Consider the following 57067-nt stretch of genomic DNA (forward strand, 5'->3'; position numbering starts at 1 on the left):
AGTCGGCCGCCCTCGACGAGGAGGTCGTCGAGGCGCTCGCCGCGCAGGCCAAGGCGCTGCCGTTCACGGCCAAGGTCGACGCGCAGGGCCGGCTCACCGAGATCGCCATCGCGGTCCCGGCCGCCGGTGAGGCCGAGGCCCACGAGGTGAAGATCACGTACGCCGACTACGGCAGCGCCACCGCCGCCCAGAAGCCGCCGGCGAGCAAGGTGGTCGAGGCCTCCGAGCAGACGTACGAGATGTTCAAGTAGGTCGTCACGACCGGGACGGGGCGGCCTCGGCCGCCCCGTTTCCGCATGTCGGGGGCCTGTTTCGGCCGGTCCGCGTGCGGCTGCGGCGGGGATCGGGCGGCGGTGGCGGGCCCGCCCCGCGGTCACCCGGCCGGGGCAACCGGACAGAACGGTGATTGTGCGACGCGGCGGCAGGGAACAACAGAGCAGCGGACTCGCCCGGCCGACTCCGGCGGGCCCGCGCGGCGTGGCCGACAGTGCTGCCGCGTCGCCCGGTTTCCGGCCGCCGCCAGGTGCGTCGGGTGACCCCCTTGGGAGACACAGATGACTGTTCGACGACTGGGTGCCGGCCTGGTGGCCGCCGCGCTCTTCACTCCCGGTCTCGCCGCCTGCAACGCCACCGGGACCCCATCGGCGGGCTCGTCCGCCACCCCGACCGTCTCGGCGTCGGGCACCGCCTCCGGTGCCGCGTCCCCGGCGGCCGGTGACGCCAAGCAGGCGCTGCTGAACTCCACCCGCGAGATCAGCAACGGCAACTTCCGGTTCACCATGTCCGGCGCCGGCTCCACGGCGGAGGGGCAGGTGCACGAGCCGAGCCAGAGTGCCGAGATGCGGGTGACCGTCGGCGCACCGACCGACGACCTGTTCATGAAGCTCGACCTCATCCACGCCCGGCCGGACAGCTGGGTCAAGCTGGAGCTGGGCGGGAAGACCGCCGGCAGCCTGCCGGCCGTGCAGAAGCTCAACCTGGGCAAGTACCAGCACCTCGACCAGACCCGGATCAAGGGCAACCGCAATCTCGGCTTCGACTTCGACAAGCTCGACCCGGCCGGCAGCGACGTGCTGACCCAGGGCATCACCGAGGTACGGCAGACCGGCGAGGGCAGCTACGCCGGCACCATCGACGTGTCGAAGGCCGCCGAGGCCGGCTCGATGGACCCCGGCGTGATCACCGCGCTCGGCGCGCAGGCCAAGTCGGTGCCGTTCACCGCGCGGCTCGACCCGCAGGGCCGGCTCAGCGAGCTGGTGGTGCAGATCCCGGCCGCCGGCCAGAACAAGGCGCAGGACGTCCGCATCACCTACTCCGACTACGGCAACGCCACCGCCGCGCAGAAGCCCCCGGCGGACCAGGTGGTCGAGGCGCCGCAGGAGCTGTACAACCTCTTCAACTGAGCTGGCCGCGCGGTCGTGGTGGGCTGAGCGCCGCCCACCACGACCGGCGCGCCGGTCACTCGGCGGGCTGGCGGGCGGCGTCGATGCGGGCCCGGGCGCCGTCGAGCCAGCGCTGGCAGATCACCGCGAGCGCCTCGCCGCGCTCCCAGAGCGCCAGCGACTCCTCCAGCGAGGTGCCGCCGGCCTCCAGCCGCTCGACCACCGACGCCAACTCGGCGCGGGCCTGCTCGTAGCTGAGCCGCTCGTCGTTCTTCTCGTCAGTCATCGCTGCCATCCCACCACATCGTGCTTCCGGCCCCGGTCAGCCGTCGACCGTCGCGGCCAGCTCGCCCTCGGCGAGCCGGACCCGCAGCGGGTCACCCTTGCCCACCTCGGACGCGGCGCGTACCACGTGGCCGTCGGCGCGCTGGACGATCGCGTACCCCCGGTCGAGGGTGGCGGCCGGGGAGAGGGCGCGCAGCCGGGCCAGGGTGTGCCGCAGGTCGTCGGTGGCGGCGGCGAGCCGATGCTCCAGGCAGCGCCCGGCGCGCTGGCGCAGGGCGGTCACCTCGGTGGCCCGCTGCTCGACCATCACCTCGGGTCGGGCCAGCACCGGGCGGGAGCGCAGCCCGTCGAGCCGGTGCGACTCGCGGTCGACCAGGTTGCGTACCGCCCGTTCCAGCCGGTGCCGGGCCTGGCCGATGAGGCGTACCTCCTCGGCGAGGTCGGGGACGACCCGCTTGGCCGCGTCGGTCGGGGTGGAGGCGCGCAGGTCGGCGACGTAGTCGACCAGCGGCGCGTCGGTCTCGTGGCCGATCGCGCTGACCACCGGCGTACGGCAGGCGAAGACGGCCCGGCAGAGCGCCTCGTCGGAGAAGGGGAGCAGGTCCTCGATGCTGCCGCCGCCCCGGGCGAGGATGATCACGTCGATGGTCGGGTCGGCGTCCAGCACCCTGAGCGCGTCGACGATCTGCGGGACGGCGCTCGGCCCCTGCACGGCCACGTTGACGGTGCGGAACTCCACCGCCGGCCAGCGCCGCCGGGCGTTGGTCAGCACGTCCCGCTCGGCGGCCGAGGCGCGGCCGGTGATCAGCCCGATCCGGTTGGGCAGGAACGGCGGGCGGCGCTTGCGGGCCCGGTCGAAGAGCCCCTCGGCGGCGAGCAGCTTCTTGAGCTTCTCCAGCCGAGCCAGCAGCTCGCCGAGGCCGACCTGCCGGATCTCGTCGGCGCGCAGGCTCAACGTGCCCCGGGCGGCGTAGAACTCGGGCTTGGCGTGCAGCACCACCCGGGCCCCCTCGCGCAGCTCGGGCGCGCCGGCGTCGAGGACGTCGCGGTTGGTGGTGACGGTCAGGCTCAGGTCGGCCGACGGGTCCCGCAGGGTGAGGAAGACGGTGGTGGCGCCGGGGCGGCGGCTGATCTGGGCCACCTGCCCGTCCACCCACACCCACCCCAGCCGGGCGATCCACTGACCGACCTTCTGGCTCACCACCCGGACCGGCCACGGCTCCTCGGAGCTGCTCTTCCCGGCCACCTCGCCCGCGTTCACCCGCCCACCCTACGGCCCACCCCCGACCATCCCCGCGTTGATCATGAGGTTGGCGGCGGTGTCGATCTCGGGACGTGCCGCCAACCTCATGATCACCGGTGGGGGGCGGGGGTGGGGTGGGGTCGCGGGGCGGGTGGGTGGGTGGGGTGGCACGTAGGATGGGCGGGTGACTCAGGCTGAAGCGACTTCCCGGACCGGCAAGCGCGTGCTCCTGGCCAAGCCCCGGGGCTACTGCGCGGGCGTCGACCGCGCGGTGCAGACCGTGGAGGAGGCGCTCAAGCTCTACGGTGCCCCGATCTACGTACGCAAGCAGATCGTGCACAACAAGCACGTGGTGCGCACCCTGGAGGCCAAGGGCGCGATCTTCGTGGAGGAGAACGAGGAGGTGCCGGAGGGCGCCACCGTCATCTTCTCCGCGCACGGCGTCGCCCCCGAGGTCTACGAGCAGGCCAAGGCGCGCTCGCTGAAGGCGATCGACGCGACCTGCCCGCTGGTCACCAAGGTGCACCAGGAGGCCAAGCGGTTCGCCGCCGAGGACTACGACATCCTGCTGATCGGGCACGAGGGGCACGAAGAGGTCATCGGCACCTCCGGTGAGGCTCCCGAGCACATCCAGCTGGTCGACGGCCCGGAGGACGCTGACAAGATCACCGTCCGCGACCCGAACAAGGTCGTCTGGCTCTCCCAGACCACCCTGTCGGTCGACGAGACGCTGGAGACGGTGGCCCGGCTGAAGAAGCGGCTGCCGATGCTCCAGTCGCCGCCCAGCGACGACATCTGCTACGCCACCTCGAACCGGCAGCACGTGGTCAAGGAGATCGCCCCGGACTGCGACGTGGTGATCGTGGTCGGCTCGCGCAACTCCTCCAACTCCGTACGCCTGGTCGAGGTGGCCCTGGACGCCGGCGCGCGCGCCGGTCACCTGGTCGACTTCGCCCACGAGATCGACGACGCGTGGCTGGCCGGGGCGCGGACGGTCGGGCTGACCTCCGGCGCCAGCGTGCCCGACGAGCTGGTCCAGGAGGTGCTCACCCACCTCGCCGCGCGCGGCTTCACCGAGGTCGAGGAGGTGGTCACCGCCAACGAGCGGCTGACCTTCTCGCTGCCGCAGGAGCTCAAGCGCGACATGAAGGCCGCCGCGGCGGCCCGCGGCTGACGGCGGCGACCGCAGTGCGCGGCGACGCGGCCGTGGTGCGCGGCGACGCGGCCGTGGTGCGCGGCGACGCGGCCGCGGTGCGCGGCGAGGCGGCCGTGGTGCGCGGCGAGGCGCGGCGCGGACGGTCTGCCGCCCGGCCAGGCCGGGAACGGCGGCCGGCGCCGCTGCGTCCGATACGGGTATGAGGACCTTTCGGCTCGCCCTCTCCGCGCTGGTCGTCTGCGTGGCGCTGAGCGCCTGCGGCCAGGACGGCGGCGACGGCAGCTCCACCCCCAGCTCGACCGGGGCGCAGCCGGCGACCAGCCCGCCCGCCCCGACGCCGCCGAGCCCCAGCCCGTCGCCGAGCACCCGGGTCCCGGACGACCCGGTCGACCCGACGATTCCCGACCCGCCGCTGGGCACCAAGCGCCCGGGCGGGCCGACCCTGCCACCCCCGGTGGGCGGCACCACGCTGACCGGCACGGTCGCCGCCGGGGTGGAGCCCAACTGCCTGCTGCTCGACGGCTACCTGCTGATCGGCGGGCCGCGTGACGTGCTGGCGGTGGGCGCGAAGGTGAGCGTCACCGGCCGGGCCCAGCCCGGCATGATGACCACCTGCCAGCAGGGCATCCCGTTCCTGGTCGAATCCGCCCGCCGCGGCTGACGCCCGGCCGGCCGCGCGCTGCGGCGGGCCCGCGCCTCGGCCCGCCCCCGCCGCGGTCCGTCCGTGCGCCGCGGTCCGTCCGTGCGACGCGGCCCGTCCGTGCGACGCGGCCCGTCCGTGCGACGCGGCCCGTCCGTGCGACGCGGCCCGTCCGTGCGACGCGGCCCGTCCGCGCCCTCCGCCTGCGGGCGGGCACGCACTGCGGTCCGTCGTGGCCGGGCGCTCGGGGACGAGGTCGTCAGTCCAGCGCGGCGCGGTGCGGCGGGATCTCGGCGTCGGCGGTGTCGAGCAGCTCCGGCGCCTGCGGTTGGCGCGGTGCCAGCTCGATCTGCGCCGGGGCGGCCAGCTCCTGGTCGGAGACCCCCAGCTCGGCGAGCTTGCGGGCGCTGACCAGCACCCGCGCCTCCAGCGACCCCACCGCCCGGTTGTACGCCGTCACCGCGCCGCTCAGCGAGGCGCCGAGCTTGCCGACGTGGTCGCCCAGGGTGGACAGCCGGCCGTAGAGCTCGCGGGCCAGCGAGTGCACCGCCACCGCGTTGCGGGCCAGCGCCTCCTGCCGCCAGGAGTAGGCGACCGTACGCAGCAGCGCGACCAGGGTGGCCGGGGTGGCCAGCACCACGTTGCGGGCGAAGGCGTGCTCCAGCAGCGTGGGGTCGCGCTGGAGGGCCACGTCGAGGAAGGGGTCGGCGGGCACGAAGAGCACCACGAACTCGGGAGTGCTGTCGAACGCCGCCCAGTAGGACTTGGCGGCCAGCGCGTCGACGTGCGCCCGCAGGTGCTTCGCGTGCGCGTCGAGGTGGGTGTCGCGCCCGCGCTCGTCGCGCGCCTCCATCGCGGTCAGGTACGCGTCGAAGGGCGCCTTGGCGTCGACCACCACCGACCGGCCGCCGTGCAGGCGTACCACCAGGTCGGGGCGGACCCCCTGGTGGTCGGTGGCGGCGGTGACCTGCTCGGCGAAGTCGCAGTGCTCCAGCATCCCGGCCGCCTCGACGATCCGGCGCAGCTGGTGCTCGCCCCAGCGGCCGCGTACCTGGGGTGCCCGCAGCGCCGCCACCAGCTGCTTGGTCTCGGTGCGCAGCTCGCCCGAGACGGTGCTCATCGCGCGGACCTGCTCGCGCAGCTCGGCGTAGGCGTCGACGCGGTCGCGCTCCAGCTTGGCGACCCGCTGCTCGTAGCGACGCAGCGTCTCGTGCAGCGGCGCGACCGCCCGGGCGACCGCCTCCTGGGACTGCGCGGTGGCCTCGTAGCTCAACGCCCGCATGGACTGCTCCAGCCGGCCCTCGCCCTCGCGGGTGGCGCGCAGCGTGGCGTCCAGCCGGGCGATCTCGGCGGCGGCGCGGGACCGGGCGGCGAGCCAGCCCAGGGCGCCACCGGCGGCGAGGCAGACGACCACCACGGCGAGCGTCGAGAAGTCCACCACCGGAGCTTGCCAGAAGAGTACGACGCGAGCGGCGCGGGTACCTTCGGGCCATGGAACTTCTGCTGGTGGTGATCCTGGTGGCACTGCTGCTGGGAGCGTTCCTGTGGTGGCGGCGGGAGACCGCGGCCCGGCAGGCGCGGGACCTGGCGGACGTGCGGGCCGACGCCCAGCGCTGGTACGAGCGCCTCGGCGGCCAGGTGATGAACCTGCACGGCGACGACCCGGCGGTCCGCCAGGCGCTGGTCGACGCCGGTGAGCGCTACAACGCCGCCGGCGGCCAGCTGGAGCAGGCCCGTACCGTCCAGCAGTACCGGCTGGCCCGGGAGACCGCGCTGGAGGGGCTCGCGTACGCGCGGGCGGCCCGGGTGGCGCTCGGCATCGACCCCGGTCCGGAGCTGCCCCCGCTGGCCGCCGCGGCGGGCGCCGGGCAGCTCACCCGGGAACGCCAGGTCGACGTGCAGGGGCAGACGTTCAAGGCGGGCCCGCAGCCGGGCCGGGACACGCCCTACTACTACCCGGGTGGGCGGTTCCAGGGCCGGCCGGTGCCGGCGGGCTGGTACTCCACCCCGTGGTGGAAGACGGCGCTGGGCGCCGGCGCCGGCGTGCTCGGCGGGGTGCTGATCGCCGACGCCCTCTTCTCGCCGGCCTTCGCCGATCCCGGCTACGGCTACGAGGCCGGTTACCAGGAGGGCTACGCCGACGGCGCCGACTACGGCGACCAGGGCGGCGACGTCGGCGGTGACCAGGCCGGTGACTTCGGTGGTGACTTCGGCGGCGGCGACTTCGGCGGCGGAGATTTCGGCGGCGGCGACTTCTGAGCGGTGCTCGCCCCGGCGGTGCTGGCGACCGGGCGGCGGCTTCGGGGTTACGCCGGCGGCGGTCTCGCGCGGCCGGCGGACCCACCTTCGGGACGAGCGTGATACCTGAGAGGCATATTCATGACTCTCAGGTATCAGGCTCGCGGGCAGGCGGCTGCCAGCGCCGTCTCGTGCCTCCGACGAGCCGGACTCAGCCGGGGCCGGGCCCGGTCGGCTGAGGCGTCTGAAGGGCGGGAACCGCCGGCGGGCGTCCGGGCGGGGCGGCCCGACCGGCCGGTCAGGGCTCAGCCGGTGTTGCGCATGCCGGCGGCGATGCCGTTGACAGTGGTGAGCAGGGCCCGCTCCAGGGCGGTCCCGTCGCTCGGGGCGCGCCGGCCACCGGGTGCGGTGGCCACCGCGCGGCCGGCGGCGCCGGAGTCGCGGTACTGGCGCAGCAGCGCCACCTGGAGGTGGTGCAGCGGCTCGAGGTAGGTGTCCCGCACGGCGAGGGTGCGCTGGAGCACCGGCGAGCCGTCCAGCAGCGCCGGGGACCCGGTCACCGCCAGCACCTCCTGCCGGGTCAGCTCGTACTCCTGCTCGATCTTGTGGAAGATCGGGTGCAGCTTCTTCGGCACCAGCGTCTCGACGTACCGGCGGGCGATGCTGAGGTCGGTCTTGGTCAACATCATCTCCACGTTCGACAGGAACGTGCGGAAGAAGTGCCAGTTGCGGTGCATCTCGGCCAGCACGTCCGCCCGGCCCTCGGCCCGCGCCGCGGCCAGTCCGGAGCCGACCCCGAACCAGCCCGGGACGATCTGCCGGGTCTGCGTCCAGCCGAACACCCACGGGATGGCCCGCAGCCCGGCCAGCCCGGCACCGGTGTTCGGGCGCTTCGCCGGGCGGGAGCCGATGTTCAGCGCGCCGAGCAGCTCGGTCGGCGTGGACGCCCAGAAGTACGCCGGCAGGTCCGGATCCTCGACCAGTGACCGGTACGACCGGAACGCCGCCCCGGAGACCAGCTCCATCGTCGCGTCCCAGCGTTCCAGCAGCTCGGCGGGCTGGCGCGGGGCGGTGTGCAGCAGCGTCGCCTGCAACACCGCGGCCAGGGTCAGCTCCAGGTTCTCCCGGGCCAGCGAGGGCAGCGTGTACTTGTCGGAGATGACCTCACCCTGCTCGGTGACCTTGATCGCGCCGTCCAGGGTGCCGTACGGCTGGGCGAGGATGGCCTCGTGCGTCGGCCCGCCGCCGCGACCCACCGTGCCGCCCCGGCCGTGGAAGAGCCGCAGGTGCACGCCGTGCCGGGCGGCCACGTCGCGCAGCGCGCGCTGGGCCCGGTGGATGGACCACTGGCTGGTGGTGATGCCCGCCTCCTTGTTGGAGTCGGAGTAGCCGAGCATGACCTCCTGCACATCGCCCCTGGCCGCCACCAGCGCCCGGTACGCCGGCAGCGAGAGCAGCTCGTCGAGCAGCTCGCCGCCGGCGTTGAGTTCCGCCGGGGTCTCCAGCAGTGGGACGAACCCGATCCGGGCGCGGCCGCTGTGCACGTCGACCAGCCCGGCCTCGCGGGCCAGCACCACCGCGGCGAGCACGTCGTCCACGCCGAGGGTCATCGAGATGATGTACGACTCGATGACCTCGTTGCCGAACCGGTCCTGCGCCTCGCGGATGGTGCCGAACACGTCGAACGTCTTGCGCGCCGCCTCGGTGAGCGGGGTGTCCAGGGTGGACAGCGGCCGGCGCCCGGCCAGCTCGTCGGCGAGCAGCTTGGTGCGCTCCAACCGGGTCAGCGAGGGGTAGTCGGAGACCTCGCCGACGGCCGCGTAGAGCTGGGCCAGCACCGCGTGGTGCGCCTCGGCGTGCTCCCGCACGTCCATGGTGGCCAGGTGCAGCCCGAACGCGGAGACCGTACGGATGGTGGAGGCGAGCCGGCCCACGGCGGTGAGCTGGCCGGAGTTGCGGGCCAGCGAGGCGCGCAGCAGCTCCAGGTCGGCGATCAGCTCGGCCGAGCCGCGGTAGTCCCGGCCCGGCACGTGCGCGGTGCCCTGCCGCAGCCGCTGCCGGGTGTTCGCCAGCTTGGCCTTCACGCAGCGGGCCTTGAGCCGGTAGGGCTCCTCGGCGTTGACCCGGCGGAACCGGGGCGCCACCTCGGGCAGCGCGTCCAGGTCGGCGGCGAGGCTGGCGGAGAGGTCCAGCGACACGCCGCGCAGCCGGCGGGAGACCGACACCTCGTTGATCAGGTGGTCCATCGCCTTCTCGGTGGCCGCGATGCCGTGCTCGTGCTGGATGGTCAGCACGTCGCGGGTCACCGTCGGGGTGACGAACGGGTTGCCGTCCCGGTCGCCGCCGATCCAGGTGCCGAAGGTCAGCGGCCGGGCGGTCGGCGAGGTCTCCACGCCGAGGGTGCGCAGCGTGTCGGCGAGGTCGTCGAGCACCTGCGGGGCGGCCTCGGCGTACAGGTCACGCAGGTAGTAGATGGCGTTGCGGGCCTCGTCGGTCGGGTCCGGCCGGTCCAGCCGCAGCTCGTCGGTCTGCCACATCAGGTCGAGCAGTTCGGCCAGCCGCCGGTTGGCCGGCCCCTCGTCGCTGGCCCCGTAGAGGATCGCGTTGGCCGTCTCGGCGTCCAGCTCGTCGGCGATCGCCCGCAGCTTGGACAGGATGGACCGGCGGGCCGCCTCGGTCGGGTGCGCGGTGAAGACCGGCCGGACCGCCAGCCGGCGGGCCGCCGCGGCGATCTCCTCGGCCGGCACCCCGCGTTCGGCGATCATCTTGGCCGCCTGGTCCAGCCAGCCGCCCTGGATCGCCCGGCGGCGGCGCAGGTCGCGGGCCCGGTGCACCTGCTCGGTGATGTTCGCCAGGTGGAAGTAGGTGGAGAAGGCGCGGGCCAGCTTGGTGCCGGTGGTGACGTCCAGGCTGCCGAGCCGGCGGGCCGCGGTCGGGGCGTCGGAGCGGACCTGGGCGCGGATCTCCTCGACCAGGTCGAGCAGCGGCCGGCCCTCCTGGCGGGCCAGGGTCTGGCCGAGCAGGGTGCCGAGGCGGCGGATGTCGGCCCGCAGGGCGGCGTCGGGGCCGTCGTGGTCGTGCTGGTCGGTCACGGTGCGCTCCTTACGCGAGTACGAAGGACAGCGCTGTCCGACTCCCTGGATCGTATCCGCGTGGCCCCGGTGCACAGGAGGGGGCCCGCGATCCGGGGCGCCGTCACTCCGCCCCGGCGGGCGCGGTCGGGCCCGGTCGGCGCGGGCTGGTACGGCCGCGGACCAGCGTCGCGGTGAGCAGTCCGGCCAGCCCGAGCACCGCCCAGAGGGCGAGCCCGGTCACCGCCCAGCCGGCCGAGCGGCGGTCGAAGTAGATCACCGACTTGAGCAGGTCGGTGGCGAGCTCGGGGATGTTCCAGCGGTGCATCCCGCGCAGCGGGTCGGGCAGGAACTCCGGGGCGTAGATCCCGCCGGAGCCGGGGTTGCCGAGCACCACCAGCAGCAGGATCACCAGCCCGGTGCCGAGCACCCCGAGCCAGCCCTGCACGGCCGAGGCGACCATCGCCGCCGCGAACGACGCGAGCATCCCGGTCAGCGCGATCGCTGCCAGGTCGTGGTCCCAGACGTCCAGCACCGGGCCGACGACCAGCGCGCCGGCCACCCCGAGCGCCACGCTGTGCCCGGCCAGCGCGGCGATCCGCAGCCCGGCCCGGCGCGGCCCGCGCGGCGCGGTGCCGGCGGAGATGCCGAGCACGGTCGCCGCGAGGTAGCCGCCGAGGACGAAGCCGACCGCGAGGTAGAACGGCACCAGCCCGCGCGGGTCGGTCGTCGCCACCGGCACCGCGTCGCTGACCCGCAACGGCAGCCGGGCCCGTTCGGCGGCGGTGCCGACCACCCGGGTCACCGTGTCGGTGGCGCTCGGCGCGGCGGCGCTGGCCGTGGTCAGCAGCAGCCCGCCCTCGGGGGTCGAGGTGAGCACCGCGTACACCTCGCGGCCGGTCAGGCCGTCCTCGGCGGCGCCCGGGTCGTCGTACTCGACCGGTTTGATCGCTGTCGTCTCGCCGCGCACCGCGGCGAGGACCGCCTGCGCGCGCTGGTCGCCGAGGACCACCCCGACCGGCACGTCGCGGGGGGTCGGCCGGTGCAGCGCGCCCACGTAGGCGGCGATGAACGCGGTGGCCAGCAGCAGGGTGCCGAGCAGCAGCCCGACGGTGCGGGGCAGCCAGTCGCGTACCCGTAGCTCAGCCGCCTCGCCCACGCCGTCAGCCTAGGTGGGATTTCACCCGGTTCATGCGGCTTCGCCGGTCGGAAATCGTTCGACCGACCCGTTAGCGTTCGATCATGGTGTCGCTGAGCTATCCGCCCAAGCCCCGGCCCGGCGACCGGGTCGCGGTGGTCTCACCCTCCGCCGGTCTGCCGGGTCTCTTCCCCGAGGTGTACGAGCTGGGCCTGCGCCGGCTGCGCGAGGAACTCGGCCTGGAACCGGTGGAGTACCCGACCACCCGGGTGATGGGCGCCGACCCGCGCGACCGGGCCCGGGACCTCACCGCCGCCTTCGCCGACCCGTCGGTCACCGCCGTGCTCGCCACCGTCGGCGGCGACGACCAGATCACCGTCACCCCGTACCTGGACGACGCGGTGCTGCGGGCCAACCCGAAGCCCTTCTTCGGCTACTCGGACAACACCAACGTGCTCAACCACCTGCACCGGCTGGGCATCGTCGGCTACCACGGCGGGTCGGTGCTGGTGCACCTCGGCCGCCCCGGCTCGCCGCACCCGCTGACCGTCGACTCGCTGCGCGCCGCTCTGTTCACCCCGGGCTGGTACGAGCTGACCCCCGCGACGGAGTGGGGCGACCAGCCCAACGACTGGCGCGACCCGGCCTCGCTGGCGGACGAGCCGCTGATGTTCCCGGGCGCCGGTTGGGCCTGGCAGGGGCCCGAGCGGGTGGTCGAGGGACGCACCTGGGGCGGCAACCTGGAGATCCTGCACTGGCTGCTCGCCGCCGACCGGGTCGCCCCGGCCGCCGAGTTGGCCGGCTCGGTCCTCCTGATCGAGACCTCCGAGGAACTGCCCTCGGACACCGAGGTCTACCGGATCCTGCGCAACCTCGGCGAGCGCGGGCTGCTGGCCACCTTCCCGGCCGCCGTGGTCGGCCGGGCCAAGGCCTGGGACTTCGACCGGCCGCACACCCCCGAGCAACGGCAGGCGTACGCGGCGGCGCAGCGGGCGGCGGTGACTCGGGCGTTCGCCGAGTACGCGCCGGACGCGGTGCTGGTATTCGACGTCGACCTGGGCCACACCGACCCGCAGCTGATCGTCCCGTACGGCGGCGAGATCCGCGTCGACGCCGTCGAACGCCGCATCAGCGTCCGCTACTGACCACCGCGGCGCTGGCCCACCGCTCCGGACGTCTGCTCCGCCGGCTCGCTCCGGCCGCGCCCGGGGCGCCACCCGCGGCGAGATTCACTCCAGATCGGCGATATGGCGGTATCCAGGCGCGGCGGATACCGCCATATCCCCGACCTCGTGTGGATCTTGGTCTGCGGGTCAGCCCGCCTGCGGCGAGGCGGTCGCTCGGGCCGGTGGTCAGGCGTCGACCAGGGCGAAGGCGCGGACCGGGAAGGTGCCCATGCCGGCGACCCGCGGCGGGGCGGCGGTGAACCGGAAGCCCTCCGGCGGCAGGTCGCCCAGGCCGGTCAGGTGCTCCACGATCGGGATGCCGGCGGCGAGCAGGGTGCTGTGCGCGGGGCGCTCGCCGCCGGCCGCCGGGCTCATGTCGTCGATGTTGATCGAGTCGATGCCGACCAGCGCGGCGCCCGCCTCGGCCAGTGCCCGCGCGGCGTCCCCGGTCAGGTGGGGCGCCTCCGGCGCGCCGTACCGGTCGGTGCCGAAGTGCGCGTCCCAGCCGGTGTGCAGCAGCACCGCCCGCCCGGCGACGTCGTACGGGGCCAGCATCAGCCGGTCGATCGCCCGGGTGCCGGCGGGCACCCGGACCACGAGGCCGGGCAGGTCGGCGAGGCGGTCCAGCGGCACGCCGGACAGGTCGACCCCGTCGGCCCAGCGGTGCGCGGGAGAATCCAGGTAGGTGCCGGTGTTGGCGATCATGTCGATCCGGGCCACCCGGAACTCGGTGCCCGGCGCGTAGTTCGCCCGGGACGCCGCGAAGGTCAGCCAGTCACCGATCCGCGGCGCCGGCCAGCCGGGCAGGGTGACCATTCCGTCGCTGATGACGTGGCTCAGCTCCACCAGCCGCCGCCCGGCGCCGGCCGTCCCACCGGTGGAGGCGGCCACGCCGCGGCCGCCCTTGTGCGGCTCCTGGATGATCGTCTTGTTGCTGATCCGGACCTCGGCGACCATCAGCAGCCCGAGGTGCCGCACCAGGAGCGCGCCCAGGTCGGCGTCGCTGATCTCCCGGCCCGGGATGTCCAGCCGGAACCCCTCTGTCCGCAGCCCGCCGCCGTTGGCGAAGCTCACCTCCGCGTCGAACTGCGCCCGCCACTCCTCATCCATGGCAAAACCTGATCATGAAGCCGCCAACCGGTCAAGCTCCCCCTGGCCGCGTTCCCGGCCTGCCCGGTGCCGCCCGGCGGTCAAGATCGCGTTCGACCCGGGCGGCGTCCAGTGGTCAAGATCGCGTCTGACCGGGCTGCGCCCGAAGGTCAAGATCGCGCAACTTCCCGGATCTAGTGGCCTCGCGGCGTGTCGAACACCCCTACATCCAGGATCGAGCACGATCTTGGCGCGGGGCGCGGGGCGCGGGGCGCGGGGCGCGGGGCGCGGGGCGCGGGGCGCGGGGCGCGGGGCGCGGGGCGCGGGGCGCGGGGCGCGGGGCGCGGGAAGGGGGTGGAGTGTCGGGCGACGGGGATAGGCTGGCAGTCGTGCACCCCCCGTCCGGCCGGACGAGGGGCATCTGTCGTGTGCCTGCCCACGCGTGCCGACTCCCCTGGAAGTGATCACATGCTCACCGGTCTGTTCTCCGCCGCCCTGGCCGACCCCGGGCTGGCCCGGGCGCGTGACCTGGCGCGCTCCGGTGCCGCCCAGGTCGACGGGCTGGACATCACCGCGCCGGCGGCGCTGCGGCCGTTCGCGGTCGCCGCCGTCGCGGCGGACGCCGACGGGAAAGCCGGGGGAGCCGGCCGGCCGGTGCTGGCCGTGACGGCCACCAGCCGGGAGGCCGACGACCTGGCCTCGGCGCTGGGCAGCCTGCTGCCGGCCGAGCAGGTGGCCGTCTTCCCGTCCTGGGAGACGCTGCCGCACGAGCGCCTCTCGCCCCGCTCCGACACGGTCGGGCGGCGGCTGGCCGTGCTGCGCCGGCTGGCCCACCCCGACTCGGCCGACGCGCACGGCCGCACCGGGCCGCTGCGGGTGGTCGTGGCCCCGGTCCGCTCGCTGCTCCAGCCGCAGCTCAAGGGCCTCGGCGACCTGGTGCCGGTGCAGCTCGCGGCCGGCGACGAGGCCGACCTGGAGGACGTCGCGCGCCGGCTCACCGACATGGCGTACGCCCGGGTTGACCTGGTCACCAAGCGCGGCGAGTTCGCGGTCCGCGGCGGCATCCTGGACGTCTTCCCGCCCACCGACGAGCACCCGTCCCGGGTCGAGTTCTGGGGCGACGAGGTGGAGGAGATCCGTACCTTCGCCGTCGCCGACCAGCGCACCATCGAGCAGGTCGCCCAGCTCTGGGCCCCGCCCTGCCGCGAGCTGCTGCTCACCCCGGACGTACGCGAGCGGGCCGCCGCGCTCGCCCAGCGGCACCCGGAGCTGGCCGAGATCCTCGACAAGCTGGCCGAGGGCATCCCGGTCGAGGGGATGGAGTCGCTGGTCCCGGCGCTGCTCGGCGAGGAGAGCCTGGAACTGCTGCTGGACACCATGCCGGCCGGCACCCACGTGATCCTCTGCGACCCGGAGCGGATCCGCACCCGGGCGCACGACCTGGTGCGTACCTCGGAGGAGTTCCTCCAGGCCAGCTGGGCCGCGGCCGCCACCGGCGGACAGGCCCCGGTCGACCTCGGCGCCGCCGCCTTCCGCACCTTGGCCGACGTGCGCGCGGCGGCCCGCGCCCTGGGCCAGCCCTGGTGGACGCTCGCCCCGTTCGGCCTGGCCGAGCCGGCCGCCGCCCCCGCCCGCCAGCCGTGGGAGGACGAGCCGACCGAGGTGGCGGTCACCCCGGACGACGCGATAGCGGTGACCCTGGCCGCCCAGCCCGCCCCGCTCTACCACGGCGAGACCGCCCGGGTGGTCGACGACCTGAAGCGCTGGGCCGGCGAGGGCTGGTCGATCGCGCTGGTCTTCGAGGGGCACGGCCCCGCCCAGCGGGCGGTCGAGGTGCTCCGCGACGCCGGCCTCGGCGCCCGGCTGGTGGAGGAGGTGCCGACCGCGCCGGCCCCGGGCGAGCTGCTGGTCACCTGTGGCAGCCTGGCCAGCGGGTTCGTCGACGAGGCGTCCCGGTTCGTGCTGCTCACCGGCAACGACGTCACCGGCGGCCGGGGCACCTCGACCCGCGACATGCGCAAGATGCCCAGCCGCCGCCGCAACACCATCGACCCGCTGGAGCTGAAGGCCGGCGACCACGTGGTGCACGAGCAGCACGGCATCGGCCGCTACGTCGAGCTCGTGCAGCGCACCGTCAACGGCGCCTCCCGGGAGTACCTGGTCATCGAGTACGCGCCGAGCAAGCGCGGCCAGCCCGGCGACCGGCTCTTCGTGCCGACCGACCAGCTCGACCAGCTCTCCCGGTACGTCGGCGGCGAGCAGCCCACCCTGCACAAGATGGGCGGCTCGGACTGGCAGAAGTCCAAGGCCCGGGCCCGCAGGGCGGTCCGCGAGATCGCCGCCCAGCTGATCCAGCTGTACGCCGCCCGCAAGGCGTCCAAGGGGCACAACTTCGGCCCGGACACCCCGTGGCAGCGGGAGCTGGAGGACGCCTTCCCCTGGCAGGAGACGCCGGACCAGCTCGCCGCGATCGAGGAGGTCAAGCGGGACATGGAGCAGTCGGTCCCGATGGACCGGCTGATCTGCGGCGACGTCGGCTACGGCAAGACCGAGATCGCCGTCCGGGCGGCGTTCAAGGCGGTGCAGGACGGCAAGCAGGTGGCCGTGCTGGTGCCCACCACCCTGCTGGTGCAGCAGCACTACAACACCTTCGCCGAGCGGATGAGCCAGTTCCCGGTGACCATCAAGCAGCTCTCCCGGTTCCAGACGCCCAAGGAGGCCGAGCAGACCCTGGCGATGGCCGCCGACGGCACCGCCGACATCGTCATCGGCACCCACCGGCTGCTCCAGGCGGCCACCCGGTTCAAGTCCCTCGGGCTGGTGATCGTCGACGAGGAGCAGCGCTTCGGCGTGGAGCACAAGGAGCACCTGAAGACCATGCGCGCCTCGGTCGACGTGCTGAGCATGTCGGCCACCCCGATCCCGCGCACCCTGGAGATGGCGATCACCGGCATCCGGGAGATGTCCACCATCGCCACCCCGCCGGAGGAGCGCCACCCGGTGCTCACCGCCGTCGGGGCGTACGACGACCGGCAGGTGGCCGCGGCCATCCACCGCGAGCTGCTCCGCGACGGGCAGGTCTTCTACCTGCACAACCGGGTCGAGTCGATCGACCGGGCGGCCCGGCGGATCCGCGAGCTGGTGCCCGAGGCGCGGGTGGCGGTGGCGCACGGCCAGATGGGCGAGGACGCGCTCGAGAAGGTGATGGTCGGCTTCTGGGAGAAGGAGTTCGACGTGCTGGTCTGCACCACGATCGTGGAGTCCGGCATCGACATCCCGAACGCCAACACCCTGATCGTGGAGCGGGCCGACCTGCTCGGCCTGGCTCAGCTGCACCAGATCCGTGGCCGGGTGGGCCGGGGTCGCGAGCGGGCGTACGCCTACTTCCTCTACCCGCCGGAGAAGCCGCTCACCGAGCACGCGCACGAGCGGCTGGCCACCATCGCGCAGCACACCGAGCTGGGCGCCGGCATGTACGTGGCGATGAAGGACCTGGAGATCCGGGGCGCCGGCAACCTGCTCGGCGGCGAGCAGTCCGGGCACATCGAGGGCGTCGGCTTCGACCTGTACGTGCGGATGGTCGGCGAGGCGGTGCAGGCGTTCAAGGGCGAGCGCCCGGCGGAGGAGGTCGACGTCAAGATCGACCTGCCGGTCGACGCGCACCTGCCGCACGACTACGTCGGCGTGGAGCGGCTGCGCCTGGAGATGTACCGCAAGCTCGCGGAAGCGCGGGACGAGGAGCGGCTGCGCGAGGTGGTCGCCGAGATGACCGACCGGTACGGCGAACCGCCCGCCCCGGTGCAGAACCTGGTGGCGGTGGCCCGGTTCCGGCTGCTCGCCCGCCGCTACGGCCTCACCGACGTGAGCATGCAGGGCAAGCACATCCGGTTCGGCCCGCTGCCGCTGCCGGACTCGAAGCAGCTGCGGCTCAAGCGCTACCACCCGGACGCGGTCTACAAGTCGGCGCTCGACCAGGTCAGCGTGCCCCGGCCGAGCACCCGCCGGGTGGGCGGCGAGCCGCTGCGCGACCAGGCGCTGCTGGAGTGGTGCGCGCAGCTCCTCTCCGACGTGCTCGGCGACCCGGCGCCGGCGGTCCCGGCCGGCGCGACCGCCTGACCCGGCAGGCTTCCGGTGGGCCGGGGAGACGCCGCGCCACGACGGCGTCTCCCCGGTCACCGGGCGGGCCGACCGGGGAGGTGGGGGGCGTCACAGCGACGTCGGTTGGCGTGAGAGAGTGACCCCCATGCGTGCTCGCCGTCTTGTCGCCGTCGCCAGCGTGGCGGTCGGCCTCGTCGCCCTCTCCGGTTGCCGTGCCGAGCCCGGCGTCGCCGCGTACGTCGGTGACCACCGGATCACCGAGGATGCGGTCACCGCCGTGCTGGACGACGCGCGGGTGAAGAACCCGGCGCCGTCCCCCAGCGCCCAGCCGTCGGCCGAGGAGGAGCAGCCGGAGCTGCCCGGGCCGCAGCTGCCCCGGCGCGGTCAGGTGGCGAGCGTGCTGGTGCTGACGGAGGTGTGCGAGCGGGTCTCGGCCGAGCGGAACTACCAGCCGCGCGGGCAGGCGGCGCCGCAGCAGATCGCCCAGCAGCTCGGCCTCTCGCCGGAGACCGAGTACGTGCGGCAGCTGGCCACTCTCTACACCTGCCTGTCCGGCGTGCCGGCCGCGGCGCCGGTCGCGCCGACCGAGCAGGAGATGGCGGATCTGATCGCGGCCGGCCGCAAGGCGGGCGCGATCCCGGCCGACGTGACCGACGACGCGGCCGCCGGCCAGCTCGACGGCGACCAGCTGCGCAGCGCGCTGGCCACCCGGAAGACGCTGGCCGAGGCGGTCGAGTCCTACGACGTCACGGTCAACCCGCGCTACCGGCCGCTGGAGTTCCCGGTGCTCAGCTTCTCCGGCGACGCCCCCGCGGTGAGCGTGCCGCTGGGTGAGCCCGGCTCCGACGCGGTGACCGACCTCTGAGCATGCCCCGGATCGTCCTGCTGGTCACCTCGCCCCGGCTGCCGGCCGGTCTGCTGACCGCGGCGGCCTGGGACGTCGTACGGCAGGCCCCGGTGCTGGCCGGCGCGGAGAGCGAGCTGACCAGGGCCGTGCGGGCGGCGGGCGCCGAGGTCACCGTGGTCGAGAGCGCGGCGACGGCCGCGCTGCTCGACGCGGCCGCCGCGCACGGCACGGCGGTCTGGCTGGCCGGGCCGACCGGCGACGAGGCGCTGGCCCGCGAGCTGGGGCTGCGGCTGGCCCGCGAGCCGGGCCTGGCCGAGCTGGAGCTGATGTACGGCTCGTGGGATCCGCCCGGCGCCCGGTTGCTCGACGCGGTGGCGGTGATGGACCGGCTCTACTCGCCCGGCGGTGACCCGTGGAAGCGGGCACAGACCCACGAGAGCCTGGCCCGGTTCCTGCTCGAGGAGTGCTACGAGGCGTACGACGCGATCGGCGCCGGGGACACCGACGCGCTCCGCGAGGAGCTGGGGGACGTGCTGCTCCAGGTGGTGCTGCACGCCCGGCTCGCCGAGGAGCTCCCCGAGGGCGAGCGGTGGACCGTCGACGACGTGGCCGGTGGGTTGGTCGAGAAGATGGTCCGGCGCAACCCGCACGTCTTCGCCGGCGCCGAGGCGGGCACCCTGGAGGAGATCACCGAGAACTGGGAGCGGATCAAGCGGGCCGAGAAGCCGCGCGGCTCGGTGCTGGACGGGGTGGCCCTCAGCCAGCCCGCGCTCGCCCTCGCCGCCAAGATCCTGGAGCGGGCCGCCCGGGTCGGCCTGTCCGTGCCGCCCCCGCTCGCCGAGTCGCAGGTGGACCCCGAGGCACGGCTCGGCGCCAGCCTCCTCGCCACCGTCGCCGCGGCCCGCGAGGCGGGAATCGACCCCGAAGCCGCCCTCCGCCGCACCACCCTCGCCTACGCCCAGGCCATCCGCGCCACCGAACCCCGCACCCCCGACCAGTCGGGTTGACCATGAAGCTGTTGTCGTGACACGCCGCGGCGGGTGACAACAACTTCATGATCAACGCGCCGGACGCGCCGGACGGTTAGGGTCGGTGGGTGGAGTCGTTCGGGGTGGTGGCGGAGCGGATCGTCGAGGCGTTGCTGGAGAGCCGGCCGGGGCTGGCCTCGTCGGCGGGGGACCACCGGTACGACGACCGGCTACCGGACCTCTCCGCCGACGCCGTGGCGGCCGACCGGGCGATGCTGACCGACGCCGCGCACGCGCTCTCCGAACTCGACCCGGACGCGCTGGACGTCGAGGAGCGGGTCGACCACGCGCTGCTGACCGGCCTGGTCGACCGGGCGCTGTTCGAGGTGACCGAGATCCGTACCCACGAGTGGGACCCGCTGCGGCACAACCCGGGCCCGCTGCTGCACGCCCTGGTCGCCCGCCCGTACGCCCCGGCCGACGTGCGGCTGACCCACCTCGCCGGCCGGCTCGCCGCCGTACCGGACGCGCTGGCCACCGCCCGCGCGACGCTGCGCGATATGCCACGGATCCACGCCGAGACGGCGGTGGGGCAGTTCACCGGCACCGCGGCGCTGATCCGCGACGAGGTGTCGGCGCTGCTCACCCAGGCGCCCGCGCTGCACGACCGGGTCGCGCCGGCGGCGACCGCGGCCATCGCGGCGCTGGAGGAGTTCGTCGCCTGGCTGCGCACCGGCCTGGCCGCCGACGCCGGACCGGGGCGGGACCCGCGGCTGGGCCGGCGCCGCTGGGAGGCGCGGCTCTGGCACACCCTGGACACCGAGCTGGGCGCCGCCGAGATCCAGCGCCGCGCCTGGGCCAACCTGGACCGGGTCACCGAGGAGATCCGCGCGGCGGCGGTCGAGCTGGTCGGTGGCCCGGCCGACGACGAGACGGTACGCCGGGCGCTGGACCTGCTCGCCGCCGAACACCCGGACGACCACTCCATCGTGGACCTGGCCGGCGTGACGCTGGACGAGGCGACCGACTTCGTCCGCGCGCACGACCTGGTCACCCTGGTCGACGACCCGTGCGTGATCCAGGTGATGCCGGAGTTCGCCCGGGGCGTGGCGGTCGCCTACTGCGACTCGCCCGGCCCGCTGGAGACCGCCAACGTGCCCACCTTCTACTGCATCGCGCCGACCCCGGCGGACTGGCCGGCGCACCGGGTGGAGTCGTTCTACCGCGAGTACAACGACCACATGATCCGCAACCTGACCGTGCATGAGGCGATGCCCGGCCACTTCCTCCAGCTCGCCCACGCCCGCCGGTACGTCGGCGGCACCCGGGTGCGCGCGGTGGCGCGCTCCGGCCCGTTCATCGAGGGCTGGGCGGTCTACGCCGAGGAGCTGATGGCCGGGCTCGGCTTCGGCGGCCTGCCGGTGCGGTTGCAGCAGCTCAAGATGCAGCTGCGGATGACCATCAACGCGCTGCTCGACCAGCTGGTGCACTGCGAGGAGCTGCCCGAGGCCGAGGCGATGGCGTTGATGACCGGGCGCGGCTTCCAGGAGGAGGGGGAGGCGGCCGGCAAGTGGCGGCGCGCGCTGCTCACCTCGACCCAGCTGTCGACCTACTTCGTCGGCTACAGCGAGGTGGCCGAGATCGCCGCCGCCCGTCCCGACGGGGTGCCGGTGCGCGACTGGCACGACGCGATGCTCGCCCACGACTGCCCGCCCCCGCGCCACCTGCGCACCCTGCTCGGCGTCTGACCGCCCCGCCCGGCGCTCGGCCCGCCCGGCTCCAGGGCCGCCGGTCGTCGGCGCTCAGCCACTCGGGGACCGGGCCGCCGCTCGTCGTCGGTCAGGCCCGTGCCGCGGCCACCGCCGCGTCGATCAGCCAGCGCGAGATGGAGTACGCCGGCGGCAGCTCCGCCGGCAGCGCGTCCAGCGGGAACCAGCGGGCCTGCGTCAGCTCCCGCCCGTCGACGACCGGCTCGGCGGCCGGGTCGGCGACGGTGGCGGTGAAGCCGGCCAGCAGCACCCCGGGGCCGGACATCGCCCAGGGCTGGCTGCCGAAGTAGGTCAGCCGGTCCAGGGCCAGCCCGACCTCCTCGCCGACCTCCCGGTGCGCCGCCCCCTCCAGCGTCTCGCCAGCCTCCACGAACCCGGCGACCAGCGCCCACAGCTCGGCCGGCCCGTACGAGTGGCGCACCAGGAGCAGCTCGTCGGAGCGGCCGGCCGGTCCGGGGCGGGTGATCGCCACCAGCACCGCCGGGGAGAGCCGCATCGGCACGTACAGGCCGCAGTCGGTGCAGCGCCGGGCCGACTCGCCCGATACATCGGCCAGCTCGGCGCGGCAGGCGCCGCACCAGCGGTGGGCGTGCCGCCAGGTGGCCACCTGCAGGGCCCGTCCGGCCAGCGCGGCCAACGGCTCCGGCACCTCGGCGGCGAGCGCCCGCCAGCTCAGCCAGCGGCCCGGGTACCCGGTGTCGTCCGCGCCGCCCGGACGGTCGCCGGCCTGGTCGCCCGGCCGGACGGCGCCCCAGACGGGGACGCCGTCGAGCGTGCCGAGCGGCACCCAGCCGGCGTCGGCGGGCAGGTCGGCGACCCGCAGCAGCCGCCCGTCCGCCCCGACCAGCAGCTTCCGGCCGGCCACCAGCAGCGCCGGGTGCTCCGGTGCCGGCGGCCCGGCGTGCCCCGCCCCGGGCACGAAGCCGGCGCCGGTCGCCGCGGTCACGAGTCGGTCGTGCGGCGGTCGACCACGCCGGCGCCCGGCGGCAGGTCGAACGCCGCCTGGTCGACGGTCTCCCGGTAGCGGCTCAGCGCCAGCTCCACCGGCTTGCCGTCGACCTGCCCGGTGAAGCTGCCCAGCGCGCCCTCGGTGGTGACGCAGGCGGAGAAGTTGCCGGCGGACTGGCGGACGTCCACGCAGGTGGCGTGCCGCCCGGCCAGGGTGGTGTCGCTCTGGGTGATCACCGCGTCCGGGTCGAGCGCGGCGGCGGTCAACATCCCCACCACGACCGGCGGGGTGACCAGGCCGCGCCGCTTGGCCTCGCTGAAGACGGCCACCGAGGGCTTGCTGTTCGGCGCGGGCGGCGCCTCCAGGGTGCAGGTGGTGCGGCCGCCGGTGGTCTCGCAGCGGGTGGTCGCCTCGTCGGTGACGGTCAGCTTGCCACCCGGATAGGTGTACGCCGAGCGCGCCGGCTCCTGCGCCTGGGCGATGCTGGCGGTCTGCCCGCCCGGCAGCTGGTAGTCCGCGGAGTAGGTCAGCTCCAGCGCCCGGTCCAGCCGGGTGGCGAGGTCGTTGACCAGGTCGGAACGCCCGATCGCCCGGCCGGCGTCGTCGAGGGCCTGGCAGCCGGTGACGGTGAGCGACGCGATGACCGACACGGCGAGCATACGGAGAGTGGTCGAGGCGGCGGGCATGGCGCCCAGCCTGCTCGATCGGGTCCACGGTACGCAAACCCGTTGCCGGTTGAGGTACGAGAATCCGGGAATGTCCGAGTAACCCGCCGTCGGGGGCAGGTTTCGGGTCAAGCTGCGTCGGAGAGGGCAGGCCCGGTGTGCCCGGACGGCCCGGCCCCGACCGCCGCCCGATACGCTGCGTTCAACACCTGCCTCAGCCGCACCGTCGCGGCCCATACGGACCGGAACCACACAAACGAGGAGCGACTCAGTGGCAACCATCGAGGGAATCGTCGCCCGGGAGATTCTCGACTCGCGGGGCAACCCGACAATCGAGGTCGAGGTCGGCCTGGACGACGGCACGGTGGCCCGCGCGGCGGTGCCCTCCGGCGCCTCCACCGGCGCCTTTGAGGCGATCGAGCTGCGCGACGGTGACGCCGACCGCTACCAGGGCAAGGGCGTGGAGAAGGCGGTCTCCAACGTCGAGGACAAGATCGTCGACGAGCTGATCGGCTACGAGGCCAGCGAGCAGCGGCTCATCGACCAGAAGATGCTCGACATCGACGGCACCGACACCAAGTCCGAGCTGGGCGCCAACGCCATCCTCGGGGTCTCCCTGGCGGTGGCGAAGGCCGCCGCCGGCAGCGCCGAGCTGAGCCTCTTCCGCTACCTGGGCGGCCCGAACGCGCACCTGCTGCCGGTGCCGATGATGAACATCCTCAACGGTGGCGCGCACGCGGACTCCAACGTCGACATCCAGGAGTTCATGATCGCCCCGATCGGCGCGCCCAGCTTCCGCGAGGCGCTGCGTTCCGGTGCGGAGGTCTACCACGCGCTGAAGTCGGTGCTGAAGAAGAAGGACCTCTCCACCGGGCTGGGCGACGAGGGCGGCTTCGCGCCGAACCTGCCCACCAACTCCGCCGCGCTGGACCTGATCGCCGAGGCGGTGGAGAAGGCCGGCTACCGGCTCGGCACCGACATCGTCTTCGCGCTCGACGTGGCCGCTACCGAGTTCTTCGACAACGGCACCTACACCTTCGAGGGCGCCACGAAGACCGCCGAGGAGATGAGCAACTACTACACCAAGCTCATCGGCGACTACCCGATCGTGTCCATCGAGGACCCGCTCTCCGAGGACGACTGGAGCGGCTGGCAGACGCTGACCGCCTCGATCGGCGACCGGATCCAGATCGTCGGCGACGACCTGTTCGTCACCAACCCGCAGCGGATCGCCCGGGGCATCGCCGAGAAGGCCGCCAACGCCGTGTTGGTCAAGGTGAACCAGATCGGTTCGCTGACCGAGACCCTCGACGCGGTGGACCTGGCGCACCGGGCCGGCTTCAAGTGCATGATGAGCCACCGTTCCGGCGAGACCGAGGACACCACCATCGCCGACCTGGCGGTGGCCACCGGCTGCGGCCAGATCAAGACCGGCGCCCCGGCCCGTTCGGACCGGGTCGCCAAGTACAACCAGCTCCTGCGGATCGAGGAGGAGCTGGCCGACGCGGCGCGGTACGCCGGGGCGGGCGCGTTCCCGCGCTACCGTTCGGCCTGAGTCGCGCGAAGCCTCGGGGGAGGGGTGTGACGATGCAGCAGCGCCGCACACCGGGCGGTCAGCGTCCCGCCCGCCGGCCGGGTCAGCCGGGCCGGCCGGGCGGGAGCCGGGCCGGCCGGGGATCGGTCCGCGACGGCGGGGTCCGTGCCGACCCGCGCGCCGCCGCGGGCCGCGCGCCCGGCGCCGCCCGCGGTGCCGAGGGCGTACGCTCCGCGAACCGGCCGGCCGCCGCCCGGCGCGCGGCGGCCGGCGGCGCGGTCAAGCGGCTCACCGCACCCCACCCCCGACGCTTCACCGGGCGGGCCACCGTGCTCTTCGCGGTGCTGATCGCGCTCGCCCTGGCCTACACCTATCCGGTGCGGGTCTACCTGGACCAGCAGGCCGACATCGAGCGGATGGAGGCGTCCCAGGCGGAGCAGGAGAAGCTGATCGCCGAGCTCTCCGAGAAGGCCGCCAAGTGGCAGGACCCGGCGTACATCGAGACCAAGGCCCGGGAGCGGTTCTTCATGACCCGGCCGGGCGAGAAGATCGTGATCCTGCTGAACGACCCGGAGGGCGCCGCCCGGGACGCCGGCCGCGGCGCCCCGGCCCGGCCGACCACCCCGGACCCCTGGTACGACACGCTCTGGTCGAGCGTGGAGGCCGCCAACGGCGAGCAGCCCGACAAGTGAGCACCGGCCGGGCACCGAACGAGAGATGGGCACCGTGACTGTCGTACCACCGCAGGAGCCGGCGGCGGATTCCGTACCCCTGCCGCGGCGGGAACCGGCCACCGAGGCCGACCTGGCCGCGGTGGCCGCGCAGCTCGGCCGCACGCCCCGGGGCACCCGGGCGGTGGCCCACCGCTGCCCGTGCGGCCTGCCCGACGTGGTGGAGACGACGCCGCGACTGGCCGACGGCACGCCCTTCCCGACGCTGTACTACCTGACCTGCCCGCGGGCGACCGCGGCGTGCAGCCGGCTGGAGTCCGCCGGGCTGATGAAGGAGATGGCCGACCGACTCGCCGCCGACCCGGAATTGGCCGCCCGCTACCGGGCCGCGCACCAGGACTACCTGACCCGCCGCGAGGCGATCGGGCACGTGCCGGAGATCGCCGGCATCTCCGCCGGTGGCATGCCCGGCCGGGTGAAGTGCCTGCACGTGCACCTCGGTCACGCGCTGGCCGCCGGGCCCGGGGTGAACCCGTTCGGCGACGAGACGCTGGAGTTGGTCGAGCCCTGGTGGACCGCCGGGCCGTGCGTGGACGTGCCGGCGGGCGAATGACCGGGGTCGCCGAGCAGGCAGGGGTCGCCGCGGACGAGATCGTCGTCCGCCGGGCCCGCACCCGCGACGTCCGCGGCATCCGCCGGCTGGTGGACACCTACACCGACGACCGGCGGCTGCTCAGCAAGGCCACCGTCACGCTCTACGAGGACGTGCAGGAGTTCCGGGTCGCGGTCCGGGCCGCCGACGACGCGGTGGTCGGCTGCGGCGCGCTGCACGTGATGTGGGAAGACCTGGCCGAGATCCGGACGGTAGCGGTGGACCCGTCCTGCCGGGGGCGCAAGATCGGCCACCGGATCGTCGGTGAGCTGATCGACGCCGCCCGGGACATCGGCGTCTCCCGGATCTTCGTGCTCACCTTCGAGACCCGGTTCTTCGGCTCGTTCGGCTTCACCGAGATCGACGGTGCGCCGGTGCCGCAGCCGGTCTACGAGCAGCTGCTGCGCTCGTACGACGAGGGCGTCGCGGAGTTCCTCGACCTGGAGCGGGTCAAGCCGAACACCCTCGGCAACACCCGGATGCTGCTGCGCCTCTGAGCGCCGGTCGCTGCCCCGGGCGGGTCGGCCGGCCGGAGGCGGGTCGCGGACGAGCGTGATACCGGAGAGTCATTTCGATGCCTCAGAGGTATCACCCGCCGGGGGAACACCGCTCCCGCCCGCGCCGCGCCGGACCGCCGGGCCGGGGTGGGCGGACTGCCGTAGGGTTGCTGCCGTGACGACGCGCGTGGCCGCCATCGACTGTGGGACGAACTCGATCCGCCTGCTGGTGGCCGACCTGCCCGATCGGGACGCCGGACCGGAGGCGCCGCTGGTCGACCTGAGCCGGCGGATGGAGATCGTCCGGCTCGGCCAGGGCGTCGACAGGACCGGCCGGCTGGCCCCGGAGGCGATCGAGCGGACCCGGGTGGCGCTGGCCTCCTACGCCGCCGACATCGACAAGCTCGGCGCGCAGCGGATCCGGATGTGCGCCACGTCGGCGTCCCGGGACGCCTCCAACGCCGCCGACTTCCGGGAGATGGTCGAGCGGACCCTCGGGGTGGCGCCCGAGGTGGTGACCGGTGACGAGGAGGCGCGGCTCTCCTTCACCGGCGCGGTCCGCGGGCTGCCCGCCGACGCGCGCGAGCCCTTCCTGGTCATCGACATCGGCGGCGGCTCGACCGAGTTCGTGGTGGGCACCCGCACCGGCGGGGTCGAGGCGGCCATCTCGATGGACATCGGCTGCGTCCGGATGACCGAGCGGCACCTGCACGGCGACCCGCCGAGCCTGGCCGAGGTCGCCGCCGCGCAGGCCGACATCGCGGCAGCGGTGGACCGGGCGCTGGAGGTGGTGCCGGGCCGGGAGGCGGCCACCCTGGTCGGGCTCGCCGGGTCGGTCACCACCGTGGTCGCCATCGCCGAAGGGCTCCAGGAGTACGACCCGGGCCGCATCCACCACGCCCGGGTGTCGTACCAGGCGGTGGCGGACGTGACGGCCGACCTGCTCGGCAAGACCCGCGAGCAGCGGCTGGCGATCCCGGTGATGCACCCGGGCCGGGCCGACGTGATCGGCGCCGGCGCCCTGGTGCTCCGGGTCGCCATGGAGCGGGCCGGGATGCCCTCGGTGGTCGCCTCCGAGCACGACATCCTCGACGGCATCGCCTGGAGCCTCCAGCCGTAGCGGTCAGGCGCGTTCGGTGGCCAGGCGGGCGCCGAAGCCGAGCAGGGCGAACCCGGTCAGCCCGTCCAGCCAGCGGCGGACCCGCCGCCGGGAGAGCACCTGCCGGGCCCGGTGCAGGGCGCCGACCAGCACCAGCAGGTACAGCAGCGAGAGCACCGCGTGGCTGAGCGCGAACGCCACCAGCACCGCCAGCGGCGCCGACCCGCCGACGAACTGCGGCAGCACGGCCAGGTAGAAGGCGAGCACCTTCGGGTTGGTGATGTTGGACAGGAAGCCCTGCCGGAAGCCGGCCGCCGCCTGGCCGGGCGGGGCCGCGTCGCCGGCCAGCGGCGGGTAGCGGCCGACCCACGCCGAGCGCCACGCCTGCACGCCGAGGTACGCCAGATACGCCACGCCGGCCCAGCGGATCGCCTCGAACAGCGGCTGGGAGCGGACGACGAGCGCGCCCAGGCCGGCGGCCGCCGCGATGCCCTGCACCGCGTTGGAGCCGGTGACCCCGACGGCGCTCCACACCCCGCGCCGCCGCCCGGAGGCCAGGGTGTTGCGGGTGACCACGGCGAAGTCCGGGCCGGGGATCAGGATCAGCACCAGGGCGAAGACCAGGAACGATCCGTAGCTGCTCCACGACATACCGCCGACCCTAGGCGGGCGGTCGACCGCCGGCCACCGGCGTGGCGAGCTACTATTCCGTTGACGGTACTGCGCATCGCACAGTAGTGTGCCGATCGTGGACACCACACAGCTGCTGAAGGGCGTGCTGGATCTCGCGGTCCTCGCCGTGCTGCGCGAGGAGGACGGCTACGGCTACGACATCCTCCGCCGACTGCGCGAGGCCGGCCTGGAGGAGGTCGGCGACGCCTCCGTCTACGGCACCCTGCGCCGGCTCTTCGCCGCGGGCCTGCTCACCACCTACGTCGTGCCCAGCGAGTCCGGCCCGCACCGCAAGTACTACTCGCTCAACGCCGCCGGCCGGGACCAGCTCACCCGCTCCGGCAAGCTCTGGCGCTCGTTCGCCACCACCATGGACACTCTGCTCGACGATCGGGGGATGGCGGCATGACCGTCACGGAGCAGGAGATCGCGAACTACGTCGGGCGGGTCCGGGCCGCGCTGGCCGACCTGCCGGCGGAGGTCCGCGACGAACTGACCGAGGACCTGCCGGAGCACCTCGCCGAGGTGGCCGCCGAGGCCGACGGCACGCTGGTCGAGCGCCTCGGCGAGCCCGAGGCGTACGCGGCGGAGCTGCGCGCCGCCGCCGGCGCGCCGGCCACCGCCGCCGGGCGGAACCTCGACCAGCGGGTGGCCGCCGCCGTCGGCCGGGCCCGCCGTCAGGCACGCCAGCTGGACACCCAGCTCGGCCCGCTGCTGGGCTACGCGCGGGCGAGCGAGTTCCTGCGGCTGCTCCGGCCGGCCTGGTGGGTGGTGCGCGGCTACCTCGCCGCCATGCTGGTCACCGTGATCACCACGGGCGGCGGCTTCGGCCTGCTGCCGCGCTTCGGCGGCGAACTGGTCGGCGGGCTGGTGATGCTGGTCGCCCTCGTGCTCGCCTCGATCTGGCTCGGCCACCGCTCGACGCGGCTGCGGCGCTGGCCCCGCTGGGCGACGCACGCGGCCAGCGTGGTGCTCGTCGTCTTCGCCCTGGCCGGGCTGGCCAACGCGGAGGACCGGGCGGGCTACCAGGACTACGGCTACGACCCGATCTCGGTGCAGAACCCGTACGAGCGGGTGCGCGACGTCTTCGTCTACGACAGCGAGGGGCGGCTGGTGGAGGACGCCCGCCTGTTCGACCAGAACGGCGCCCCGATCCGGCTGGGCTACCCGGACTGCCCGGACCCGCGCGACCCGAACGGCACCGGCAACCCGCTGCTGCGGACGTACCCCTACTGCCCGGACCAGGCGCCGTTCGCGCCGCGCGCCCCGGCCGCACCGGCGCCGACCGTGCCCCCGCTGGGCACCCCGACGCCGGAGCCCACCGGCACGCCGGAACCCACCGGCGGACCGACCGCCACCGGCACGCCGGGCCCGGGTGCGGCGGTGGCCCCGAGCCCCACCGCCACCCCGAGCGCCACCCGCTGAGCAGCCCGCCCGAGACGCCGGTCACCCACCGTGGAGTGACCGGGGTCTCGACGTGCCGGCCGAAGCTGGGAAATGGCTGAACGGATGAGGTCGGCGGGGCAGCGGGGTCGTCCGGTGATCGTTACGGTGTCGTCTGCTCATCAACCCCTCGGAAGGAAAATCCGTGTCAGAGCAGGTCGCACCGCCCCCCGCCCCGCAGTCCCAGCCGGGCGTCCAGGCGCCGCCCCCGGCGGAGCCGGAGCCGAAGAAGTCCGGCGGCAAGAAGGTGTTCGGCGTCGTGGGCGCGATCGTCGTGTTCCTGGTCATCGCCGGGCTGAAGTTCGGCCTCGGTACGGCCATCGGCAACTTCCTGAACTCCGACGAGACCGCCGAGGCGAAGGCGGGCGACTGCATCGCCGAGCTGCCCGAGATCACCGGCACCGAGGAGGAGGAGGTCGACAACGCCAAGGTCGTCGACTGCACCTCCACCGAGGCGGTGTACAACGTGGTCGGCCGGGTCGACGGCCAGACCGAGGCGCAGGCCAAGACGGGCGAGGCCTGCGAGCAGTACATCAAGGAGGGTGAGGACGGCTACGTCTTCTACAGCATCGAGCCGGGTAAGAAGGGCTACCTGCTCTGCCTGACGAAGAAGGCCTGACCTCCCGTACGACACCCCGACGGCGGCGCGGACACCTCCGCGCCGCCGTCGGCGTACCGGGAGGCGAACGGGAGGTGAATGCCACTGTTCCCGCGTCTTCCCGCCGGTGGTGGGGGCGTGGCAGGCTACCGGCACGTAGGACCACTGGGCGACCAGCCAACGATGACTGACCGCTAGGAGGACGGGCCGATGGGCGAAATGGTGAGCTTCACCAGCAACGGGGGGACGAGCGAGGGGTATCTCGCGATACCCTCCGGCGGTGCGGCGAGCCCCGCGGTCATCGTCATCCAGGACTGGTGGGGGCTGGTGCCCCACGTCCAGGCCGTCGTCGACCGGTTCGCCGAGGCCGGCTTCGTCGCCCTCGCCCCGGATTTCCGGCACGGCGGCCCGGCCAGCAAGCCGGACGAGCCCCGGCAGATGCTGAACGCCCGGCAGATGGACGAGGCGGCGGCGGACATCGCCAGCGCCGCCGACTACCTCGCCGGCCGTCCCGAGGTCACCGGCAAGATCGGGTGCGCCGGCTTCTGCGCCGGTGCGAGCCTGGCCCTCTGGGCGGCCACCCGCTCCGAACGGATCGTCGCCACCGCCGCCTTCTACCCCCGGCTGCCGTGGGACGGGATGCGCGCCGAGTGGGCCGACTACGCCGGCAAGGCCGCGCACATCCACTGCTCGGAGGCGGACGGCACCTCCGCCGCCGACGGCGTACAGACCGTCCGGCGGGCCATCGAGACCGCCGGCGGCAGCTGCCAGACCTACGACTACCCGGGCACCGCGCACGCCTTCTTCAACGAGGACCGGCCGGAGAACTTCGACCAGCGGGCCGCCGCCACGGCCTGGGCCCGTACCCTCGAACTCTTCCGGGCCAAGCTTGGCTGAGCCGCGTACGCCCGCCGAGGTGGTCGCCCGCGCCGCGCGGGCGACCGACCTGGCCGACCTCGACGGCGCGGTCAGCGACTGCTTCGCCTGCCCGCGGCTGGTCGACTGGCGCGAGGAGGTGGCCCGGACCCGCCGGGCGGCCTTCCGCGACCAGGAGTACTGGGGCCGGCCGGTGCCCGGCTTCGGCCCGCCGGACGCGCGCATCGCCATCCTCGGCCTGGCCCCCGCCGCGCACGGCGGCAACCGGACCGGGCGGATCTTCACCGGCGACCGCTCCGGCGACGTGCTCTTCGCCGCGCTGCACCGGGCCGGCCTGGCCAACCAGCCGACCAGCGTCTCCGCCGACGACGGCCTCACCCTGCGGGACATCCGGATCTTCTCGGCGGTGCGCTGCGCGCCGCCGGACAACAAGCCCACCCCGCAGGAGCGGGACACCTGCGCGCCGTGGCTGCACCGCGAGGTCGCGCTGATCCGTCCCACCCTGCGTGTCGTGGTCGCGCTGGGCGCGTTCGCCTGGGCCGCGTGGTGGCCGGTGCTGCGCGAGACGTACGGCCAGCGCCCGCCCAGCCCGCGACCGGCGTTCGCCCATGGGGCACACTGGTCCGGCACGGCCGCCCCGGACCTGCTCGGCTGCTACCACGTCAGCCAGCAGAACACCTTCACGGGACGGCTGACACCAGGGATGCTGGACGATGTGTTCGCCCGGGCGAAGCGGTTGGCCGGGGTGGACTGAAACGGCGGGGCGGTGGCGATGACGGACGGAACTCACCGACCGTTGTGGTGTGCCCCGGTGCTCCGGAGGTAGTCCCGGATGGATCTCAGCGTGTTGCGCAGGTGGTGGCCGGTGGCGGCGGTGGCCGCCCTGCTCGCCCTCGCCGCGCTCGCGGCCGCGCACTCGTCGATCGGCGCGAGCCGGATCCCGCCCGCCGCCGACAACGTGCCCTACGTCCCGGACTACCCGTCGGTGGAGCCGCCACCGTCGATACCGGTCGAGCCACGCGACGCGGGGGAGGCCACCAGGGCGCAGCTCCCACAGTGGCTGGGCACCGCGGCGATCGTGCTGCTCGGGCTGGCCGCGCTGGTCGCCTTCGGCTACCTGGTGTGGACCCTGGTCCGGGGCGCGATCCGCCGGACCACCCGGGCATTGCCGGTGCAGCCGGCCCGGCGTACCGCCGAGGGCACCGCCCGCGAGGTGGTCGCCGCCCTCGACGCGGGCCTGGTCGAGCTGGACGACCGGGACACCGACCCGCGGACCGCGGTGATCGCCTGCTGGGTCCGGCTGGAGGAGGCGGCCGCCGCGGCCGGCGTCCCCCGGCTGCCCGGGGACACGCCGACCGACCTGGTCACCCGCCTGCTGCGCGGCGACCCGGCCGCCGGCGTGCCGGCGATCGTCAGCGCCGACGTGCTGGCCGAGTTCGCCCACGTCTACCGGGAGGCGCGGTACGCCACCCACCCGGTCGACGAACACACCCGGGACCAGGCCCGCGCCGCGCTGCGCCGGCTCCGTGGCGAACTCACCGCGGTGGTCGCGGCGGAGCCGGCGCCGTGAGCGCGAGGAGTGAGCCGGGTTTGCGAGCCCCGCAGTCGCGAGCCGAGGGGGCGCCGTGAGCAGTACCAGCATCGACGACCTGCTCAGCTTCGAGGAGGAGCGGCCCCGGGGCGACGGGCGGGACCGGGGCGGCCGGGTCGGGCAGGTGCTGCGCGCCCTGGCCGGCATGGCGGCCCTGGTGGTCGTGCTGGTCGCCGGGCTGCGCGTGGTCGGCCTGCGGGTCTCCCTGCTGATCCTGATCGCCGGGGTGGTCGCGCTCTTCGCGGTGCGCCGGATCGTCGCCGCGCTCACGCCCCCGCCGCCGCAGCCGGGGGCGGGGCCCCGGAGCTCGATCGGCGTGGACGAGGGCACCTGGAACTGGGGCGCCCGGGACGCGCTGCGCACCGCGATCAACGGTTGGGAGGTCCCGCTGGACTGGTCCGCCACCCGACCGGAACGGTTCACCACCGTGGTCCTGCCCCGCCTCGGTGAACTGGCCGACGAGCGGCTGCGCCAGCGGCACGGCGTGACCCGCGAGTCTGATCCGGCCCGGGCCCGTGCCCTGCTGGGCGAGCGGCTGTGGACCTTCCTGGAGACCCCGCCCCGCCGTACCCCGTCGCCGCGCGACCTCGCGGTGATCGTCGCCGAACTGGAGAAACTGTGATGAACGACGTCGACCGGACGATCCCCGCCACCGAGGTCGGCCACCTCGCCCGGGCGGTGCTGGACGCGGTCGGCCAGGTCGTGGTCGGCAAGCGGGAGGCGCTGGAGCTGGTCCTCGCCGGGATCCTGGCCGGCGGCCACGTGCTGCTGGAGGACCTGCCCGGGCTGGGCAAGACGCTGACCGCCCGCTCCTTCGCCCAGGCGCTCGGGCTGGACTTCCGCCGGCTCCAGTTCACCCCCGACCTGCTGCCCGCCGACGTCACCGGCTCCTTCCTCTACGACCAGCGCAGCGGTGACTTCGCCTTCCGGGCCGGCCCGGTCTTCACCAACCTGCTGCTCGCCGACGAGATCAACCGGACCCCGCCGAAGACCCAGTCGGCGCTGCTGGAGGCGATGCAGGAGAAGCAGGTCTCGGTGGAGGGCGTGACGTACCGGCTGGACGAGCCGTTCCACGTGCTGGCCACCGCCAACCCGATCGAGTACGAGGGCACCTACCCGCTGCCCGAGGCGCAGCTCGACCGGTTCCTGCTGCGGGTGTCGTTCGGCTACCCGGAGCACGAGGAGGAGTGGGAGGTGCTGCGCCGGCGGATGGCCCGCCGCCGCGAGGAGGCCGAGATCAAGCCGGTGGTCGACGCCGCCACGCTGCGCGCCATGCAGGCCGCGCTGGAGGACGTGGTGGTGGAGGACTCCGTCGGCCGCTACATCGTGGCGCTGACCGCGGCCACCCGCGAGCACCCGTCGGTGCTGGTCGGCGCGTCCCCGCGCGGGTCGCTGGCGCTGCTGCTGCTGGCCCGGGTGCGGGCGGTCCTGGCCGGCCGGGACTACGTGGTGCCGGAGGACGTCAAGGAAGTGGCGGTGCCGGCGCTAGCGCACCGGATCACGCTGCGCCCGGAGATGTGGCTGCGCCGGGTCGATCCGTCCTTCGTGGTGGGTGAGGTGCTCTCCGGCACCCCGGCCCCGGCCAGCGGCGCGCTGCCCAGCTACGCCGCCGGCCGGCCCGGGCGCTGATGGCCGGGTCCACGGTGCCGCGGGTCCACGCGGGCGAGCCGGAACCGTCGCCCGGCTGGGTGCCCACCTGGGCGCTCGGCCGGGCGGTGCTGCTGACCGGCCTGCTGCTGATCGCGGCGGTGCTGCTCGGCCGGGTCGACCTGATCGTGCTGGCCGCGCCGATCGCGCTCGGCACGGCGTACGCGCTGCGCCGCCGGCCGACCGCGCTGCCCCAGGTCTGGATCGCCGGCGGCGACGACCACCTGGTCGAGGGGGGCGAGGTCACCGGCACGGTCACCGTCGGCAACCCGGACACCGTCGACTACGACGTGGCGGTGGTCCGCAGCCGGGTCTCGCCCTGGCTGCGGATCGAGCGGGCCAGCATCGCCGGCGCCGCGATCGCCACCGCCCCCGGCCCGGGTGCCCCGGCCGTTGCCGACCGCCCGTTCGTCACCGCGCTCGCCACCGCCACCGCTGCGGACCTGGAACTCGCCGGCACCGCGCGGCGCTGGGGGCGGCACGCGATCGGCCCGGCCGGTGCGCGGGTCGCCGCCGCGCAGGGCCTGCTCGTCTCCCGCGCGGTGATCACCGAACCGGTCCGCACCCGGGTCTACCCGAAGACCGAACCGTTCGAGGCGGTGGAGGCGATGCCCCGGGCCGCCGGCCTGGTCGGCGCCCACCACTCGCGCCGCCCCGGCGAGGGCGGCGAGCTGGCCGGGGTGCGCGTCTTCGCGCCCGGTGACCGGCTGCGCCGGATCGACTGGCGGGTCTCGCTGCGGGCCCGGCAACTGCACGTGGCGGCCACCCTGTCCGACCGGGACGCGGAGGTGGTGGTCCTGCTCGACGTGCTGGCCGAGGCGGGCCGCTCCGGTGGCGTCGGCGGCGCCGCCTCGGTGCTGGACACCACGGTCCGGGCCGCGGCCGCGATCGCCGAGCACTACCTGCACCGGGGCGACCGGGTCTCGCTGCTGGAGTACGGCCCGAGCGCCCGCCGGCTGCGCCCGGCCACCGGTCGCCGGCAGTACCTGACGGTGCTGGAGTGGCTGCTCGACGTGCGGCCGGAGCACTCCCCGCACGAACCCTACGACCAGGTGTTCGGGCCGCAGCTGCTGGCCGCGGACGCCCTGGTGGTGGTGCTCACCCCGCTGCTGGACGAACGGTCGGCGCAGATGCTGGCCCGGCTGGCCCGCTCCGGGCGGTTCGTGGTCGCGGTGGACACCCTGCCGGCCGAGCTGCCGGTGCCGAAGGACCGCGGTTGGGCGGAGGTGGCGTACCGGCTGTGGCGGCTGGACCGGGACACGATGATCGGTCAACTGCGCGAGCACGGCGTGCCGGTGGTGGGCTGGGCCGGCGCGGGCAGCCTGGACCAGGTGCTGCGCGACGTGGCCCGGCTGGCCACGGCCCCCCGGGTGGGTGCCCGGTGAGCGCGAGGAGTGAGCCGGGTTTGCGAGCCCCGCGGTCGCGAACGAAGGTGACCGGGGGGCGGCCGGCGGGGGCGGACGGGAGCGGGCGGGAATGATCGACGCGGTCACCGAACGGGTCCAGGCGGTCCGGCACGCGGCCGGCCGGGTCAGCCTCGTGCCGCTGCTGGTCCGCGCCGGCATCTTCCTCACCGCGCTGGTCGGCTTCGTGCTGGCGTACCCGGCCCAGGTGCTGTCCGGGCGGCCGCTCGGGGCACTGGTCCTGGCGGCGCTGCTGCCCGCGGTCGGGCCGCGCCGGGTCTGGCCGACCTTCGCGGCGCTGGTCACCGTCGGCGGGTGGCTGCTGGCCACCGACGGCTACGGCCGGCCGATAGCGCTCTGGCGGCTGCTCGCGGTCGCGGCGGTGCTCTACCTCACGCACACCCTCTGCGCGCTGGCCGCGGTGTTGCCCTACGACGCGGTGGTCGACCCGGACGTGCTGGTCCGCTGGCTGACCCGGGCCGGCGTGGTGGTGCTCGCCGCCGCGGTGCTCGGGGTGCTGCTGGTGGAGGTCGCCGGTGCGGGAGGCGACGGCGGATTCCAGCTGGTGACCGTGGCCGGTCTGCTGGTCGCCGCCGGGCTGACCGGGTTGCTGGGGTGGCTGCTGCGGCGCAGGTGACGCCCGGGGCGAGCCCGGCGGCGACACCCCAGCCGACCCACGTTGCGCAGGTCACAGGGGTTGTGCTCGGTCACAGAAGGGGGGCGCGAACGGGATTAGCCGAGCCGCGCGGGGAAAGATAGATGACGTGAATCCGAAGCGGATCCTTGTGGTGGGTGCCGGGCACGTCGGTCTCTACGCGGCCCTGCGCCTGTCGAAGAAGCTCAGCTCCCGTGAGGCTGAGGTCATCGTGGTGGACCCGCAGCCCCACATGACCTACCAGCCGTTCCTGCCCGAGGCGGCGGCCGGCAACATCTCCCCCCGGCACTCCGTGGTGCCGCTGCGACGGGAGTTGCGCCGGTGCAAGGTGGTGGCGGGCGCGGTGACGCGGATCGACCACGACCGCAGGACCGCCGTGGTGCAGCCGATCAGCGGCCCGACCCGGGAGATCCGGTACGACCACGTGGTGGTGGCGCCCGGTTCGGTCTCCCGGACCCTGCCGATCCCCGGTCTGCACGAGCACGGCATCGGGTTCAAGACCATCGGCGAGGCGATCTACCTGCGCAACCACGTGCTGGACCGGCTCGACGTGGCGGCCGCCACGCCCGACCCGGAGGTCCGCCGCAGCGCGCTGACCTTCGTCTTCGTCGGCGGCGGGTACGCCGGCATCGAGGCGCTCGCCGAGATGGAGGACATGGCCCGTGACGCGCTGCGCTACTACCCGGAGCTGAAGCCGACGGACATGCGCTGGGTGCTGGTCGAGGCCACCCAGCGGGTGCTGCCCGAGGTCGACCGGGACATGGGCGCCTACACCGTCCAGCAGCTGCTCAAGCGGGACATGGACATCCGGCTGGACACCCGGCTGGAGTCCTGCGTCGACGGGGTGGTCAAGCTCTCGGACGGCGACAGCTTCAAGGCCGACACCATCGTCTGGACGGCCGGCGTCAAGCCGTCGCCGCTGCTGGACGCGACCGACTTCCCGCGCGACGAGCGGCGCCGGGTCACCTGCCTGCCGACCCTCCAGGTGGTCGACGGCGGCCGGGTGGTCGAGGGGGCGTGGAGCGCCGGCGACTGCGCGGCCGTGCCCGACCTGACCGGCCCGCCCGGGGCGTACTGCTCGCCGAGCGCCCAGCACGCGGTGCGCCAGGCCGCCCGGATGGCCGACAACATCGTCAACGTCATCCGCGGCCGGGAGCCGGTGGAGTACAAGCACAAGCACGCCGGCAGCGTGGCCAGCCTCGGCCTGCACAAGGGCGTCGCCCAGGTGTACGGGGTCAAGATGAAGGGCTGGCCGGCCTGGTTCATGCACCGGACGTACCACATGAGCCGGATCCCCTCGTTCAACCGCAAGGTCCGGGTGGTGGTCGACTGGACGCTGGCGTTCTTCCTCAAGCGCGAGGTGGTCGCCCTCGGCCAGCTGCACGACCCGCGCGAGGAGTTCGCCGAGGCGTCCCAGCCGGTCGGCGCCGCGCGCGGCTGACCCACGCACGTCGACGAACGCCCCTCCGCCCGGAGGGGCGTTCGCCGTCTCCGCGCCCGGCCGTGCCGCCCGCGCTCAGACCCGCCAGATCCAGGCGTCGGCGACCCGGGTGCCCGGGCCGTAGAGCTGCTCCAGGGTGCCGCGCAGGCTCTCCGCGTGCGGGGTGTCCACCGCCAGGGCCACGCACGACGCGCCCCAGAAGTCGGCGTCCCTCGCCGCCTGCTGGCGCTGCTCGTCGCCGATGGCCGGTTGCAGGCCGCGCCTGGCGACCTCGGCCAGCAGCGCCGAGGTGGGCTGCTTGAAGGTGCCCATCGCGGCGGTGCCGTCCCGGCCGTACGGGCCGATGAAGAAGCCCTCCGGGATGCCGAAGGCGGCGTCGGCGGCGGCCGCCCAGCGCATCGGCCAGGGATCCCTCGGCGTGGGCAGTGGCACCGGGACCAGCACCCCGCCCGGCTTCACGCACTGCCGCCAGTGGCCCCCGGTGATGAACTCCGGCACCGGCGGGCGGTCGGCGGTGGGCAGCGGCGTCGGCGCCAGCGGCAGCAGCGCCGCGCCGACCAGCGCCGGCACCAGCCGGCGGACCCGGCCGGTGTCGCGCAGCGCCCGGTCCACCGCCAGCACCAGCAGGGTGGCGGTCAGCGGCAGTACGGCGAGGGCGAACCGCATCGGCAGCGCGCCGTCCACCACCGGCAGCCCGGCGATCAGGGCGTACGGGCCGGGCACCGCTGTGCGGTCGCCGTCGAGCACCAGCCGGGGACCGAGCGAGAGCGCCCCCATCGCGAGCGCGCCGGCCACGCAGGCGACGACCAGCGGGCGGCGGCCCAGCCAGAGCGCGCAGCCGGCGGTGACCGCCAGCAGCGGCCAGCCGAGGAAGGTGTTGTACTCGGCCGGGCCGGTGGTGAGCCGGGCCGCCTCGGCGCCGCCGGCCACCGACAGGGGGGAGATCGACCACCAGCTGCGCAGGTCCGCCGAGAAGTAGTCCGGGCTGAACATCCCGTCGGCGACGCCCTGCGGACCGGCGAACTGGAACCACAGCGGCCCGGCGAGCACGAGCAGGGCCAGCCCGGTGGCGAGCAGCATGCCGCCGGCGAAGCCGGGCAGCGCGCGCCGGGCCAGGTCCCGGTCCACCACCGCGTAGCTGACCGCCATGACCAGCAGCGTGACGGCGCTGAGGAAGAGCACCTCCTCGCCGACGAAGACCTGCGCGGTCACCGCGGCGGCGAGGCCGATGGCCGAGGTGGTCAGCCGGCGCCGGTCCGGCCCGGTGCGTCCCGTGCCGTCGGCGCCGGGCGCGGCCGGGCCCGGATCGGCGGCGCGCAGCATCCGGACCACCAGCCAGACGATCACCGGGACCAGCCACTGGGCGGTCATGTGCAGGTGGCTGTTGGTCTGCGAGACCATCCCCGGGCCGAAGCCGCAGAGCGCGGCGCCCAGCCCGGCGGCGAGCCGGCGGGCCCGCAGGGTCCGGGTGAACAGCAGGTACCAGGCGATCGCGGTGCCGGCCAGGTTCGCCGCCGCCAGCAGGGCGAAGGTGACCGGCGCGCCGAGCAGCAGGGTGACCGGGGCGAGCAGCACGCCGAGCGCGATGACCGAGGTGTTGGTCATCAGGTTCACCCCGTCCGGCGCGTTGAGCCGGTCGCTGAGCAGGCCGAAGTCGCCCAGCAGGGCCCGCGAGTCCATCGCGAGGAACCACTCGTAGAGGGTCTGGTCCGCCGGGTTGAGCGCCAGCGTCCGGCCGGCCGGGTCGGGCCACAGGCCGTGGGTGAGCCAACCGGCGAGCGCCACGAAGAGCAGCCCGACGAGCAGGTCCGTACGCTGCCGCCGGGCGGCCGCCAGCAGCCGGGCCAGCCGGGCCCCGAGCGCCCTTTCGGTGGGGTGGACAGCCTGTTCAGGGACGGCGTCGGGGGCCGTGGGCGCTGCGCTGCTCACGGTCTCGACCCTAGTGTGGGCCGGGCGACGGGGTACGCCGGGTCGCCGACGACCCGCTACCGTGACACTGCACCGCGCGTGTCGACGCGCCGGTGTCCCTCGCCCGGGTGGTGGAACGGCAGACACGGCCGCCTTAAAAGCGGCTGCCGCAAGGCGTGCGGGTTCGACCCCCGCCCCGGGCACCGACACTTTCAGCTTCCCTTCAGGTCGCTGATCTCCACGGGACCGGCCGGGCCGTTTACTCTTGACGGTGCACGTTCACGTGCATCAACCCCCTGAGGGAGGCCTGACAGTGAAGACTTCGAACCCGGTGCTCGCCCGGCTCGGCCAGGCGGCCGAGCGGGAGCGCTCCGCCGGGTACGCCCCGACCGGGCCGTACGGACAGCCCGGCTACCCCCAGCAGTACCCGACGGAGGCGGGCTACCCGGTTGCGCCGCCGACCGTCGCCCCCATGACGCTCGACGACGTCGTGGTGAAGACCGTCACGCTCCTGGGCATCCTCGGCGTCTCCGCCGCGGCCGCCTGGGTGCTGGTGCCCGACGCCCTGGTCGGCGTCGCCTGGATGGGCGCCGCGATCGTCGGTCTGGTGCTCGGCCTGATCATCTCGTTCTCCCGGATGGCGAACCCGGCGCTGGTCGTCACGTACGCCGTCGTCGAGGGCGTCTTCGTCGGCATGGTCAGCAAGGCCTTCGACTCGCTCTACGACGGCATCGTGCTCCAGGCCGTGGTGGCCACCTTCGGTGTCTTCTTCCTGATGGCCATGCTCTACAAGGCGAAGGTCATCCGGGCGACCCCGAAGTTCGTCAAGGGCATGATCGCCGTCATGGCCGGCCTCTTCGCGGTCATGCTGATCAACCTGGTGTTCGCGCTCTTCGGCGTCAACACCGGCCTGCGCGACGGCAGCCCGCTGGCCATCGGCTTCAGCCTGGTCTGCATCGTGGTCGCCTCGCTGAGCTTCGTGCTCAGCTTCAAGGAGGTCGAGGACGGCGTCCGGATGGGCCTGCCGCAGCGCTACTCCTGGGTGGCCGCCTTCGGCATCCTGGTCAGCCTGGTCTGGCTCTACCTCGAGGTGCTCCGCCTGCTGAGCTACTTCCAGGGCGACGACTGACCCCGCCCGCAGCCGACCGGCGCCCGTCCCCGCACCGCGGTGGCGGGCGCCGTCGCTTTCCGCCGCCGCGCGCGCCGGGCCGCGGCGTCGTTTCCCGGCCCGGCTGCCGCCCGCGCCGGGCTGCGGCGTCGTTTCCCGGCCCGGCTGCCGCCCGCGCCGGGCCGCGGCGTTTGCCCGTCGCCGCCGGGCCGGCCGGGGCAGAGTGACAGCGAGGGGTACGCGGCGGAGGAGGCGACGTGCGCAGCAGCAACCCGGTGCTGACCCGGCTGGACGAGACCAGCCGGGTGCAGCGGCGGGTGCTCGGTATCGGCGGTGCGGAGGCGATGACCGTCGACGACGTGGTGGTCCGCACGGTCGGGCTGCTGCTGCTCACCGGGGTCACCGCCGCGGCCGCCTGGGTGGTGGTGCCGCAGGCGGTCTGGGTGCCCGCCGCGCTGGCCGGCACCGCGCTGGCCGGGGTGGTGCTCGCCGTGGTGATCTCCTGGCGGGGCATCACGAATCCGGTGCCGATCGTCGGCTACGCCCTGCTCCAGGGGCTGCTGCTGGGGGTGGCCAGCCGGGCGTTCGAGATGGTCTACCCGGGCATCGTGGTGCAGGCGGTGGCCGGCACCTTCGGCGTCTTCCTCGGCATGGCGCTGCTCTACCGGGCCCGGCTGGTCCGGGCCACGCCGCTGCTGGCCCGGCTGGTGGTCGGCACGCTGCTCGGCATCGTCGCGATCAGCCTGGTCAACCTGGTCGTCTACCTGGTCACCGGCCGGCAGGGGCTGGAAATCTACAGCCTCACCGGCGAGGTCGGCTGGCCCGCGTACGCGTTCTCGGTGGTCGCGATCATCGCGGGCGCGCTCAGCTTCGTCCTCGACTTCGACCTGGTCGAGCGGTCGGTCCGGGCCGCCCTGCCCCGCCGGTACGCCTGGCTCTGCGCCTTCGGCGTGCTGGTCGGCCTGATCTTCCTCTACTGGCAGATCCTCCGCCTCCTCTCCTACCTCCGCCGCTAACCCCCACCCCGGATCCCCGTTGATCATGAGGTTGGCGGCGAAGTGGATCGCGGTTGCCGCCGCCAACCTCATGATCAACAGGAGGGGGGGTCGTAGGGTGGGCGGGTGAGTGGGACGGAGTTGGGGCGGGCGGTGGAGTTGCTGGTGCGGCAGGTGGGGCACTGGGAGCAGCCGCGGTGGGCGGCCGCCGCGGCGGGCGGCAACGCGGCGCGGGGGGACCTGGTGCACCGGCTGGTGCAGGAGGTGGCCAACCTGGCCGCCGACGCCGAGGGGCAACCCCGCCGTACGGTGCCCCGGCTCGACAACGACCTCGCCCTGCCCGACCAGCTCCGGGTGGTCGCCGCCGACCTGGTCGCCGCCGGCCCGCCACCCGAGGTGCTGGCGCGGGCCGCCGCCGAGGTGACGGCGACCCGCGGCGCGCTCTGACCCCGGGCCCTTGCCGGCACCGGGCGCTGGCTCAGCTGAGGCGTTCGAGGACCATGGCCATGCCCTGGCCGCCGCCGACGCACATCGTCTCCAGGCCGATGCTCTTGTCGTGCCACTCCAGGGCGTTGAGCAGGGTGCCGGTGATCCGGGCGCCGGTCATGCCGAACGGGTGCCCCACGGCGATGGCGCCGCCGGCCACGTTCAGCTTCTCCAGCGGGATGCCGAGCTGGCGGTAGGAGGGGATCACCTGGGCCGCGAACGCCTCGTTGATCTCCACCAGGTCGACGTCGTCGATGGTCATGCCGGCCCGCTTCAGCGCCTGCTTGGACGCCTCGACCGGGCCGAGGCCCATGATCTCCGGGGAGAGCGCGGTGACGCCGGTGGAGACGATCCGGGCCAGCGGGGTGAGCCCCAGGTCCCGGGCCCGCTGGGCGCTCATCACCACCACGGCGGCGGCGCCGTCGTTGAGCGGGCAGCAGTTGCCGGCGGTGATCCGGCCGTCCGGGCGGAACACCGGCTTCAGCCCGGCGACACCCTCCAGGGTGACCCCGGGACGCGGGCCGTCGTCGGTGCTGACCACGGTGCCGTCCGGAGTGGTGACCGGGGTGATCTCCCGGGCCCAGAAGCCGTCGGCGATCGCCTTCTCGGCCAGGTTCTGGCTGCGTACGCCGAACTCGTCCATGTCGGCGCGGGTCACGTCGTAGACCTGGGCCAGGTTCTCGGCGGTCTGCCCCATGGCGAGGTAGATGTCCGGCAGCTCGCCGGCCTCGCGCGGGTCGGTCCAGACGGGGGCGCCGGCCTCGGCGCGCGCCTTGGACCGCTGCCGCGCCTCGGCGAACCGCGGGTTCTCCCAGCCGCCGCCCACCAGCGCCTGCGCCTCCGGCGGCAGGGCGTCGGAGTTGCCGCGCGCGTAGCGGGAGACGCACTCGACGCCGGCGGAGATGAAGACGTCGCCCTCGCGGGCCCGGATCGCGTGCATCGCCATCCGGGTGGTCTGCAACGACGAGGCGCAGTAGCGGGTGACGGTGGCGCCCGGCAGGCCGTCCAGGCCCATCAGGGTGGCCACCACGCGGGCCATGTTGAAGCCCTGCTCGCCGCCGGGCAGGCCGCATCCGAGGTAGAGGTCGTCGATCTCGGTCGGGTCGAGCGCCGGGATCTTGTCGAGCGCGGCCTGGACGATGGTCGCGGCGAGGTCGTCCGGGCGGACCTCGCGCAGGGACCCCTTGTGCGCCCGGCCGATGGGGGAGCGGGCGGTGGCGACGATGACAGCGTCGCGGGACGACTCAGTCGGCATGAACCAACGTTAACCCCCGGGTAACTTGGCACGGAAGCCGCGCACCCGGCGGGAAATGTCACCCCGGGAACCGGTCGCCGCCCGCCGGCCGCCGGATGATCGCGCTCGATCCCGGATGTGGTGGCCACCGGGGCGCTCGGAGGCCACTACATCCAGGATCGAGCACGATCTCGCTGGGCCCGGCCCCGGGCCAGGGGCGCCGACCGCCGGGCCAGGGCGTCGGGCGGTCGCGCCCCGGCGGGGGCGCGGGTCAGTGGCGGGAGGCGACGGCCGCCGCGGCGGCCACGGCGGGCAGCAGGGCGTGCGCCCAGACCCGGTAGCCGTCGGCGGAGGGGTGGAAGCCGTCGTGGCAGAGGGTGCCCGCGTCGGCCCGGAACACCGGCCCGGTCTCGGTGCCGAGGTCGACCACCGTGCCGCCGGCGTCGAGCACCGCGGCGGTCTGGGCGCGGGCGATGCGCCGCCCGGACCAGCCGACGAGCTGCCGCAGCGGGGGCGCGATCGCGCGTACCGCACCGAGGTCGGGGCAGGTGCCGACGACGACCTCCACCCGGGCCTCGCGCAGCCGGTGCACCGCCGCACCGAGGTACGCGGCGGCGTCGGCCGGGCGGCGCAGGCTGGTGGCGTCGTTGGCGCCGATCAGGATCACCGCCACGTCGGGCCGCTCGCCGAGCAGCGCCCGCGCCACCTGGGTGGCCAGGTCGGTGGCCCGGGAGCCGGAGACGCCGACGCTGGACAGGTGCACCTGCCGCCCGGACGGGCCCTCGGCGAGCAGGTTGGCCAGCTGGCCGCCGATCGTGTCGTCGAGGCGGGCGACCCCGACCCCGAGGGCGGACGAGTCGCCGAGCAGCACCAGCCGCAGCGGCGGCGCGCCCGTGCGGCCGACCGTGGCGCGCAGCGCGAGCCCCAGCTCGGGCTGGGCGTACTGGCGGTGGCGGGCGAGGAAGGCCTGGCCGGCGAGGACGGCCGCGCCGCCCACCGTGCCGGCGACCAGGGAGAGCGCCGCCGCCCGGCCCAGCCGGCGGGCGAGCCCCGAGGTGATCATCTGCTCGCTCATGACGGCACTCCGCTGCGCTGCGTGCCGCCACGAGGCACCGTCGCGCTGAGCCTGATGAATCGCTCGCTCATGCCAGTCCCTCCACTGTGGGTGAGTCGGTGGCGCGACCCGGTTGCGGCACGGCACCGGCACCGAAGAACGCCCGCCGGCGCAGCTGCGCCCAGCGGCCGGCGGGACCGCGGTCGCGGCCCCGGACCTGGGTGCCGCTGACCTCGGTGCCGGCGTGCCGGGCCGCCTCCTGCGCGGCCTCCGGCAGCGACCGTACGCCTTCTCCGCGCACCGGCGCGGGGCGGCGTTCCGGCCCGGCGCCCAGCGCGGAGAGGACGGTGGGCAGCAGCGCGGCGGCGGCCACCGCGTAGCCCTCGGCGGACGGGTGGAAGCGGTCCCAGGCGAACATCCGGGTGGGCTCGGCCGCGAACCGGGGGCCGAGCAGGTCGCCGAGGGAGACCGTCCAACCGCCCGCCTCGACCACGGCCACCGTCTGCGCGGCGGCGAGCTGGCGACTCCAGCGCCGGGCCAGCCAGCGCAGCGGCGGCTGGATCGGCCGGATGGCGCCCAGGTCGGGGCAGGTGCCGACGACCACCTCGCAGCCGGCGGCGCGCAGCGCCCGGACCGCCTCGACCAGGTAGCGCACGGCCAGCCCGAGCGGGGTGCGGTTGGTGACGTCGTTGCCGCCGATCAGGATCACCGCGATGTCGGGCCGGCACTCCAGCGCCGCCTCGACTTGGTGCCGGAGCCCGGCGGAGATGGCGCCGACCACGGCGAACCGGTGCAGCCGCACCGGCCGCTGCAACCGGCGGGACAGGCCGGTGGCGAGCAGCGCGCCCGGGGTCTCCCGCCGACGGTGCACCCCGTAGCCGGCCGCCGAGGAGTCGCCGAGGATGACCATGGTGACCGGCGGGCCGGGCAGCTTGGCGCCGTAGACCCCGTCGCAGCGCGGGGGCGGTGCCTCGGCCATCGGGATGGTGCGCCGGGCCTGCCGGGCCTGGCCGAGCAGCACGCCGGTGGTCGCCGCCGCGGCCGCCACGGTCGCGCCCGTGCCGATCGCCGCCAAACGGGCGACCCGCCGGGCGCGCTGCCAGCCCGGACCAACCGGTACGACGGAACCCGCGACCCCCATGAGGCGACATTATCGCGCCGGCACGACAGGACGCTGTCGTCGTGCCGGCGGGCGGGGTGCCGGGAACACGACGGCTGGGTACCGGTACGGGTGCCGGCCGGAGCGGCCGGCGCGGGGTTGCGCGGGCGCGGCACCCTGGCACCCGGAGAGGGGCGGAAGAGATGGCGAAGACGTTGAAGCGGAGCGCGGCGTTCACCGCGCTGGCCCGGGCGCTGATGGCCGGCGCGCGGGGCGGCCCGTCGCTCGGGGCGCGGCTGGCGGCGCTGCCCCGGATGATCCGGGCCACCGCCCGCGGCGAGTACGACGGTGGGCTCCGGCTGGCCCTGATGACCGCGGCGACGGCGTACATCGTCTCGCCGATCGACCTGCTCCCGGAGATCCCGCTGGCGATCTTCGGCCTGGCCGACGACGCGGTCATGGTCACCTGGCTGGCCGGCAGCGTGCTCGCCGAGACCGAGCGCTTCCTGGAGTGGGAGGAGCGTCGCCGGTCGGTGATCCCCGGGCACGTGGTGCCCTGACCCGACGTACCCTGGGCGCGGGAAACCGCGAATCACCAGCCCGGCCGCCGGCGCCGGCGCCGGAGGAGAAGGGCACAACGAGGTGCAGTACTACGACAACGTCGTCGAGTTGATCGGCAACACCCCGCTGGTGCGGCTGCGCAACGTCACCAGGGGCATCCAGGCGACCGTGCTGGCGAAGGTGGAGTACCTCAACCCGGGCGGTTCGGTGAAGGACCGGATCGCGCTGCGCATGGTCGAGGACGCCGAGGCCGCCGGGATCCTCCAGCCGGGCGGCACCATCGTCGAGCCGACCAGCGGCAACACCGGCGTCGGGCTGGCCCTGGTGGCGCAGCTCAAGGGCTACAAGTGCGTGTTCGTCTGCCCGGACAAGGTCAGCCAGGACAAGCAGGACGTGCTGCGCGCGTACGGCGCCGAGGTGGTGGTCTGCCCGACCGCGGTGGCCCCGGAGGACCCGCGCTCCTACTACAACGTCTCCGACCGGCTGGCCCGGGAGATCCCCGGCGCCTGGAAGCCCAACCAGTACAGCAACCCGGCCAACCCGCGCTCGCACTACGAGACCACCGGCCCCGAGCTGTGGAAGCAGACCGAGGGCGGGCTCACCCACTTCGTGGCCGGCGTGGGCACCGGCGGCACCATCTCCGGCATCGGCCGGTACCTCAAGGAGGCCTCGCAGGGCCGGGTCAAGGTCATCGGCGCGGACCCGGAGGGCTCGGTCTACTCCGGCGGCACCGGCCGGCCCTACCTGGTGGAGGGTGTCGGCGAGGACTTCTGGCCGGAGACCTACGACCGGGGCGTGGCCGACGAGATCGTCGAGGTCTCCGACAAGGCGTCGTTCGAGATGACCCGGCGGCTGGCCCGCGAGGAGGGGCTGCTGGTCGGCGGCTCCTGCGGGATGGCCGTGGTGGCCGCGCTGGAGGTGGCCCGCAAGGCCGGCCCGGACGACGTGGTCGTGGTGCTGTTGCCGGACAGCGGCAAGGGCTACCTGTCCAAGATCTTCAACGACCAGTGGATGGCCCGCTACGGCTTCCTGGACAACTCCGGCGCCGAGCCGACGGTGGCCGACGCGCTGGCCGGCAAGCCGGGCGGGCTGCCCGAGCTGGTGCACGTGCACCCGACCGAGACGGTCCGTGACGCCATCGACTACATGCGCGAGTACGGCGTCTCCCAGCTGCCGGTGCTCAAGGCCGAGCCGCCGGTGGTCACCGGCGAGGTGGCCGGCTCGATCGCCGAGAAGGACCTGCTCGACGCGCTCTTCACCGGCCAGGCGCACCTGCACGACACGATCGAGCGGCACATGGGCGACCCGCTGCCGATGATCGGCGGCGGCCAGCCGGTGAGCGAGGCGGTCAACCTGCTGGAGAAGTCCGACGCCGCGCTGGTGCTGGTGGACGGCAAGCCCAAGGGCGTGCTCACCCGGCAGGACCTGCTCGCGCACCTCGGCGCCCGCTGATCCACGACCGACCGCGAAGCGGGCCGCTCCCGGCTGGGAGCGGCCCGCTTCGCGTATCCGGCGGCGGTGCCCGGTGGTGCGGCCGGCGGTCAGCGGGTCAGTTCGGTGGGCACCGCGACCACGTCGACGAAGGCGCCCTTGCGCAGCACGGTGACCGGCAGCCGGGTGCCGATCGCCGGGCCGAGCATCAGCCGTTGCAGGCCCTGGCCGTCGCGCACCGGCCGCCCGCCGGCCGAGACGATGACGTCGCCCAGGTAGATCCCGGCCAACCCGGCCGGACTGCCCGGCACCACCTCGACCACCCGCAGCCCGCGCCGCTGGCCGGTGCGCGCGGCGACCTCCGGCGGCAGCGGCACCGGCACCCCGGCGACGCCGAGCCAGGCCCGGCGGACCCGGCCGTCGGCGGTCAGGTCGGCGATGATCTGCCGGGTGGTGGCGTTGATCGGTACGGCCAGCCCGAGCCCGTAGCCGGCGACAGCGGTGTTCACCCCGATCACCCGCCCGGCCGAGTCGGCGAGCGCGCCGCCGGAGTTGCCCGGGTTCAGCGCGGCGTCGGTCTGGATCACGTCCTCGATGAGCCGGGTCACCCGGCCGTCCCGGGCGGGCAGCGAGCGGCCCAGCCCGGAGACCACGCCGGCGGTGACCGAGCCGGCCAGCCCCATCGGGTTGCCGACGGCGACGACCAGCTGGCCGATCCGCAGCGCGTCGGCGTCGCCCAGCTCGACCGGCGCCACGGTGGCCTCCTCGGCCCGCAGCACCGCCAGGTCCGACAGCGGGTCGGCGCCGACCACCCGGAACCGGGTCTCGGTGCCGTCGGCGAAGCTCGCCGTCCCGCCGCCGGCGCCCTGCACCACGTGCGCGCTGGTCAGCAGCAGGCCGTCGGCGCCCACGGTGACCGCGGAGCCGGCCCCGGCCCCGCGCGCGGTCCGCACCGACAGCGCGGCCACGCTGGGCAGCACCCGGGCCGCCACGGTCGTGACCACCCGGGAGTACGCGTCCAGAGCGGCGGCCTCGGCCGGCTCCGGCACGGTGTGATCGGTCTCCATGACCCCGGCAACGCGGCGGGATCGACGAGCATGCCCCGATCCGCTCAGAGCGAACGCCCGGTCACAGCGGCCGGGCGTAGCGCAGCTGGGTGGTGACCGCCGAACCGATCAGGTCCGTCCGCTCCGCCCCGGTCGGCGCCCACCCGCCCCGCTCGTAGAAGCGCCGGGCGGGGGCATTCTCCGCCAGCACCCAGAGCACCGCCCGGGACCAGCCCCGGGACCGCATGGTGGCGAGCGCGTCGACCATCAGCTCCCGGCCCACCCCGCGGCCCCGCTCGGCCGGGGCCAGGTGGATCGCGTGGAGCAGCCCGGTCTCCGGGTCACCCTCGTCGTCCGGCCCGACGTAGCTGAAGCCGACCAGCGCGCCGTCGCGTTCGGCGACGGTCATCAGGTGGTCGTCGCGTTCCCAGCCCCACCGCTCGACCCAGTACGACCCCATCGCCTCCGCGGTCGGCTCGGCCAGCGACTCCGGCGGCAGGAAGGACGAGTACGCGGCGACCCGGGAGCGCTGGTGCAGGGCGCCGACCGGCATCAGGTCGGCCTCGGTGGCGGGGCGGAGGGTGACGCTCACCCGGCCGAGGCTACCCGCCGTGGCGGCACCTGCACGGTCAGCAGGTCCTCCGCGACCACCAGCTCCCCGTCGAAGTGCTCGCGCGCCTCGTCGGCGAACCGGCTCGCGTCGGCGTACCGCTGGGAGAAGTGGGTGAGCACGAGCCGGCGTACCCCCGACTCGGCCGCCACCCGCGCGGCCTGGGCTGCGGTCAGGTGACCGACCTCGGCGGCGAGCGCGGCCTCCGACTCCAGGAAGGTCGACTCGATGACCAGCAGGTCGGCGTGCTCGGCGAGGGCGTACACCCCGTCGCAGAGGCCGGTGTCCATGACGAAGGCGAACCGCTGCCCCGCTCGGGGCACGCTCACCTCGTCCCGGGTGACGCGGCGTCCGTCGAGGTCGAGGTGGCCGACCCGGAGCAGCTCGCCCACCGCCGGCCCGCTGATGCCGTACGCGGCCAGCCTCTCCGGCAGCATCCGGCAGCCGTCCGGCTCGACCAGCCGGTAGCCGTACGTCTCGATGGGGTGTCGCAGCCGGCGGGCCTCCAGCGTGCCGCAGCGCAGCGCGATCCGCTGCCCGTCGGCCTCGATCGGCTCGACCCGCAGCTCGGCGGTCTCGTAGAAGCTGGACGCGTACCGCAGCCGGGCGAAGTACTGGGCGCCGCCGGCCGGGAAGTGCATCGCCACCGGGCGGGGCACCCGGTCCAGGGAGAGCCGCTGGATGGTGCCGGGCAGGCCGAGGCAGTGGTCGCCGTGGAAGTGGGTGACGCAGACCCGGGTCAGGTCGGTGGCGGTCACCCCGGTGTGGAGGAGCTGCCGCTGGCTGCCCTCGCCCGGGTCGAAGAGGATCACCTCGTCGTCCCAGCGCAGCACGTAGCCGTTGTGGTTGCGCTGCCGGGTGGGCGCCTGGCTGGCCGTTCCCAGCACCACCAGCTCGCGCATCGACACGCTGACCTCCGGCTGCCCGGCCCCGGCCCGGGGGCGGAAAAGGGTCGACCCCCGGGGCTTCCGCGCTCGCGCGCGGGCCGGCTGGACTGGGCCGGTACCCCGGGGGTCGGGTGGCTGTCGTGGATTCGCCGCACCGCTGCCACACGGTCTCGACGATGGTGCCTGTGCCCGCCTCGCGGCGGACGGATTACTGTCGAGGACAGCGGCTAGCGGACAGCCACCTCACGAGTCCGATTGCTATACAAGTCTGGACCACCTCCTTTCCCGTGTACGGCCACGCTATCCAGTGCCGCTGCCCCCGGCAACGGATTTCGATCACATGCCCGAGCGGGAATGCGGGCCGGCCCCGGCGGCGTCGGCGATGCCGATCGGGCCCTCCCGGGGGCCCTCCCCGCCGGCCGGTTGCACCGCCAGCGACGGGAAGTCGGCCAGGTCGCCCTCCGGTTCGGCGTCCCACTCCGGGAAGACCAGCTCGCTCTGCAGGTAGAGGCAGAGCAGTTGGGTCAGGTGGCGCAGCCCGTCGAGGTGGGTGCGTTCGTGCCCGTGGGTGGCGTCGACGCCGAAGCCGAGCAGCGCCACCCGGGCGTGCGCCCCGGCCTCCACCGCCGCCGCCACGTCCGAGCGGTAGTAGTCGAAGACGTCCCGGACCAGGCGCACCCCGTGCTCGGCGGCGATGGAGGCGAGGTTGCGGGTCAGGTGGTAGTCGAACGGCCCCACCCCGTCGCCCATGGCCAGGGTGGCCGCGTCCTCCCGGGACTGCTGGCCGGGGGCGACCACCGCCGCGTCCACCGACACGATCTCCGCCACGTCCGGATCCAGGCCGTGCGAGGCGCCGTGGCCGATCTCCTCGGTCACCGTGACCAGCAGGTGCGCGGTGACCGCCGGGCGCACGCCGGCGTCGACCAGCGCCTTGAACGCGGTCAGCACCGCCGCCACGCCCGCCTTGTCGTCGAGGTGCCGGGACTTGACGTACCCGGCGGGGGTGACCGTCGGGTTGGGCAGGAACGCCACGAAGTCGCCCGCGTCGACGCCGAGCGCCCGCAGCCCGGCGATGTCGGAGACCGGCTCGTCGACCCGCACCTCGACCTGCTCCCAGCCGATGCCCTGGGAGTCGACGCCCTCGTTGTAGCGGTGCCCGCTGGCCTTGAGCGGGAGCACCTGGCCGGTGATCACCCGGTCCAGGTCGTCGGTGAAGATCCGCACGTGGGCGCCCTCGGCGAACCGGGCGCTGTGCGTGCCGATCGGCTTCAGCTCCAGCCGGCCGTTCTCCTTGAGCCGCTTCACCATCCCGCCGATGGTGTCGGTGTGCACCACTATCGCCCGGTCGGCGCCGGTGGCCCGGGGGCCGGGCAGGCAGGCGCTCAGCGCCCCGCGCCGGGTCAGCGTGGAGCCGATGCCGAGCGCGGAGAGCCGCTCGCCGACGTACTGCTGCACGTGGTCGGTACGCCCGGACGGGCTCGGGATCTCCAGCAGTTCCACCAGCACCTGGCGCAGGTAGTCCAGGTCGATCTCCAGCGGTCGCGGGCTCACCCGGCACCTCCCGCGCCGGCCGGCGACCAGAGCCGCTGCGGGGCCCGGGTGCCGGGGAAGAGCAGGTCCACGAAGCGTTCGGCGGTCGGCTGCGGCTCGTGGTTGGCCAGGCCGGGCCGCTCGTTGGCCTCGATGAAGACGTGCTCCGGCCGGTCCGGGGAGCCGACCAGCAGGTCCAGCCCGGTGACCGGGATGTCCAGCGCCCGGCTCGCGGCCACGCACGCCTCGGCGATCTCCGGGTGCAGGTCGCCGGTGACGTCGTGGATGGTGCCGCCGGTGTGCAGGTTGGCGGTCCGGCGCACCACCAGCACCTCCCCCTCGGGCAGCACGTCGCGCAGGGTGTAGCCGGCCTCGGCCAGCACGTCCCGGGTCATCTCGTCGACCGGGATCCGGGACTCGCCGCCGGTGGCGGCCGCCCGGCGGCGGCTCTGCCGCTCGATCAGCTCGGCGATGTCGTGCACCCCGTCCCCGGTGACGGCGGCCGGGCGGCGCACCGCCGCGGCCACCACCTCGTGGTCGATCACGACCACCCGCAGGTCCTCGCCGTCGCACAACTCCTCGATCAGTACGTCCGGGCAGAACCGGGCGGCCAGCTCGACCGCGGTGGCCAGCGCCGCCGGGTCGGCCACCCCGACCGTGATGCCGTTGCCCTGCTCGCCGCGGGCCGGCTTGACCACCACCCGGCCGACCTCGGCCAGGAAGGCGGTGTCGCCGTCGTCGCCGGTGGCGGTCCGGCCGCGGGGCACCGACAGGCCGGCCTCGGCGAGGATCCGCCGGGTGACCCGCTTGTCGTCGCAGCGGCTCATCGCCACCGCCGAGGTCAGCTCGGACAGCGATTCCCGGGTGAGGACGGTCCGGCCGCCGCTGGTCAGTCGCAGCTCGCCCCAGGCCGGGTCGGTCACCTCCACCCGGATGCCCCGGCGCATCGCCTCGTCGGCGACGATCCGGGCGTACGGGTTGAGCCGGTCGTAGCCGTCGGGCAGGGCGGGCAGGAAGAGCCGCTCGTTGATCGGGTTCTTCCGCTTCACGCAGAGCGTGGCGGTCCGGTGGAAGCCGAGCCGCTCGTAGAGCCGGATCGCCCCCTCGTTCTCCGCCAGCACCGACAGGTCCACGTACGCCCGGTCGCGGGCGACCAGCCGGGACGCCAGCTCGGTGATCAGCGCCTGCCCGGTGCCGGGCGGGGCCCGGTTGAAGTCGACGGTCAGGCACCACAGGCTGGCGCCGCGCTCCGGGTCGCCGAAGACCGCTACATGGTCCACGCCGGTGACGGTGCCGACGATCGCGCCGTCGGCCGCCTCGGCCACCAGGTGCAGGAAGCGGTCGGTGCGGGCGTTGGCGACCAGCACGTCGACCGGCGCGGTGACCATCCCGTTGGCCGCGTAGATCCGGTTGACCGCGTCCGCGTCGGCGGCGTCGCGCAGCGGCCGGACGCGTACCCCGGGCAGATCGACCGGCGCCTCGGCGGCCCGCTGCTCCGGGCCGAGCGGCAGCCGGTAGGTCAGCGACGGGTCGATGAAGAGCTCGTCCGGCAGCCGGGAGACCAGCACGTGCGGGTCCCGCAGGTAGATGCAGATGTCCCGGGAGCCGGCCGCCTCGGAGCGCAGCACGTCGGCGACGGCGGCCTGGTCGGCGAAGGTCTGCCCGAAGACCAGCCGGCCCCAGCCGCAGTCCAGCACCACGCCCGCGGCGTCGGCCGGCGGCTCGTCGCCGCCCGGCGCCACCGGGTCGCCGCCCGGACCGACCCGCTCGTACCGCCGGACGTCGCCGCGGGCCCGGTCGAGGCGCGCCATCCCGGTCGCGATGGTGTCGGTCACGGTCAGTCGATTCCGTGGCTCTGGAGCCACATTTCCAGGAGTCCGAGTTGCCACAGCTTGTTTCCGTTCAGCGGGGTCAGTTCGGCGTTCGGGTCGGCCAGCAGCGCGTCGACGTAGTCGGCGCGGAACAGGTCGCGGCGGCGGGCGGCGGGGTCGGTGAGCGCGTCCCGGACCCGGTCGAGCAGCTTCCCCTCCAGGTGGGTCAGGCCGGGCACCGGGAAGTAGCCCTTGGGCCGGTCGATGACCTCGTGCGGCAGCACCCGGCGGCCGATCTTCTTGAGCACGCCCTTGCCGCCCTGGGCCAGCTTCAGCTCGGGTGGGCAGCCGGCGGCCAGCTCGACGAACTCGTGGTCGAGGAACGGCACGCGGGCCTCCAGCCCGTGCGCCATGGTCATGTTGTCCACCCGCTTCACCGGGTCGTCGACCAGCATCACCTGGGTGTCGATCCGCAGGCCCGCGTCGACAGCTGTCTGCGCGCCGGGCCGGGCCAGGTGCGCGGCCACGAACTCCCGCGCCGGGTCGCCGTCGGCCAGCCAGGCCGGGTTGAGCACCCGGGCCAGCCCGGCCGCGTCCCGGTCGAAGAACGCCCGGGCGTACGTGTCGAGGGCCCGCTCCCGGTCGACGCCCGCCAGCGGCGGGTACCAGTGGTAGCCGCCGAGGATCTCGTCCGCGCCCTGGCCGGACTGGACCACCTTGACGTGCTTCGACACCTCCTGGCTGAGCAGCCAGAACGCCACGCAGTCGTGGCTGACCATCGGCTCGCTCATGGCCGCGACGGCGGCCTCCAGCGGCGGCACCAGGTCGCCGGCGGCCACCCTGATCTGGTGGTGGTCGGTGTCGAAGGTCTTGGCCACCAGGTCGGAGTAGACGAACTCGTCGCCCTCCCGGCCGCCGACCGCGTCGAACCCGATGGAGAAGGTGGCCAGCCCGCGCTGCCCCTGTTCGGCGAGGAGGGCGACCACCAGGCTGGAGTCCAGGCCACCGGAGAGCAGCACGCCGACCGGCACGTCGGCGACCATCCGCCGGCGCACGGCGGTGGTCAGCGACTCCAGCAGGGCGTCCTGCCAGTCCCGCTCGGACCAGCCGGTCCGGCCGGCGTCGCGGGTGAACGACGGATCCCAGTAGACCCGCTCGTGCGTGCGCCCGTCCGGCTCGTAGACCCGGACGGTGGCCGGCGGCAGCTTGCTCACCCCGCGCAGGATGGTGCGCGGCGGCGGCACGATGCTGTGGAAGCTCAGGTAGTGGGCGAGGGCTACCGGGTCGATGGTGGTGTCGACCCCACCGCCGGCCAGCAGCGCCGGCAGGGTGCTGGCGAACCGCACCACGCCGGGCGTCTCGGCCAGGTAGAGCGGCTTGATGCCGAGCCGGTCCCGGGCCAGCACCAGCCGTCCGGTGTCCCGCTCGCTGATCGCCACGGCGAACATGCCGACCAGGTGGTCGACGAAGTCGAGGCCCCACTCGGCGTACGCCTTGACCACGACCTCGCTGTCGCCGGTGGAGAAGAAGCGGTGGCCCCGGGCCGTCAGTTCCGCCCGCAGTTCCCGGTAGTTGTAGACGCAGCCGTTGAAGACGCCGGTCAGGCCGGCGTCGGGGTCGACCAGTGGCTGGCCGCTCGCCGCCGAGAGGTCGATGATCTTCAGACGCCGGTGGCCCAGGGCCGTCGGCCCCTGGGACCACACCCCGCTGTCGTCGGGCCCTCGGTCACTCATCGTGGCCGCCATGCGCTCCACCGCCGCCACATCGGCGCGTGAACCGTCACGGCGGAACTCACCCGCAAGTCCGCACATGCGAGCCCATGCTGCCAGAGGATGTTGCAGTTCGCCCGTTGAGCCGATGACAGTCAGATGACAGGTTGGCTAGAATGCCCGCCACTCTCGGTAGCGGGCAGTCCCGGGCGGTGGTTCCTGTCCCGGCCCGAACGGATGCCGGAAATGTGCCGGGCCTGCGGTGTGACAAACACCGCAGGCCCGGAATCGGACTGTCGGGACGGTCAGCCCGCCGTACGCGCCACGCCGACCGGGCAGCTCAGCCCGTTCGGGCCGTGGTTGCAGTACCCGTTCGGGTTCTTCGTCGGCGCGAGGTACTGCTGGTGGTAGTCCTCGGCCAGGTAGTACGTGCCGAGCGGGCGGATCTCCGTGGTGATCTCGCCCTTGCCGGCCCGCGCCACGATCGGGGCGAACGCGTCCCGCGAAGCCTCCGCGACGGCCAGCTGCTCGTCGGTCGTCGTGTAGATCGCCGACCGGTACTGGGTGCCCACGTCGTTGCCCTGGCGCATGCCCTGGGTCGGGTCGTGGTTCTCCCAGAAGACCTTGAGCAGGTCCTCGTAACTGATCACGCTGGGGTCGTAGACCACCTGGACCGCCTCGGCGTGCCCGGTCATCCCCGAGCAGACCTCCTCGTACGTCGGGTTCGGCGTGATGCCGCCCGCGTAGCCGGCGGAGGTGGTGAAGACGCCGGGCAGGGACCAGAACAGCCGCTCGGCACCCCAGAAGCAGCCCATCCCGAACACGGCGACCTGGGCGCCCTCGGGGAACGGACCCTTCAGCGGGGTGCCCAGCACCTCGTGCCGGTCGGCGACCGGCATCGAGATCGGGCGGCCCGGCAGGGCCTGGTCCGGGGTCGGAAGACCGGCCTTCATACGGCGCAGGAACACGTGGGACTCCTTTCGTCCTCTCCCAGCGTGCAACGCCGGTGGACCCCGCATCCTTACCCGCCCCACCACCACTCAGGCGCGACCGCGTCGGGCGCTGGCGCGGCCGTCGCTCCGGGGGCGGTTGGTGGCGCCAGAGCCGCCCCGGCCGCACCCCGGAGGCCCCCGGTCAGGGGGTGGGCAGGGCGGCGACGACCCGGGCGGCGTGGTCGGCGGCGTCGGTGTCGTCGGCGTAGCGGGTGCGGGGCCAGAAGAAGCCGCGCAGCCCGTCCCCCTTGGTCCGGGGAACCACGTGGGTGTGCAGGTGGGGGACGGACTGGGACACCTTGTTGTTCATCGCCACGAACGTCCCGCCGGCCCCCAGACCGGTCTCCACGGCCACCGCGATGCGCCGCACCAGGCCGAAGTAGCCGGCGAGCGCGTCGGGCGGCAGGTCCGCCAGGGTGACCAGGTGGGTGCGCGGCACCACGAGCACGTGTCCCTTGAAGACCGGCCGGGTGTCCAGGAACGCCACCCCGTCCGGCTCGTCGGCCACCCGGAACGCCGGGACCTCGCCCGCCACGATGCCGCAGAACACGCACCCGCTCATCCCGGCAGGGTAGTCCCGGCCGTCGGCTGCCCGGCGGACGGCGCGTCGACCAGGTTCGGCGCGCAGGTGAGCTGCCCCGGGTTCCATGGGCTGGGACGGGCGGGACGACTAACGTTCCGGGAATGAGTCACGGCTTCGAGACGCTCGCCATCCACGCCGGTCAGGACCCCGAGGCCCGCACCGGCGCGGTGATCCCACCGATCTACCAGACCAGCACCTACGCCCAGGACGCCGTCGGCGCGCCCCGCCAGGGCTACGAGTACAGCCGCTCCGGCAACCCGACCCGCGACGCGCTCCAGGAGTGCCTCGCCGCGCTGGAGGGCGGCCCGGTCGGGCTCGCCTTCGCCAGCGGCCTGGCCGCCGAGGACACCCTGCTGCGCACCGTCTGCGAGCCGGGTGACCACGTGGTGATCCCGGACGACGCGTACGGCGGCACGTACCGCCTCTTCGCCCGGGTCGCCGAGCGGTGGGGGCTGGACTTCACCCCGGCCAAGGTCTCCAACCCGGACGCGATCCGGGCCGCGATCCGCCCCGGCGCCACGAAGATCGTCTGGGTGGAGA

General features: G+C 74.5%; 52 protein-coding genes, 1 tRNA gene and 1 pseudogene (2 of these 54 running past the window's edge). 33 read left to right on the top strand and 21 right to left on the bottom strand.

Annotation, left to right across the window (positions count from 1 at the left end; genetic code table 11):
* Positions 1–251 carry the final stretch of a hypothetical protein gene (locus tag SM577_RS15030; protein WP_302918217.1) on the top strand. Its footprint begins 559 nt before the window's first position, so the window shows 251 of its 810 coding nt (coding positions 560–810); its start codon lies beyond the left edge, outside the window; it ends in the stop codon at positions 249–251.
* A gap of 303 nt (positions 252–554) precedes the next feature.
* Positions 555–1403, top strand: coding sequence for a hypothetical protein (locus tag SM577_RS15035; RefSeq protein ID WP_474581090.1), 849 nt, complete (start codon positions 555–557; stop codon positions 1401–1403).
* Between the two features lie 55 nt (positions 1404–1458).
* Here the strand turns inward: SM577_RS15035 and SM577_RS15040 are convergent, their stop codons facing one another.
* Positions 1459–1668: an exodeoxyribonuclease VII small subunit gene (locus SM577_RS15040; protein WP_167181668.1), complete on the bottom strand. Its 210-nt coding sequence runs from the start codon at positions 1666–1668 to the stop codon at positions 1459–1461.
* A gap of 36 nt (positions 1669–1704) precedes the next feature.
* Complete coding sequence (gene xseA, locus SM577_RS15045; protein WP_474587130.1) at positions 1705–2928, bottom strand: exodeoxyribonuclease VII large subunit; 1224 nt, start codon at positions 2926–2928, stop codon at positions 1705–1707.
* Between the two features lie 166 nt (positions 2929–3094).
* On the opposite strand from xseA, the gene SM577_RS15050 reads away from it, so the two are divergent.
* Both SM577_RS15050 and SM577_RS15055 read left to right on the top strand, forming a co-directional pair.
* Positions 3095–4084, top strand: a complete 990-nt coding sequence (locus tag SM577_RS15050; RefSeq protein ID WP_474581088.1) for a 4-hydroxy-3-methylbut-2-enyl diphosphate reductase — start codon at positions 3095–3097, stop codon at positions 4082–4084.
* Between the two features lie 181 nt (positions 4085–4265).
* On the top strand, positions 4266–4727 hold the full coding sequence (locus SM577_RS15055; protein ID WP_474587131.1) for a hypothetical protein: 462 nt from the start codon (positions 4266–4268) through the stop codon (positions 4725–4727).
* A gap of 238 nt (positions 4728–4965) precedes the next feature.
* On the opposite strand, the gene SM577_RS15060 is transcribed toward SM577_RS15055, so the two are convergent.
* On the bottom strand, positions 4966–6144 hold the full coding sequence (locus SM577_RS15060) for a DNA recombination protein RmuC (RefSeq protein ID WP_474587132.1): 1179 nt from the start codon (positions 6142–6144) through the stop codon (positions 4966–4968).
* Positions 6145–6197: 53 nt separating this feature from the next.
* Between SM577_RS15060 and SM577_RS15065 the strand changes: the two genes are divergently transcribed.
* Complete coding sequence (locus SM577_RS15065) at positions 6198–6965, top strand: hypothetical protein (protein ID WP_302918212.1); 768 nt, start codon at positions 6198–6200, stop codon at positions 6963–6965.
* A 284-nt stretch (positions 6966–7249) separates the two neighbouring features.
* On the opposite strand, the gene ppc is transcribed toward SM577_RS15065, so the two are convergent.
* Positions 7250–10036 (bottom strand): phosphoenolpyruvate carboxylase, encoded by a 2787-nt coding sequence (gene ppc, locus SM577_RS15070; RefSeq protein WP_302918211.1) that lies wholly within the window; start codon positions 10034–10036, stop codon positions 7250–7252.
* Positions 10037–10139: 103 nt separating this feature from the next.
* Positions 10140–11174 (bottom strand): ABC-2 transporter permease, encoded by a 1035-nt coding sequence (locus SM577_RS15075; RefSeq protein ID WP_474587133.1) that lies wholly within the window; start codon positions 11172–11174, stop codon positions 10140–10142.
* An 83-nt stretch (positions 11175–11257) separates the two neighbouring features.
* Between SM577_RS15075 and SM577_RS15080 the strand changes: the two genes are divergently transcribed.
* Positions 11258–12298, top strand: a complete 1041-nt coding sequence (locus SM577_RS15080) for a S66 family peptidase (RefSeq protein ID WP_302918209.1) — start codon at positions 11258–11260, stop codon at positions 12296–12298.
* Between the two features lie 207 nt (positions 12299–12505).
* Here the strand turns inward: SM577_RS15080 and SM577_RS15085 are convergent, their stop codons facing one another.
* Positions 12506–13429 carry a cyclase family protein gene (locus tag SM577_RS15085; RefSeq protein WP_302918208.1) on the bottom strand — a complete coding sequence of 308 codons (924 nt, stop codon included), beginning with the start codon at positions 13427–13429 and terminating at the stop codon, positions 12506–12508.
* 447 nt (positions 13430–13876) lie between these two features.
* Here SM577_RS15085 and mfd point away from each other — a divergent pair, with 447 nt between their 5' ends.
* The 4 genes from mfd to SM577_RS15105 all read left to right on the top strand — a co-directional run bounded on the left by mfd (position 13877) and on the right by SM577_RS15105 (position 21069).
* Positions 13877–17524: a transcription-repair coupling factor gene (gene mfd, locus SM577_RS15090; protein WP_474587134.1), complete on the top strand. Its 3648-nt coding sequence runs from the start codon at positions 13877–13879 to the stop codon at positions 17522–17524.
* A gap of 127 nt (positions 17525–17651) precedes the next feature.
* On the top strand, positions 17652–18371 hold the full coding sequence (locus SM577_RS15095) for a hypothetical protein (protein ID WP_302918206.1): 720 nt from the start codon (positions 17652–17654) through the stop codon (positions 18369–18371).
* A 2-nt stretch (positions 18372–18373) separates the two neighbouring features.
* Positions 18374–19360, top strand: coding sequence for a nucleoside triphosphate pyrophosphohydrolase (locus tag SM577_RS15100; RefSeq protein WP_474587135.1), 987 nt, complete (start codon positions 18374–18376; stop codon positions 19358–19360).
* A gap of 89 nt (positions 19361–19449) precedes the next feature.
* Complete coding sequence (locus SM577_RS15105) at positions 19450–21069, top strand: DUF885 domain-containing protein (RefSeq protein WP_302918204.1); 1620 nt, start codon at positions 19450–19452, stop codon at positions 21067–21069.
* A 91-nt stretch (positions 21070–21160) separates the two neighbouring features.
* Here SM577_RS15105 and nudC read toward each other — a convergent pair whose 3' ends face one another.
* Complete coding sequence (gene nudC / locus SM577_RS15110; protein ID WP_474587136.1) at positions 21161–22036, bottom strand: NAD(+) diphosphatase; 876 nt, start codon at positions 22034–22036, stop codon at positions 21161–21163.
* On the bottom strand, positions 22033–22725 hold the full coding sequence (locus SM577_RS15115) for a hypothetical protein (RefSeq protein WP_302918202.1): 693 nt from the start codon (positions 22723–22725) through the stop codon (positions 22033–22035). Before SM577_RS15115 ends, nudC begins: the two co-directional genes overlap by 4 nt.
* Before the next feature lie 250 nt (positions 22726–22975).
* Here SM577_RS15115 and eno point away from each other — a divergent pair, with 250 nt between their 5' ends.
* The 5 genes from eno to SM577_RS15140 all read left to right on the top strand — a co-directional run bounded on the left by eno (position 22976) and on the right by SM577_RS15140 (position 27178).
* On the top strand, positions 22976–24259 hold the full coding sequence (eno, locus tag SM577_RS15120) for a phosphopyruvate hydratase (RefSeq protein WP_474587137.1): 1284 nt from the start codon (positions 22976–22978) through the stop codon (positions 24257–24259).
* 32 nt (positions 24260–24291) lie between these two features.
* Positions 24292–24930: an FtsB family cell division protein gene (locus SM577_RS15125; protein ID WP_302918200.1), complete on the top strand. Its 639-nt coding sequence runs from the start codon at positions 24292–24294 to the stop codon at positions 24928–24930.
* 34 nt (positions 24931–24964) lie between these two features.
* The gene (locus SM577_RS15130; protein WP_474587138.1) at positions 24965–25522 is read left to right on the top strand and encodes a DUF501 domain-containing protein; all 558 of its coding nucleotides are present in this window, start codon (positions 24965–24967) and stop codon (positions 25520–25522) included.
* Positions 25519–26058 (top strand): amino-acid N-acetyltransferase, encoded by a 540-nt coding sequence (locus SM577_RS15135; protein WP_302918198.1) that lies wholly within the window; start codon positions 25519–25521, stop codon positions 26056–26058. Before SM577_RS15130 ends, SM577_RS15135 begins: the two co-directional genes overlap by 4 nt.
* A 187-nt stretch (positions 26059–26245) precedes the next feature.
* Complete coding sequence (locus tag SM577_RS15140) at positions 26246–27178, top strand: Ppx/GppA phosphatase family protein (RefSeq protein ID WP_474587252.1); 933 nt, start codon at positions 26246–26248, stop codon at positions 27176–27178.
* Between the two features lie 3 nt (positions 27179–27181).
* Here the strand turns inward: SM577_RS15140 and SM577_RS15145 are convergent, their stop codons facing one another.
* Positions 27182–27808, bottom strand: a complete 627-nt coding sequence (locus SM577_RS15145) for a LysE family translocator (RefSeq protein ID WP_302918197.1) — start codon at positions 27806–27808, stop codon at positions 27182–27184.
* A 97-nt stretch (positions 27809–27905) separates the two neighbouring features.
* Here SM577_RS15145 and SM577_RS15150 point away from each other — a divergent pair, with 97 nt between their 5' ends.
* The 11 genes from SM577_RS15150 to SM577_RS15200 all read left to right on the top strand — a co-directional run bounded on the left by SM577_RS15150 (position 27906) and on the right by SM577_RS15200 (position 37483).
* Positions 27906–28238, top strand: a complete 333-nt coding sequence (locus SM577_RS15150) for a PadR family transcriptional regulator (protein WP_091394259.1) — start codon at positions 27906–27908, stop codon at positions 28236–28238.
* Positions 28235–29254, top strand: coding sequence for an HAAS signaling domain-containing protein (locus tag SM577_RS15155; protein ID WP_474587139.1), 1020 nt, complete (start codon positions 28235–28237; stop codon positions 29252–29254). The genes SM577_RS15150 and SM577_RS15155 overlap by 4 nt, the downstream gene beginning before the upstream one ends.
* 163 nt (positions 29255–29417) lie before the next feature.
* The gene (locus tag SM577_RS15160; RefSeq protein ID WP_474587140.1) at positions 29418–29891 is read left to right on the top strand and encodes an LppU/SCO3897 family protein; all 474 of its coding nucleotides are present in this window, start codon (positions 29418–29420) and stop codon (positions 29889–29891) included.
* A gap of 189 nt (positions 29892–30080) precedes the next feature.
* Entirely contained in the window at positions 30081–30767 is a 687-nt protein-coding gene (locus SM577_RS15165) for a dienelactone hydrolase family protein (RefSeq protein ID WP_474581076.1), read from the top strand.
* Positions 30768–30786: 19 nt separating this feature from the next.
* Positions 30787–31500: a uracil-DNA glycosylase gene (locus SM577_RS15170; protein WP_302918726.1), complete on the top strand. Its 714-nt coding sequence runs from the start codon at positions 30787–30789 to the stop codon at positions 31498–31500.
* Between the two features lie 78 nt (positions 31501–31578).
* Positions 31579–32316, top strand: coding sequence for a DUF4129 domain-containing protein (locus SM577_RS15175; RefSeq protein ID WP_474581075.1), 738 nt, complete (start codon positions 31579–31581; stop codon positions 32314–32316).
* Positions 32317–32371: 55 nt separating this feature from the next.
* Positions 32372–32959 carry a hypothetical protein gene (locus SM577_RS15180; protein ID WP_474587141.1) on the top strand — a complete coding sequence of 196 codons (588 nt, stop codon included), beginning with the start codon at positions 32372–32374 and terminating at the stop codon, positions 32957–32959.
* Positions 32959–33966, top strand: coding sequence for an AAA family ATPase (locus tag SM577_RS15185; protein ID WP_109900251.1), 1008 nt, complete (start codon positions 32959–32961; stop codon positions 33964–33966). The genes SM577_RS15180 and SM577_RS15185 overlap by 1 nt, the downstream gene beginning before the upstream one ends.
* The gene (locus SM577_RS15190) at positions 33966–35369 is read left to right on the top strand and encodes a DUF58 domain-containing protein (RefSeq protein ID WP_474587142.1); all 1404 of its coding nucleotides are present in this window, start codon (positions 33966–33968) and stop codon (positions 35367–35369) included. The genes SM577_RS15185 and SM577_RS15190 overlap by 1 nt, the downstream gene beginning before the upstream one ends.
* 91 nt (positions 35370–35460) lie before the next feature.
* Entirely contained in the window at positions 35461–36024 is a 564-nt protein-coding gene (locus tag SM577_RS15195) for a hypothetical protein (protein WP_474587143.1), read from the top strand.
* Between the two features lie 127 nt (positions 36025–36151).
* The gene (locus SM577_RS15200; protein ID WP_302918188.1) at positions 36152–37483 is read left to right on the top strand and encodes an NAD(P)/FAD-dependent oxidoreductase; all 1332 of its coding nucleotides are present in this window, start codon (positions 36152–36154) and stop codon (positions 37481–37483) included.
* 75 nt (positions 37484–37558) lie between these two features.
* Here SM577_RS15200 and SM577_RS15205 read toward each other — a convergent pair whose 3' ends face one another.
* Positions 37559–39412: a hypothetical protein gene (locus SM577_RS15205; RefSeq protein WP_474587144.1), complete on the bottom strand. Its 1854-nt coding sequence runs from the start codon at positions 39410–39412 to the stop codon at positions 37559–37561.
* A gap of 101 nt (positions 39413–39513) precedes the next feature.
* Here SM577_RS15205 and SM577_RS15210 point away from each other — a divergent pair.
* From SM577_RS15210 to SM577_RS15225, 4 genes are all read left to right on the top strand, one after another.
* Positions 39514–39594: transfer RNA gene (locus tag SM577_RS15210), tRNA-Leu, on the top strand.
* Between the two features lie 110 nt (positions 39595–39704).
* Positions 39705–40520, top strand: coding sequence for a Bax inhibitor-1/YccA family protein (locus SM577_RS15215; protein WP_109900256.1), 816 nt, complete (start codon positions 39705–39707; stop codon positions 40518–40520).
* Between the two features lie 236 nt (positions 40521–40756).
* A complete protein-coding gene (locus SM577_RS15220) occupies positions 40757–41515 on the top strand; it encodes a Bax inhibitor-1/YccA family protein (protein WP_474587145.1) in 759 nt (252 codons plus the stop codon).
* Between the two features lie 105 nt (positions 41516–41620).
* Entirely contained in the window at positions 41621–41941 is a 321-nt protein-coding gene (locus SM577_RS15225; RefSeq protein ID WP_302918185.1) for a hypothetical protein, read from the top strand.
* A 31-nt stretch (positions 41942–41972) separates the two neighbouring features.
* Here SM577_RS15225 and SM577_RS15230 read toward each other — a convergent pair whose 3' ends face one another.
* The 3 genes and pseudogenes from SM577_RS15230 to SM577_RS15240 form a co-directional block, all read right to left on the bottom strand.
* The gene (locus SM577_RS15230; RefSeq protein ID WP_474587146.1) at positions 41973–43235 is read right to left on the bottom strand and encodes an acetyl-CoA C-acetyltransferase; all 1263 of its coding nucleotides are present in this window, start codon (positions 43233–43235) and stop codon (positions 41973–41975) included.
* Positions 43236–43485: 250 nt separating this feature from the next.
* Positions 43486–44289, bottom strand: coding sequence for an SGNH/GDSL hydrolase family protein (locus tag SM577_RS15235; RefSeq protein ID WP_302918183.1), 804 nt, complete (start codon positions 44287–44289; stop codon positions 43486–43488).
* Positions 44286–45409, bottom strand: a pseudogene (locus SM577_RS15240) (SGNH/GDSL hydrolase family protein). The gene SM577_RS15235 and the pseudogene SM577_RS15240 overlap by 4 nt, the downstream one beginning before the upstream one ends.
* A 161-nt stretch (positions 45410–45570) precedes the next feature.
* Between SM577_RS15240 and SM577_RS15245 the strand changes: the two are divergent.
* Together SM577_RS15245 and SM577_RS15250 are read left to right on the top strand one after the other, a co-directional pair.
* The gene (locus tag SM577_RS15245) at positions 45571–45927 is read left to right on the top strand and encodes a YkvA family protein (RefSeq protein WP_302918182.1); all 357 of its coding nucleotides are present in this window, start codon (positions 45571–45573) and stop codon (positions 45925–45927) included.
* Positions 45928–46009: 82 nt separating this feature from the next.
* Positions 46010–47380: a cystathionine beta-synthase gene (locus SM577_RS15250; protein ID WP_302918181.1), complete on the top strand. Its 1371-nt coding sequence runs from the start codon at positions 46010–46012 to the stop codon at positions 47378–47380.
* A gap of 89 nt (positions 47381–47469) precedes the next feature.
* On the opposite strand, the gene SM577_RS15255 is transcribed toward SM577_RS15250, so the two are convergent.
* From SM577_RS15255 to SM577_RS15290, 8 genes are all read right to left on the bottom strand, one after another.
* Positions 47470–48426, bottom strand: coding sequence for a S1C family serine protease (locus SM577_RS15255; RefSeq protein WP_474587147.1), 957 nt, complete (start codon positions 48424–48426; stop codon positions 47470–47472).
* Between the two features lie 61 nt (positions 48427–48487).
* Positions 48488–48997: an N-acetyltransferase family protein gene (locus SM577_RS15260; RefSeq protein ID WP_474587148.1), complete on the bottom strand. Its 510-nt coding sequence runs from the start codon at positions 48995–48997 to the stop codon at positions 48488–48490.
* The gene (locus SM577_RS15265) at positions 48994–49923 is read right to left on the bottom strand and encodes a ribonuclease Z (RefSeq protein ID WP_474587149.1); all 930 of its coding nucleotides are present in this window, start codon (positions 49921–49923) and stop codon (positions 48994–48996) included. The genes SM577_RS15260 and SM577_RS15265 overlap by 4 nt, the downstream gene beginning before the upstream one ends.
* Before the next feature lie 315 nt (positions 49924–50238).
* Positions 50239–51453, bottom strand: a complete 1215-nt coding sequence (locus SM577_RS15270; protein ID WP_474587150.1) for an osmoprotectant NAGGN system M42 family peptidase — start codon at positions 51451–51453, stop codon at positions 50239–50241.
* Positions 51450–53267 carry an N-acetylglutaminylglutamine synthetase gene (gene ngg, locus SM577_RS15275; protein ID WP_474587151.1) on the bottom strand — a complete coding sequence of 606 codons (1818 nt, stop codon included), beginning with the start codon at positions 53265–53267 and terminating at the stop codon, positions 51450–51452. Before ngg ends, SM577_RS15270 begins: the two co-directional genes overlap by 4 nt.
* 2 nt (positions 53268–53269) lie before the next feature.
* Positions 53270–55054 (bottom strand): N-acetylglutaminylglutamine amidotransferase, encoded by a 1785-nt coding sequence (locus SM577_RS15280; protein ID WP_474587152.1) that lies wholly within the window; start codon positions 55052–55054, stop codon positions 53270–53272.
* A 203-nt stretch (positions 55055–55257) separates the two neighbouring features.
* Entirely contained in the window at positions 55258–55920 is a 663-nt protein-coding gene (msrA, locus tag SM577_RS15285) for a peptide-methionine (S)-S-oxide reductase MsrA (protein WP_474587153.1), read from the bottom strand.
* Between the two features lie 166 nt (positions 55921–56086).
* Positions 56087–56506 carry an HIT family protein gene (locus SM577_RS15290; RefSeq protein ID WP_474587154.1) on the bottom strand — a complete coding sequence of 140 codons (420 nt, stop codon included), beginning with the start codon at positions 56504–56506 and terminating at the stop codon, positions 56087–56089.
* A gap of 122 nt (positions 56507–56628) precedes the next feature.
* On the opposite strand from SM577_RS15290, the gene SM577_RS15295 reads away from it, so the two are divergent.
* Positions 56629–57067: the beginning of a cystathionine gamma-synthase gene (locus SM577_RS15295; protein WP_474587155.1), read on the top strand. Its footprint extends 704 nt past the window's final position; 439 of the gene's 1143 nt are visible here — the first part of the coding sequence; the start codon lies at positions 56629–56631; its stop codon lies off the right edge, out of view.

This window comes from Micromonospora desertarenae (genome assembly GCF_056150265.1).

What these genes read in the sequence shown, in the direction of transcription:
- SM577_RS15035 (WP_474581090.1), top strand. Translation starts at nt 555, where the DNA reads ATGACTGTTCGACGACTGGGTGCCGGCCTGGTGGCCGCCGCGCTCTTC.
- SM577_RS15040 (WP_167181668.1), bottom strand. Translation starts at nt 1,668, where the DNA reads ATGACTGACGAGAAGAACGACGAGCGGCTCAGCTACGAGCAGGCCCGC.
- SM577_RS15055 (WP_474587131.1), top strand. Translation starts at nt 4,266, where the DNA reads ATGAGGACCTTTCGGCTCGCCCTCTCCGCGCTGGTCGTCTGCGTGGCG.
- SM577_RS15065 (WP_302918212.1), top strand. Translation starts at nt 6,198, where the DNA reads ATGGAACTTCTGCTGGTGGTGATCCTGGTGGCACTGCTGCTGGGAGCG.
- SM577_RS15080 (WP_302918209.1), top strand. Translation starts at nt 11,258, where the DNA reads ATGGTGTCGCTGAGCTATCCGCCCAAGCCCCGGCCCGGCGACCGGGTC.
- SM577_RS15085 (WP_302918208.1), bottom strand. Translation starts at nt 13,429, where the DNA reads ATGGATGAGGAGTGGCGGGCGCAGTTCGACGCGGAGGTGAGCTTCGCC.
- mfd (WP_474587134.1), top strand. Translation starts at nt 13,877, where the DNA reads ATGCTCACCGGTCTGTTCTCCGCCGCCCTGGCCGACCCCGGGCTGGCC.
- SM577_RS15095 (WP_302918206.1), top strand. Translation starts at nt 17,652, where the DNA reads ATGCGTGCTCGCCGTCTTGTCGCCGTCGCCAGCGTGGCGGTCGGCCTC.
- SM577_RS15100 (WP_474587135.1), top strand. Translation starts at nt 18,374, where the DNA reads ATGCCCCGGATCGTCCTGCTGGTCACCTCGCCCCGGCTGCCGGCCGGT.
- SM577_RS15115 (WP_302918202.1), bottom strand. Translation starts at nt 22,725, where the DNA reads ATGCCCGCCGCCTCGACCACTCTCCGTATGCTCGCCGTGTCGGTCATC.
- SM577_RS15125 (WP_302918200.1), top strand. Translation starts at nt 24,292, where the DNA reads ATGCAGCAGCGCCGCACACCGGGCGGTCAGCGTCCCGCCCGCCGGCCG.
- SM577_RS15135 (WP_302918198.1), top strand. Translation starts at nt 25,519, where the DNA reads ATGACCGGGGTCGCCGAGCAGGCAGGGGTCGCCGCGGACGAGATCGTC.
- SM577_RS15145 (WP_302918197.1), bottom strand. Translation starts at nt 27,808, where the DNA reads ATGTCGTGGAGCAGCTACGGATCGTTCCTGGTCTTCGCCCTGGTGCTG.
- SM577_RS15155 (WP_474587139.1), top strand. Translation starts at nt 28,235, where the DNA reads ATGACCGTCACGGAGCAGGAGATCGCGAACTACGTCGGGCGGGTCCGG.
- SM577_RS15165 (WP_474581076.1), top strand. Translation starts at nt 30,081, where the DNA reads ATGGGCGAAATGGTGAGCTTCACCAGCAACGGGGGGACGAGCGAGGGG.
- SM577_RS15175 (WP_474581075.1), top strand. Translation starts at nt 31,579, where the DNA reads ATGGATCTCAGCGTGTTGCGCAGGTGGTGGCCGGTGGCGGCGGTGGCC.
- SM577_RS15185 (WP_109900251.1), top strand. Translation starts at nt 32,959, where the DNA reads ATGAACGACGTCGACCGGACGATCCCCGCCACCGAGGTCGGCCACCTC.
- SM577_RS15190 (WP_474587142.1), top strand. Translation starts at nt 33,966, where the DNA reads ATGGCCGGGTCCACGGTGCCGCGGGTCCACGCGGGCGAGCCGGAACCG.
- SM577_RS15195 (WP_474587143.1), top strand. Translation starts at nt 35,461, where the DNA reads ATGATCGACGCGGTCACCGAACGGGTCCAGGCGGTCCGGCACGCGGCC.
- SM577_RS15230 (WP_474587146.1), bottom strand. Translation starts at nt 43,235, where the DNA reads ATGCCGACTGAGTCGTCCCGCGACGCTGTCATCGTCGCCACCGCCCGC.
- SM577_RS15235 (WP_302918183.1), bottom strand. Translation starts at nt 44,289, where the DNA reads ATGAGCGAGCAGATGATCACCTCGGGGCTCGCCCGCCGGCTGGGCCGG.
- SM577_RS15245 (WP_302918182.1), top strand. Translation starts at nt 45,571, where the DNA reads ATGGCGAAGACGTTGAAGCGGAGCGCGGCGTTCACCGCGCTGGCCCGG.
- SM577_RS15255 (WP_474587147.1), bottom strand. Translation starts at nt 48,426, where the DNA reads ATGGAGACCGATCACACCGTGCCGGAGCCGGCCGAGGCCGCCGCTCTG.
- SM577_RS15280 (WP_474587152.1), bottom strand. Translation starts at nt 55,054, where the DNA reads ATGTGCGGACTTGCGGGTGAGTTCCGCCGTGACGGTTCACGCGCCGAT.
- SM577_RS15290 (WP_474587154.1), bottom strand. Translation starts at nt 56,506, where the DNA reads ATGAGCGGGTGCGTGTTCTGCGGCATCGTGGCGGGCGAGGTCCCGGCG.